Raw genomic sequence first — 56,863 nt, forward strand, 5'->3', positions numbered from 1 at the left:
AGTCCTGTAACTGCTCGCCATGGTGCAGTTTTACCTGCCCTAGCAAGGGGCCTTGATACAGGTTCAGGCGCTCCAGATCGTTAAGCGATGGCTGACTGGGGTGTTGCAACAGGCTGAGCACATCCACCTGGGTGTGGCTGGGGTCCAGGGCCAGGGTGTCATTGGTAATGTGCAGGGCCTGATCACACCCCTCAAAGGCGCGGCGCAAGGCATGCAGCGCGTGGCGTAAACGAGCGCGGCCCACACTGATGGGGTCTTCATGCCAGATCGTTTCAGCCAGACGGCTGCGACTAATCGGCTTGCCCTGGGCCAAGGCCAACATGGACAATAAAATACGCGCTTTATCGTAGTTAATGATTTGTGCGCGGCATTGTCCTTTCACCAGGAGTCGGTAGGTACCGAGCAGGTAAATTTGGGCCAAGTGCGAGGCGGAGGAAGGCAAAACATCCATGGGCTCGGGCTCGTATCAAGAGTTAAGCAATGATTGGGATAATGTATCCGATCCGTTTAATTTTCGTTTACCAACTTTTGCAAAAATAAACGCTTTGCTTGTTCAAGATTAAACCTTTTTGGGATAACTCCGGCTTAACTCATCGCAGGCTATGATGTGGACTTGTCACTTTCCTGTGCTTGCTTGCCTCTTGGTATGGTCGATCCCACACGTTCATCGCTGCGCAAACAGTCCAAATTGCCTCTGTCGCTCAAGGTGAAATATACCTTGCGAGCGCGCCTGGAGCGTGGCGAATGGCCGGTAGGCACGCGTATTCCCACGCTGGAAGAGTTGATGCAGGAGTATGGCGTCTCGCGCGCTACCGTGCGGGCGGCGCTGGATGAGCTGGAACACGAAGGCCTGATCGAGCGCACACGCGGCAAGGGCACATTTGTGATTGGCGACGTCGCGCAAGACCATTGGCTGATGTTGCCCACCAATTGGGATGCCTTGATTGAACATCTGACGCGTCTGGATTCGGTCATGGTGGAGCTGGGCAATGGTCTGGGAGCCTTGCCCATTGAAATTACCGGGCAGTCCTTGCCCGATGAGTATTGGTGGACCAGCCGTGTGAATTACGCTGATGGCGTGGCTTACAGCCTGAATACGGTCTACGTGTTGAATACTCTGGCCCAGACCTTGCAACCGGAATTAAGTCAGGAACCAGTGCTGCTGGTGCTGAATCGTCTGGCTCGCGAGCAGATTCATACTATTCGTCAGACACTGACCGTACGGGTTGCCGATGCGGATTTAGCACGCCATTTGAATATGGACATAGGCATGCCTGTGGTGCGGGTAATTCGCCTGATTGTGAACCGTGCAAATCAACTGGTTTATGCGGCACAGGTCTTTTATCCCGCTAAATATCTCAGCATTCAGACCGAGCTGACACCTGGCCTTTAAGACTGCCATCCCAGGCGCGCTGCGCCCTTACGACACTCCTAAGTAAAAACACCAAGTTATGCCGCTGGATAGCGAGGTGTACACTTTTTCCATAAAGTCCTAAAAATAGAACTTTATGACTTTATAGGAAAGGCACTGTTCTGGTGCTGGATGTTTTTATTGTTTGGAGGAGTTTTACGTGAAGATAACCATGCTTGGCACCGGCGCTGCGTTGCCAGATCCCGATCGTGCTCAGTCGTCCATTTTGGTGACGCTGGAGAATGGCAAGAATTATCTGTTTGATTGCGGCGAAGGGTCCACGCGTCAGATGGTGAAGGCCAATATCAATCCAGCCGATGTGCCTTGGGTGTTTTTAAGCCATCTGCACTATGACCACGTTTGCGGTCTGCCTTTTTTTGTACTGTCCAGCTGGGTTTTTAACCGTGAAGGCAAGCTGAAGGTTTTTGGCCCCAAAGGCACGCAGGATTTTGTGGATCATTCCTTCGAGAATGGCGCGTTCCGGGTGGATATTCAGGCTCGTGCGGCTTATCCGGCTCGTCAGAAAAATATTGAAGCGGTGCGCCCCGAGGTCTTCGAGGTGGAGCCAGGTCTGATGTACGAGGACGAGGACGTCAAAATCTACATTGATGTGGTGGACCACATTCCTAGCGAAATTACGGACTGCTTTGGTATTCGTATGGAGGCTGAAGGCAAGATTGTGGCGTTCAGTGGCGACACGGCTCCGTGTGAGTCCATGATTCGCCTGGCGCAGGATGCGGATCTGCTGATACATGAGTGCACTTTTCCGGAGTCTTTCCTGAAGCATCGCGCGCAGTCAGGGGTAGGGACGTTTGCCCATACCAGTCCTTTGCAGTTGGGTGAGATCGCTCGTAAAGCCAATGTGAAGAGTTTAGTGGCCACGCATTTTGGACATTACGACTCCACCAGTCCGGTGATTAAACGTGCGGCGGGCAATCATTTGCCGGTTGATTTGATGGGGCCGGAGCGTCTGGATGAAGTGGCTCGGGATATTCGCAAAAGCTACAAAGGCGATTTGCGCTTGGCAACGGATTTGATGCGCATAGACCTGTAAAAGGCGCGCGGGGGAGACAAGATGCAAGCAATTAAAAAGACGGTGGTGGGCCTGGTGGCTGCGCTTGGTCTGGCTGCGGCAGGTCCGGTCTGGGCAGATTATCCCGATCACCCTGTGCGAGTGGTGATTCCTTACCCTCCAGGAGCGGCGGGTGACATTATTTTCCGTATCTTGCAGCCCGAACTGTCGAAGGAGCTGGGGCAGACGGTAATTACGGATTACAAGACCGGCGCGGGCGGCAATATTGGCACGCAGATGGTGGCGCGCTCCAAGCCGGACGGCTACACCTTGCTGTTTTCAGCCACCAATAATTTTGTGATCAATCAGTTCTTGTACAAGAACATGGGTTATGACCCGTTCAAGGATTTGTATGTGATCAACAAGGTGGCGGATGCGGCGGCTTTTGTTTATGTGAATGGGGATTTGCCGGTCAAGAACATGGCTGAATTCCGGGATTATGTTCAGCAGCGCAAAGGGCAGGTGAATTACGGGACGCCAGGAGCAGGCACAACGCCGGAGCTGTCGGCCTGGAAGTTGTCCGAGGCCCTGGAGGGCGACATGTTGGGCATTCATTACCGAGGCTCGGCGCCGGGGATTCAGGCTTTGTTGAGCAATGAAGTGCAGATGTTTGTCAGTAGCTATGGTTTGGGGGCGGCTTTTCTGCCTGAAGGTCGTTTGAAGGCCTTGGCAGTGGCCTTGCCAGAGCGCTTCCCGGCTTTGCCTGATGTCCCCACGATGGAGGAGCTGGGCTACAAGGACGTGGTGATCAGCAACTGGTGGGCGTTGGCTGTTCCTGCCGGGACGGATACGGAGATCGTCGGCAAGATTGAAGGGGCTTTGGAGAAGGTTCTGGCTGATCCGGCTATTCGCAGCAAGCTGCTGGATCAAGGGTATTTGCTGTCCAAGGTTTCTGCCGAGGAGTTTCGGAAGGGACTGCCTGCGGAGGCGGATTATTGGCACGATATCGTGACTAAGGCTGGGATTAGTTTGGATTGATATGTCGCTTGGGTACAGGGTTGGCTTGATTGGGATTGAGTGTTTTGTCGAGCCTTGTATGCGAGGGCTTGTTTGAAGTGGGAGGGCGCTGGTTTTGACAGGAGGAGGCTTTCTTCTGGACGTGCTGTTTGGGCTTTGCGTGAGGGTGGCGGGTAGTTTTCTTGTGGGGCCCGGGTACGGCTTGTCTTGGCGGGTCTCTTGCCCACGCTGCGCGTGGGTTCCCTTGTCAGAGTGCTGGGGCGGGCGGGTCGTGAACTCGGAGCGCGGTTTGTCCCCCGGACAAACCGCAAGCGTGCTCCTCAAACAGCACGACCCTTGCATCCCGCCCCAGCACTCTGCCGGCGGCAAGAGCCCTGACTCGCCCGCCAAGCCGTACCCGGGCCCCACAAGAAAACAAGCAACACTGTTTTAAGCCCAAACAGCACTGGCATGGGGAGAGGGCTAGAGAGGCTTGCTTGATGGCTCGAGTCCTGTTTTAAGGCACGACTCTGGCGTCGTCGTCGTCGTAGGTGTTGTTGTTGTTGTTGTTGTTGTTGTTGTTGTTGTTGTTGTTGTTGTTGTTGTTGTTGTTGGGGCTCTTCTGGCGCTATTGCTTTCGCACTATAAACAGGGCGTAAAAGCAGCAAACCTCATATCGCATCGAGCCATTCAGTTGGGCTCTTGAAAAGAAGGGAGCAGAGCAATGTGAGTCTGCCGGTTGGTGCCGGTGTAGTGGTGTTCGGGCGATTCAGAGTACTTGCCGCGGTCAGTTTGGGAATTCGGGATGCAAGCCCTGTGCTGTTTGAGCGGGGCGTTTGTACTTGGTCCGGGGGACCAAGTACCCCGCGAGTTCACAGGGCGCCCGGATTCCCAAACTGACAAGGGCACCGGTGCGTAGCACCGGCAAGTGCTCAGCCCGAACACCACTACACCTGCACTAACCGGCTCCCTGCTCCTGCTCCCTTCTATTTACGAGCTGGCTCGCTATCAAGCATTGAGTCTCCCCAAGGCAACTCCACGAAGAAAGCCTCCCCTCAGCAATACCTACGCACCTACGCAGCCCAAAAAAAACAGCCCCTGAAACCAGGGGCTGTAATTCCAACAATTACTGATCAGAGCGAATATTGTTATCCCGCACAATCTGTTCCCAGCGAGCGTTACGCTGCTGCACCCATTGGGCTGGAGAAACCTTGGACGAGTCGTAGGCTTGAATATCCAGCATCCGCAAAGTCTCGGCGGTGGACGGACGCTTCACGATATCGCTGAGCAAATCGTTCCATGCCTTGATCTTCTCTGGAGGCGAACCCTTGGTGGTGAAAACCAGATACGAGAAGCTCTCGTTAAAGTTTTCCAATCCAGGCAGCTTTGCTTCGGCCAAAGTAGGAACCTCAGGCAGTAAAGGATTGCGCTTGCCGCCAGAAGTCGCCAAGGGAGTCAGCAAACCTTCCTTGATCGGACCCAAGACACCGGCAATCGTCAAAAAGCCGCTGTCCAGACGCTCGCCATACATATCATTGACCACAGCGCTATTGCTGCGATACGGAATGTGATCCAGCTTGATACCGCTATCTTGCGTCAAGGCCGACATCATCAAATGCCCAGGTGAACCCATACCGGCCGAGCCGTAATTCATGGGCTTGGCGCGGGCGCGCTCCAGAAACTCGGCAGGTGTTGTGATGCCGGTCTTGCTGGGAACCACCAGAACCTGGTCAAAAGTACCCAGCAAAGACACCAGATCCAGGGACTCCCCGATCTTGAACTTGCTGTTGACGTAAATATGCGGGTTGGCTGTCGCAACCGTATCCAGTGTCAGCAGCAAGGTATTGCCATCCGGCTTGGCCCGGCCCACTGCCTCTGCAGCAATCGTACCGGCTGCACCCGCCCGGTTCTCCACCACAATCGTTTGGCCCGTGGTTTCAGTGGCTTCGCGGGCCAACATGCGACCCAGGACATCTAGTGGGCCTCCTGCCACGGAACTGACCACAATGGTGGCCACCTCGGCACTCTGGACTGGCGTAGCCAAAGGTAAGATCAGCGCACAAATGCTTACTTTGCGCAGCAAGGAAAGGGTGGGCATAGATGTCTCCAGATAGGGGTAATTAACAGTGTTCAGCTCACGCTATCGCCAAAGGCAAGGGACTGGTTTCGCTGTGAGCCATCATGGTATCGATCAATTGACACAAAAGCGTTGTTTTTAACGCTTGCGCGTCAGGTTCATTCCACAAATTATGTTGTTCCAGCGGATCGGCTTGCAGATCGTACAGCTCGCCAATTTGACCACCTTCATACAGGCTCAGACGGTGCTGCTGCGTGACCAGCGAACGCAGCTTGGTGCGAATAGGCGTATTGAACAGCTTGCGCTGGTTTTCTTCTTCGATCAGTACGCCTTTGCGCCATTCCACAGGCTCCTTGTGCATCACTTTCAGCAAGGAGCGACCCTGGATGCCGTTGTAGGGCAGCTGGCCGGCACGTTCCAGCACCGTAGGCGCGACGTCAATGGTAGAGCAGACCGCCTCACTTGTTCCTTGAGTTTTCGCATCCTTGGGGTCAAACCAGATAAAGGGGCTGCGAATAATGCTTTGGTAATGCACAGGGCCCTTCAGCATCAATTGATGGTCGCCCATGAAGTCGCCATGATCACTCATGAAAATGACGATGGTGTTTTCCGCCTGGCCAGTGCGCTCCAGATGGTCCAGAATGCGCCCGATCTCGGCATCAATATGCGTGATGGAACCGTAGTTCAGCGCAATCGCCTCGCGGGCCTCGCGCTCGGAACAGGCAAACAGCGTAGGAGTGTGCTTGATGGCTTTGCCTTCATCACGCAGTTGATGCAGCAATTGCAGATGGGCAGGCAGGGGATGCGGGCCCAGGTGGAAGGAGTCGGGCAGGCTGACCTCTTCAGGCTTGTACATATCCCAGTACTGACCGTGCGGAGTGAAGGGATGATGCGGGTCCGGGAAGGAGCACTGAATAAAGAAGGGCTGTTGTTCCTGGGCATATTTGTCCAGCACAGCGCGGGTCCGTTCACCAATCCAGGCCGTGGTGCTGTACTCTTCTGGCACACGGGTACGCCAGGCCTGGCCAATGCGGCTTAACTCGTAGTCCGGAGTCGGGATGGCGTTTTCAGGGCCGGACAGGGCGGCGATTTCAGGATGTTCATCCTGCAGCCAGCGGCCATAGTCGCCCCAGACCTGATCGCCGTGATCAATGGCCAGGTCCACGTGCTCGTAGCCGTAAAAAGGTAGCTGAACACCGTGATCGGCGCGATCGCGCCACCATTGGCCACATTCCTGGCCGTAATCGTTGGTAGGCAGAGGAGGGCGAGCTTCTCCCTTGGTTGGAGGATCATCCGGCCGTGGGTAGAGCGGGGGCGTATCCGTTATATTTTGCAGGTGCGCCTTGCCGACCAAGGCTGTGCTCCAGCCTGCCTGGCGCAGTACATCGACAAAGGTGCTGGAATCCAGTGGCAGGGGCACACCATTGTGACGGGCGCCGTGCACCGAGGGCATGCGACCTGTCATCAAGGACGCACGGTTGGGCATACAGATGGGGGTGGCGACGTAAAATCGGTCAGCACTCCAACCGCGAGCGGCTAACGCATCCAGATTGGGCGTTTTAACTTCTTTATTGCCGTAACAAGCCAAATGGTCTGCGCGGAGTTGATCCGCAATGATCAATAAAAAATTGGGTACTGACTGAGACATGAAGTGCCTATTTTGTAGCTTTGGGTATCCCCATTATGGAAGCAGTAGCCATAATGTTAAATTGAATAACTTGCAGGTATATATACCTCTTTTATATAGGTAAGTCATGAGCTGGAGTGAACGCATTCGCTTGAAGCATCTGCAGGTTTTAATTCGTTTGTGCGAAGAAAAAAGCATGAGCGATGTGGCCCGGCAGTCCAATATGACTCAGCCTGCCTTGTCAAAATGGCTCAAGGATTTTGAAGACAATATAGGCATGCCCTTGTTCGAGCGTCATGCTCGCGGCATTGAGCCTTTGCCAGCCGCCCTGGCGCTGGTTTCCCAGGCCCAGGGGGTGTTGAATCGCCTTGACCGCATGAATGCAACTCTGGAGCAATACAGGCAGGGTTTTCGCCAGCAATTTACTTTGGGTATTTCGCCCATGGTGGCTGCGGTTTATTTGCCGCAGTTGCTGGTGTATTTGCACGAGCGCGATCCACAATGCCATATCCGTATTCAAGAAGGCACGCTGGATATTTTGAGTCGTAATCTGGAACAGGGCGAACTGGATCTGGTCATTGGCCGTGTGGATGAAGCAGGCCGTAACCCGGCGATGGCGTATTTGCCTTTGGGTATGGTGCCTTTGGGGGTAGCGGCTTGCCGCAAGCATCCTTTGGCACAGCAAGATGAAGTGACCTGGGAGCAGACGTTGGAGTATCCCTGGATCTTGCCACCACGAAACAGCCCGATGCGGCGCAGTTTTGAACTGGGCCTGGATGCCAAGGGCCTGCCGTATCCCACCTGCGCCATTGAGTCCGCCTACGCACACACCAATGCCCGTGTGGCAGTCAATAGCGACTTTTTAGTGCCCATGACACGCAGCATGGTGCCGGTCTACCCGGAGCTGTGTATCTTGAACCTGGACTGGAGCGACCCGCGCTTGCATGGTCAACTGGGTCTGTTGTGGCGCCCGCAGGATTCGGGCGAACCGATGTTGGAAGAGGTAATTAGCTGGATGAGTAAGCAACCTCAAGTGGTGTGATTGTAAGTCGGGGTCAGCGCGGGCTGACCCTGAAAGAACTGACAGCTTGTTTTTCAAACTCATGTAACTAAAAATTGCCGTTATGTTACTTTGTTTCTTCTTAGCGAATTGATTGATGGGAACAATTCTGGAAGGCTGGAAAAACTTGCAAGCGATCAGTATTAGCTCGGTGCGCGACACACTGAGCGGGAAATATCATTCTCGTGACTTCATTCATGCCCGAATGGAGTATTTGCGCAGCCGTGTCATTCTGGTCGGCTTGTTATTTGCTTTGCTGACCCCCCTTTGGACTTTGATGGATTGGCTGGTCTTGCCCAGCTGGCCCGCGCATTTGATGGCGATACGGGTTTTAAGCCTGGGGGGATTGATCTTGTGTGTATGGCTGGCTTTTAATGGCCACCAGCGCATTACCCGCATTTATGTTTTAAGCGGCCTGGTCTTTATTTTGCCGGCCTCTTTTTACGCCTATATGCTGCTGACCCTGTCCGGGGCCGGCCAGTACGTTGTACTGGGGTATGGCTTTATTCCTTTCCTGCTGGTGGCCACCTTAAGCATTTTTCCTTTCACTTTGCTGGAATCAGCCTTGGTGGGGGGCGCGTTAATTGCTTTGCAGGTTTTGGCCAGTGTCAGTTCGGGAACCTGGCTAAGCATGAAAGGTTTACAGGATCTTTGGCTTTTGACAGCCTTGCTGGTCGTCGCTTTAACAGCCAATTATTTTCACCTGGGGCTTTTGCTGCGTTTATATCGGCAAGCCACACACGATACCTTGACCGGCTTGTTGAACCGGGGCGCGATTAGCCGTCAGCTGGGACAGGGACCAGTGCATGAAAGGCTGCATGTGCTGATGGTGGATCTGGATCATTTCAAGCAGATCAACGATACCCACGGTCACTCGGTAGGGGATGACGTGCTGACGCGTACTGCCTCTTTATTCAAGGCGCAGCTGGGGCCGGATGATCTGGCGGCCCGTTATGGTGGCGAGGAGTTTGTGCTGATTCTGGCCGGACGTAGTGATGCACAGGCCTTGAGTTTTGCCGATCTGCTTTTGAGCCAGGTACAGGCACAAACCTTTTATAACCACGACCGCGAGGCTTTTCAGATTACGGCCAGTATGGGTTTGGCGGTATGCCAGCCTGGTCAGGTGATTGAGGATGTCCTGATGCAGGCTGACCAGCGCTTGTATCAAGCCAAGCGCGCTGGTCGTAACCAGGTGGTAGCGAGGGATTAAGCCTGCCGGGTGAAGCACAAGGAAACGGGGCCTGGAGCGTGTACCGCTCCAGGCCCCGTTTGCTATTGACGGCTTAGTAGCGCAGGGTTTGGCTATCCTGGCTGGCCTTGTCGATGTCCTGAGCGCTGATGGCATCGCTCTTGCACTTGAAGGCAGCAAACATCTCCAACTGATCCGAGTGATGGGCGCTGGCTTCGCCTTCAGGATTGATGAAACCGCTTTGACCGGGAGCCATCACCGAGCACATGCGCACGCCGGTGGGGTCCAGCACATACTGGAATCGGGCGCTGCCGGTGTTCAGATAAGGCATGATGCGGCGCTCGTGCGCAGGGTCAGACCAAGGCACCCCAATCGCATTGCGTGCGGCGAACAGCATGGATACGGCTGGAGCACGCCATTGCTGGGCTTGTGCACCCTGTGATTTCTGTAGCGAGGCAGCAGCTTGCTCCAGTGCGTCCAGCACCAGTTCCTGGGCCGGGCGACCTTGCAGGAAATCAATTGTTTGTGGCACACCAGCAGCCGGGCCCTGAATGGCATTCCAGATCAGCTTGGCGGCCGCAGCGGGCTGGGCACTGCGCGGATCATCCATGGCCGGGTACAGGCTTTGTGTGTAGGTGTTGTAGACGCTGTCAGGCAAACGACCTTTCAGGAATACGGGCACTGCGGCTTGCATCCAGGCCTGCATCACGGCTGGGGCGCTGCCTTCGTACTGTTTGCCATTGCTGGCCACGTGCAGCTTGTAGTCCCAGCCTTTCAGTTGTTCGGCAGCCTGACGTGCCAGTGCACTGGCACGTGGCAGCTTGGCAGCTTCCTGGATGATGGGGGCGAAGTAGCGCGCATTCAGATCAGAGCGGGCACCCAGGGAGTCAATGCCCCAGATTTCTTCGTCACTCAGGCGCTGTTTGGCCTGTAGCGGTGCCAGCAGTTCCTGCACACGGTCCACATAGGAGAAGTTGGAGTTGTCTGCCAGCAAGGCACCGTAAGCCTTGTTATTCCAGCTGGCGATATAGCCTTGCTGCGGGTTCAGCACTTTGGGGTTGTGATCAAAGCTCAGGAAGCCTTGCCATTCCATACTGCCGTCGCCCGCTGCAGGGAACTGGATCGCCTGATTGGCTGGACGCTTGGGCAAGAGGCCCAGGGCTGCCGCACCGATATTGTTCTGGGTGTCGGCGTAGAACCAGGTAATGGAGGCGCTGACGCGCGAGGCCTGAGCCATGAATTGATCCCAGTTCTTGGCCTTGGCCGCATGGGCCCAACCCAGCAAGGTTTCAATTTCCCGGCCTTCCCAGGTGCGACGGCTGGCGTAGGCGGTGTTGTTCTTTTTGTCCCAACTGCTGACATAACCTTGAGCTGCGCGGTAAACGTCCAGCGTCACATCGTCCTGACCACGCACCTTGATGCGTACCTGCTTGTGCTCCATGGGGTGCCAGGCATTGTTGTACCAGTAACTATGCGGGTCACCGTCTTTCAAGCGCAATTGGTAGACGTCATTGGTGTCCAGCGAACCCACGGTGGAGCCCCAGGCAATCTGGCCATTGGTGCCGAACAAAATAGCGGGCAGGGCAACGGCCGTGCTGCCGGTCAGGTCGTAGCCCGCACCGTGCAGGCCGACGCTATAGGTAATGGACGGCGTGTACCAGCCTTGTTGCGGGCCGTTGTACAGCACGGCATGACCGTGGCTTGTCTTTTCGGGGCCCAGCAACCAGGCATTGCTGGCAGTAGGTGTGCCTGCGGCCACGGTGGGGCCCAAGGCCACGGCTTGCTTGTGCAGGTAGTCCTGCGCCGCTTGTGCGGACAGAGCCTGCAAATGCGTAGGCAAATCGGCCAGCGCTGCCTTGGCGTCAGGCTGCGGAATAATGGTGGGGGCAGTCGGGTCGTTCAGCCAGCGTAGTTGTTTGTAAAGCTGTTCACCACGTTCCGCGCCCTGGTCTGCTTTCAGGGTTTCCAGCAGATTCAGGTTGGCCACTTCGGCCGTGCCAGCAAAGAAGCGGTTCAGAATCAGGCCCACCCAGACCATGGCAATGTCTTCAGGCTGCCACTCAGAAGGCTCAAACCCTTTGTCCAGAAACTCCTTGGGCATCAAGGTGTCGCGCTGGGCTTTCACCTCGCGAACGCGTTGGGTGAAACCAGCGGCATAGCCCTCGAACATGGCGCGGTCCTCTTTGGACAGAGCGGCCAATTGTTTGCGGATAGAGTCCGGATCGATATTGTTGTGAGTGACTTTATCCAGCTCCAGGAAGTCCGGTCCCAGAACTTCTGCCACGGTTCCCCAGCCAGAGCGCTTGGCAATTTCCATCTGGTAAAGACGGTCTGTAGCCACGGCATAGGCATAGCCATAGAACAGGCCATAAGTGCTGTCGGCATAGATATGAGGAGTGCCGTAGCTGTCGCGCTTGATGGTGACGCTGCGCTCACTTAAGGGGGCGCTGGCACAGGCGGCCAGCAAGACGCTGGTGGTCAACACGCCAAGAGTCAGTCGGGATGGAAAGCGACGGGGAAAAGTCAAAATCTTGTCTCCAAAAGAATAGCCTGGAAGGCTACGTTTTTTTATCTCTTGAGAATATAACGTCAAAATTCTTTAGGTATTGATATTTCCAGGTGAAACCTTCTAGAGGATTTCCCCAGTAGAAGCGGGGTTTGGGAACGAAACTTGCTGGTTCTTTGGTGAACACATTTATTGGGGAGCCTTGTTATGGAACGCATTATTGCGGCGGAATTCGATACGTTTGATCAGGCCCAACAAGCTGCGCGAGTCCTGCAGGGGCTGGGCTTGGAAAGTCAGGATCTGCAGATTTTCTACCTTAAACCAGGAGGTCAGCATGCGCAGTATCCGATTGGAGGTGACAGAACTTTGGACAAGGCTGCCCGAGGAGGTGGTTTGGGTGCCATCCTGGGTGTCGTTCTAGGGGCCGTCTTGGGGATCGCCCTGGGCTGGTGGTTATTGAGCATGACAAGCTGGCCTCAGCTGCTGTTGCTTGCCTTTGCGGCTTTGGGGGCTTACATCGGTGCCATGGTGGGCGGGATCGTGAAGCTGGGTGGCCATAAGCCTGAAAAAGAGCCTTTGAATCGTGTTTCGGGCGTCATGTTGGCGGCGCGTCTGGGGTCGGCCGAGGAAGCGGTACTAGTGCGCGAATTGCTGCGCAATGGGGGCTACGCGATTGAATGGGCCAACGGCAATTGGAGTGATGGCCAATGGCAGGACTTCAACCCAACGCGCACCCCTCAGTTATACGATTTACCCTCGGCGGGGCAGAAAGTTCACGAGACTCGCAGTGGCTGATTGCCACTTTGGCGCGGTGACTCCAGAGCAGTAGCTCATAAGCCTTTCTAGCGTTTTTAGCCGTTTGCTTCCCCTTTGCCGGATATGATGGAGCAGTTTATGAAAACCATGATTCGGCGCGCGCAGGAACCAGGCGGGGCGGTTGCGTTTTAATCTCTGGGCTTATTAAGTGTAGTCACTGTATATCGACAGCTCTCTTCTTCTCAGGCTATCTACTTTTTCTGCTCATTTCTTCTTGGTCTCCTTGCTTTAATGGCTTTCTGCGTGGCTTGCTGTGTTTTATGTTTAAAGTGTTCAAGGGTATATCCCTAGGTCTTGGCCGATTTACTCGCAAAAATACCATGTGTACACTTTAAATCACTAAAACAAGACAAGTTGCTGAGTCGTGTTTCGCCTCACAAGCCCACGGAGAAGACAATGAACAAGACATTTGCAGGGGTAGCACTGGCAGGAACGATGATGTTGCAAACCTTGGGGGCCACCGCTGCCGCCGAGGGGGTGATCAAGATTGGTGAGCTGAACAGCTATAAATCCCAGCCCGCTTTTTTGGGGCCTTATCGAAACGGGATGGAGCTGGCGGTTGAGCAGATCAACCAGGCCGGGGGGATTCACGGCAAGCAGCTGCAATTGATCATCAAGGACGACAACTCCAATCCCGGCGATGCGGTACGCGCTGCCGAAGAATTGATCTCGCGTGAAAAAGTGGATGTGCTGACCGGGACCTTCTTGTCCAATATCGGTCTGGCCATTACCGACTTTGCCAAGCATAAAAAAGTTTTCTTTCTGGCCAGCGAGCCGTTGACCGACAAGATCGTCTGGGCCGATGGCAACCGCTATACCTTCCGCCTGCGCAACTCTACCTATATGCAGGTAGCCATGCTGGTGCCCGAAGCCGTCAAGCTGAACAAGAAGCGTTGGGCCATTGTGTACCCCAACTACGAGTACGGTCAGTCCGCTGTTGCCACCTTCAAGAGCTTGATGAAAGAAGCCCAGCCCGATATCGAGTTCGTGGCTGAACAGGCTACTCCTCTGGGTAAGGTCGATGCTGGTGCCGTAGTGCAGGCTTTGTCCGAAGCCAAGCCTGATGCGGTCTTTAACGTGCTGTTTGCGTCCGACCTGGCTCGTTTGGTTCGTGCCGGTAATCAGCGCCAGTTCTTCAGCCCTGCTTTGCCAGTAGTCAGCATGTTGACTGGCGAGCCGGAGTATCTGGACCCCTTGGGTGAAGAAACGCCAGAAGGCTGGATTGTGACAGGCTACCCTTGGTACGCCATCGACACGCCCGAGCACAATGCCTTCCTGAAAGCCTATCAGGACAAGTACAAAGAGCACCCACGCCTGGGCACGATTATTGGCTACAGCACCATTGTGTCGATTGCCGCCGGTATTGAAAAAGCCGGTTCTACCGACACGGAAGCCATGATCAAAGCCTTCCGTGGTCTGGATGTGGTCACACCTTTTGGTCCCATCACTTACCGTACGCAAGATCAGCAATCCACGCAGGGGGCGTATGTGGGTGTGCTGGCCAAACAAGACGGCAAGGGCATCATGACCAATATCCGTTACGCCGATGGCAAAGATGTACAGCCTACGGATGAGCAAGTCAGCCAGTGGCGTCCTGCCGCGGCCAATCAATAATTCCAACAACGCAGTATTTCGTAGATCGGCGCGCCGTCTGGCGCGCCACTTCTGACGCGAGGCAGTAATGGCCTTATCGGGTTTATGGGTGCAGTTCCTTAACGGGCTGGCCGAGGCATCGTCTTTGTTCCTGGTGGCGGCGGGTTTGTCCCTGATCTTCGGGGTGACACGTATCGTCAACTTTGCACACGGTTCCCTGTATATGCTGGGCATCTACATGGCGTACTCCACCGTGCAGTTCATGGGGGGCTCGGCGCTGGGGTTCTGGGCAGGCTTGATTGTGGCGGCCTTGCTGGTCGGCGCCTTGGGGGCCTTGCTGGAGATCGTGCTGCTGCGGCGTATTTATAAAGCGCCCGAGCTGTTCCAGTTATTGGCCACTTTTGCCCTGGTGCTGGTGATTAATGATGGCGCTTTGGCCGTGTGGGGGCCGGAAGATCTGCTGGGGCCGCTGGCTCCGGGTTTGAACGGCTCTATTTCTATTGCAGGTCGCTTCTTCCCGGTCTATGACCTGGTGCTGATCGTGATCGGTCCGGTGGTGCTGGGCTTGCTGTGGCTCTTGCTGACCCGTACCCGATGGGGTGTGCTGGTGCGCGCCGCGACCCACGACAGACAAATGCTGGGTGCGCTGGGTGTGAATCAGGCCTGGTTGTTTACGGGTGTGTTTGCCTTGGGTGCCTTCCTGGCGGGTTTGGGTGGTGCTGTGCAATTGCCGCGTCAGCCCGCCAATCTGCTGCTGGACTTGAGCGTGATTGGGGATGCCTTTGTGATTGTGGTGGTCGGTGGCATGGGCTCCATCCCCGGCGCTTACGTGGCTGCTCTGATCGTCGCTGAATTGAAAGCCCTGTGTATTGCGCTGGGCACGGTCACCTTCTTTGGTGTGGACTTTGCCTTTCCGAAGTTGACGCTGGTGGTGGAATTCATCTTCATGGCCGTGGTGCTGGTGTTCCGGCCCTGGGGCTTGTTCGGGCGTGCTCAAGCTGTCAGCCGTAACTCGGCTCCTATCGAAGCGCCCCTGCGTGCTGGTAGTGGAGCGTTCCAGATCATGGTGCTGGTGGTTCTGGGTGTGATGGCGGCCTTGCCTTTGATGAGCGACTGGTTCCCGTACGCACCCGTGCTGGCTCTGGATATTCTGGTTTTGTCCCTGTTCTCCTTGAGCCTGCATTTCATGATGGGGCCAGGGGGCATGAACTCCTTTGGTCATGCTGCTTACTTTGGTCTAGGCGCTTATGCGGCTGCCCTGTTGTTCAAGGCGGCGGCCTTGTCCATGGGCTGGTCCCTGGTTCTGGCTCCAGCTGTCGCAGGCTTGGGTGCGCTGATCTTTGGCTGGTTCTGCGTGCGTCTGTCCGGTGTTTACCTGGCTATGCTGACCCTGGCTTTCGCACAGATTATCTGGTCGATTGTGTATCAGTGGGACAGCTTTACGGGTGGCTCCAATGGCGTGGTCGGTATCTGGCCTGCGGAGTGGCTGTCGGGTGATCGCTACTATTACTTTGCCTTGCTGCTGGTGGTGGCAGCGGCCTTCCTGTTGCGTCGCATCTTGTTCTCCCCCTTTGGTTACGCCATGCGTGCCAGCCGGGACTCGGCCTTGCGGGCCGAGGCCATTGGTATCCCCGTCAAGCGTGTGCAGTGGCTGACCTTTATTCTGGCAGGTACGTTTGCTGGTCTGGCCGGTGCCTTGTTTGTCTTTTCCAAAGGTAGCGTCTCGCCTGAAGTGATCGCAGTGAACAAGTCCGTGGATGGCTTGGTCATGGTCTTGCTGGGTGGTTTGCAAACTCTGGTTGGGCCAGTGGTGGGTGCAGCCGTATTCACGTTGCTACAGGATTTCTTCCTGGGCATTACACAGTATTGGCGCGCCTTGTTCGGTGGCGTGATTCTGCTGCTGGTTCTGGCTTTCCCGCAGGGTATTGCCGGCTTTTTCAAACGCTGGGCGCATCGCCGCGTAGCACCGGAGGCATCGTCATGAGTTTGCTGCAAGTACGAGGTCTTAAAAAAGCGTTTGGCGGCAATCTGGCCGTAGACGGTATCGAGTTTGATGTGCAGGCCGGAGAGTTCCTGGCCTTGATCGGCCCCAATGGGGCTGGCAAAACCACCACCTTCAATATGGTGGGCGGGCAATTGACGCCTACAGCCGGGTCAGTGCGTTTGGGCGATCAGGAACTGGTAGGGCTGGCCCCGCGCAAGATTGCTGCCTTGGGGGTGGGCCGTACCTTTCAGATTGCTGCGACTTTTGCGTCTCTGACGGTGGTGGAAAACGTGCAGATGGCCTTGCTGGCACATCAGAAAAAACTGTTTTCCTTCTGGCGTCGGGCGGCTCAGTTCGAACGGGCTCGTGCGCTGGATTTGCTGGATCAGGTGGGTATGCTGGCGCAGGCTGAACGCCCTTGTAGCGAGCTGGCTTACGGGGACGTGAAGCGGGTGGAGCTGGCGATTGCATTGGCCAACGACCCCCGTCTTTTGCTGATGGACGAACCCACGGCAGGCATGGCACCCAAAGAGCGTAATGAGCTGATGCGCCTGACCAAAAAACTGGTGATCGAACGCAATATGGGTGTGCTGTTTACCGAGCACAGTATGGACGTGGTGTTCGAGCACTCGGACCGTATGTTGGTGCTGGCCCGTGGTCGGCTGGTGGCAGAAGGGGATGCAGACTATATCCGTCAGCATCCCAAGGTGCAGGAGGTGTACTTTGGCACAGGCAAAACATTCGAGAACAAGGAGCCAGCATGACGCAGGATTTAGTAGCCGGTTCTGAGCGGGTTGCCACAAGCGTGGCCGACAAGCAGCCTTTGCTAAGTGTGGATGGCTTGAATGCCTGGTACGGTGCCGCGCATATCTTGTTTGACCTGTCACTGACCGTGCGACGTGGTGAAGTGGTCGCCTTGATGGGGCGTAACGGTGCGGGCAAGTCCACTACCTTGAAATCCATTATGGGTTTGATGGAGCGCTGCGACGGTCATATTGAATTCATGGGCCAGGCCATTCACGACAAGCAGCCCTTTGAAATCGCACGTGCGGGTTTGGGCTTTGTGCCCGAAGACCGGCGTATCTTTACCGATCTGAGCGTCACGGAAAATCTGGAAGTGGGACGTCAGCCAGCACGGCGCTGGCCCGATGGTACAGCAGCTCCGCACTGGCAGCCCGAGCGCTTGTACAGCCTGTTTCCCAATCTGGGTCAAATGCAGGACAGGCCCGGTGGGCAGATGAGCGGGGGCGAGCAACAAATGCTGACCGTCGCGCGCACCTTGATGGGCAATCCTTATCTTGTCTTGCTGGACGAACCATCCGAGGGCGTGGCTCCCGTGATTGTGGAGCAGATGGTGCACATGATTCTGGAGCTGAAGCAGGCCGGTGTCAGCATCTTGCTGTCCGAGCAGAATTTGCATTTTGCCGAGCTGGTGTCGGATCGGGCTTATGTGCTGGAAAAGGGGCAAATACGGTACAGTGGCGCCATGCAGGAATTAAGTGCCAACGAGCAAGTGCGGCGCACTTACCTGTCCGTCTAACTTCGGGCCTCCCCGTATTGGAGGCCAGACCGGCTTCAGGAGAACACCATGGCAGATGCACGTCCCAATCCTCAGGCAGTGATTGATTTCTGGGTTGAATCAGGGCCAGAGAAATGGTTTCGCAAGTCCGATGACTTTGACCGGGAATTTCGCGAACGGTTTTTGGATTGGCACGAACGTGCGGCCAAGGGCGAGCTGGATGATTGGGCACAGACGGCAGAAGGAGCCTATGCCTTGCTGATTCTGCTGGATCAGTTTCCGCGCAACTCTTTTCGCAATACCACGCGCATGTATGCGACCGATGAGAAGGGGTTGGCGATTGCCAAGGAAATGGTGGCCAAGGGGCTGGATAAACAGATTCCGGTGGAGCGTCGGGTGTTCTGCTACCTGCCGTATTCCCATGCAGAGAACCTGGCCGATCAGCAAGAGGCCGTGCGTCTGAATCAGGAAATTGGCCGTCCCTGGCTGGACCACGCTGAGGAGCATCTGGATGTGGTGGAGCGTTTTGGGCGCTTCCCGCACCGTAATTCGATCCTGGGGCGTACTACCACGGCGGAAGAGCAGAAGTTCCTGGAGGCCGGTGGTTTTTCCGGCTGATGGGTTTTGAGTCCGGGCCAGGCTGGGATTTTGGGCTTGGCCTGGGCCAAGTCTGAAGGCGATGCACCATGAAGCAGAGGCGGCCAAGTGAAAACTTGAAGCCGCCTTTGGTTCGTTTACCCCTTATCTAAACACTATCTGCGGACCAGCCCGGTCTACAAGTGTCCCTTTTGCTCCCGTATGGTTGCAATCTTGTCTTTCAGTCCTGTCCAGGCTGGTTTGTCCGGAGCAAAGCGCGCGCGCATATAGTTGAGCAAATCTTCCATCTGCTCGTCATTCATGCTGTTCTTGAAACCGGGCATGGAGCCCAGAGCAGGCTGTGCCGGACGGGTAATGCCGTGCATCAATACCTGAATCGTATTGTCCGGATGCTCGCTGTGCAGATTGCTGTTCAAGGCCAGGGACGGGCGGGCACCAAATAGCACCGGCCCACCGCGCGGGTCGTGACAAACAGCACAAGCCCCGTTGAACAGGTTTTCACCCGGCATCAACATCACTTCCTTATTGCTGCGGCTGTTCTGCTCCAAAAGCGCGGCCTGGGCGGCGTGCGTTTGTTCTTGTTCGTTCTTGACCGGGTTCAGGCTGCTTAGATAATGCGCCATGGCGCGGACATCGGATTCAGGCAGTTCTGCCAAACCCGCCACGACCGGTCCCATTGGCCCTGCTGCCACACCATGACGGGGCGAATAGCCGGTACGCAAGTACTGGTACAGCTCCTGCTCTGTCCAGGGGATGGGAGCTTTGGACAAGCTATTGAGTGCAGGCGCTTCCCAGTTGTCCGCAAAACCACCGGCCAGGAAATTCGCTTCACCCCCTTTCTCGGCTCCCAGCATATTGCGCGGGCTATGGCAGGCCGCACAGTGTCCGCTGCTGTTAACCAGATACGCGCCCCGATTCCATTGCACGGTTTGCGTGGGGTCCGGCACGTAGGCATTCGGATCACGGTGAAACAGCAGGTTCCAGCCCGCTACCAAAGGCCGCATATTCATGGGGAAGGGCAGTTTGGTTTCAGGCACTTCGGATTTCACCGGCTCTTGCGTCATCAAGTAGGCATAGAGGGACTGCATGTCCTCATCGCTGATCTTGGCAAAGGCCGTGTAAGGGAAGGCCGGGTACAGGTGGCGACCGTCCTGGTGAATACCTTCGCGCATGGCACGTTCAAAGGCTTTGTAGCTCCAGCTGCCTATGCCGGTTTCTTTGTCCGGGGTGATGTTGGTGGTATAGATCGTGCCAAACGGCGTATCCAAACCCAGACCGCCCGCATTGGGTGTGCCGCCTTCAGCGGTGTGGCAGACCATGCAGTCGCCCGCAATCGCAACCAGGCGGCCGCGTTCGATGGCCAGCTCTGAAAAGATGGAGGTATCCACCTGGCCGACCGGTGCAATGGCAGGTCGCCAGGGCAGGGCACTCAAGACTGTGCCGGTGGCGACCGCGGCCAAGGCTCCCCACCAGGCTTTGCGCTTTTTGCTGCTGCCTGTCTTATCGGACTGATAGCCCAGTGCCAAAGACTGTTCGCTAAAAGGCGCGCTGGTCAGACGTATGCCACTGGCATTGAAAATTGCATTGGCAATGGCGGCAGCGGCAGGCAGTTCCACGCCCTGATTCCAGGCCAAAGGCTGGCCTACAGCAGACTCCCGTTTGACCAGCTGAACGGCTGGCTTGTCGGCTGTTTCTTTGACGGGGCTGTCGCTATGACCTTCACCGCCTTTGCCCACGCCGTTGTTTAGCAGTTGCTGCGCCCAACGACTCAGTCGGTCGGCCAAGGCAGGCGCGGACTCCGTGGCCTGCTCGGGAGTGCCCAGCTCGGTGCTGTCGTGGCCAATGGTCAGCTTGTCTATACTGAGTGTGCCTTGGCGGGTATCGACGCTAACATCCACGGCCCAGGCGGACCACTGCTCGCGTGCAGCTTGCCCGGGGACGTGTTCAACAATATGGCTGTAGGCCAGCCCGCGACCCTTGCGTAAAGGGCCTTGATGGGCGGGCAAGGGTTCGGACCAGTCCGACTGTTCGGCAACCCGTTGCAGAAGATCTCGACCTTGGGGACTACTGACTTGTTCCAGTCGTGCCGCCAAGGGGTCCAGTCCCAGGCTGTGGCAGTCTTGATCGAACTGCGACTCTTGAGCAAAGATCGTGGCCTGGGCCAGGCTGTCGGGGTCGCTGCTGGCGGCTGCGCCATCATAGTTAGGTGTAGGGGCGGAGAAGTAATCACTTTTTACGGCCGGGCCGCTGCTGGGCAAACCTGGCTGACCGCAAAGAATGGCCGCCAGAGAAGGGCGCGCACCGGACAAGGTATTCAGTTGCCAGCGGGTGGCCCGCAAATGGGCATTCAGATCGTTTGGCTCTGCAGTGCCTTTAAAGACACTCAGGCGGATGGTGTCTGCACTGTGGCTGGCACGAACTTGTACGGCCTGGGGGCGCCCAAAGGCCATGACTGCCGCATCCATGGCACAGTCGTAAGCATCGGCCTGATTGCCGGCAATATCCTGCAAATGGATCTGTTCGCTGGGCAGGCCGCTCAAGGCTTGCAGCTCAATCAGCAGGGCCGCGGGGCGCTGCGTATGCGCCCAAACATAAAGCTGTTTGTCGTGATAACAGGCACGGGCCCAGGCAGTCTCCTGATGCTCGGCGGCAGATTGCCATTCATAGCTTTGATCGGGGGTGCTAAGCGTAGCAGCAACATCCTCATTCGCTGGAAGCGTAGCCTGGTTTGCCGCTACGGGCGTAGCCCAACGTGCATCCAGCAAAGCAGCGCCTTGCTGAGCCTGCTCGGCTTGCACCGCCAGCACACCCAGAAAATTGCCCATATGCACACAGGCCACGACACCAGGCACTTGCAGGGCGGCCTGCTGGTTTACTGTCTGTAATTCAGCACCCAGATACTGCCCGTTCTCGTACGACCAGTAAGGAGGCCGCACAACAGCGCCATGCAGCAGGCTGGTGCCAGCAGGCAGTTCCGGCCATAACGCTCGGGAAAGGTCTTGTACTGAATGACTCATTGCCGGGCCTTTGCGACGCGTACAGCGGCTTGCATGATTTCTACGTGTGTGCCGCAACGGCACAGGTTATAGCGCAGCTCGTCCCGAATTTGCTCTTCGGTGGCTTGCGGATTGCGTTCCAGAAGGGCCTGCACAGTCATGACCATGCCATTGAGGCAATAGCCGCATTGTGCGGCCTGGCAGTCAATAAATGCCTGCTGAACATCATTAGGCTGGCCGTTCCGGGCCAAGCCTTCCAAGGTAGTGATCTGACGGTTTTCTACCAGGCTGACAGGCACAACACAGGAGCGGGCGGCCACACCATCGACCAGCACCGTACAGGCGCCACATTCACCCAGGCCACAGCCGAATTTGGGGCCATTCAGTTCCAGGTCGTTACGCAATACATAAAGCAGCGGCGTATCGGGTTCCACCTCGATGATGTGGGTCTCTTGATTGACCCGCAAGGTGTGCGGGCGAGTACAAGGGTTCATGGGTTTCACCTTTGGTAGATCGCACCTTGTTGTCGGACAGCGTGTGCGGTGCTTTTATCAGCTCGGTATTGATATGCTTAAATTAAGTGTATACACTTTAATTTATCGAGTAAATAGATTCTACTACTCCCTTGAGGTATCAATCAAAGCCCTCTTGGGAAGCCGTTCGAAATTCGGTCTAATCTTATTTAATATAGGGTTTACACTGATTATTAAGCCCTTGATTTTCTCTTTATAGTAGTTTCGATAAATGGGTTGAAGCGCACTGCATTTGTTTTTATTAGGGCGTGTACGCTAGTAATCAATGTTTTGCCAGGGGGCGTTTCAGGCAGGTTTTCAGGGATGGAGCCCTGATGGCCGGTTTCCAGCCCCTTATATAAAGCCCAGCCAGGAGAGTGTGATGTCTTACGATGCGCCGCGCCACCAGCAGCAAGACTTGCTCAGGGCGTCTGGCACCTTGCTGATTTTAGCGGCACCGGCGCGGCCTCCCAAGCCTTCGCCCGGCCAGCCCGGCGTGGTGTCCGAGTATTTGCAGGCGCACGACGATGTCTTTGTCGCCGTGTCCGAACAGGGCTGGGTGCGCGCTTTTAATGGGCACGTGGATCTGGGTACCGGCATTCAAACTGCACTGAGTCAGATTGTGGCCGACGAGCTGGATGTGCCCATGGCACGCGTGCAAATGGTGCTGGGTCATACCGATGCGGTGCCCAATCAAGGCCCCACCATCGCCAGTGCTTCCATTCAGATTCATGCTGTGCCGCTGCGCAAGGCGGCGGCTCAGGCACGTCAATTGCTGCTGGCACAGGCCGCAGAACGCTGGACACTGCCTGCCGAACAATTACGCGTGGAAGACGGTACCATCATTGCCCCGGACGAGCGTAGCCTGACTTACTGGAAACTGCTGGAGGGTCTGGAACTGCGGGCCTATCTGGATAAAGAAACTCCCACCAAACCGGCCGAACAATTGCGCATTGTAGGGACAGCCCAGGCGCGTGTCGATATTCCGGGCAAGGTCGCAGGGCAGTGGGTGTATGTGCACGATGTGCGCGTGCCCGGTATGTTGCATGGCCGCGTTGTGCGTCCTCCTTATATAGGGCGTGATAGCGGCGACTTCATCGGTTGCAGCCTGGAGTCTGTGGACGAGGAGTCCATCCGTCATATTGGCGACGATGTGCGAGTCGTGGTGATTGGCGACTTTATTGGTGTGGTCGCGCGTCGTGAAGAACACGCTATGCGTGCTGCCCGCGAATTGAAAGTGCGCTGGAAAGCGATTCCTCCGCTGGAGGATATGAGCAATCTGGAGCAGCTGATTCGTCGTCAGCCCATGACAGAGCGTTTGCTGGCCGATAAAGGGCCGGGTTTTGACGAGCTGCCGCCAGAAGGCAAACGCTTGAAGCGTAGCTATGTCTGGCCTTTTCAACTCCATGCCTCTATTGGTCCGTCTTGCGCGGTGGCGGACTATCAGCCCGGTCATAGCCGGATCTGGTCAGGCTCGCAGAACCCGCATATGTTGCGCGTTCATTTGAGCCAGTTGCTGGACGAGGACGAGGCCGGTCTGGAGATCATCCGTCACGAAGCGGCCGGTTGCTATGGCCGTAATTGTGCTGACGATGTGTGTGCGGATGCCTTGCTCTTGTCCCGAGCCGTAGGTGCGCCGGTGCGTGTGCAACTGACGCGAGAACAAGAGCACGGCTGGGAGCCTAAAGGCGCTGCTCAGTTGATGGATGTCGAAGGCTCCATTGATGCCCAAGGGCAACTGCGTCATTACGATTTTGTGACCCATTACCCCTCCAACGATGCGCCGAACCTGGCGCTCTTGCTGACGGGGCGGGAGTCGGCGGCCCCCCGTCAGTTGGAAATGGGGGATCGCACGGCAGTACCGCCTTACAGCTATCCCAAGCAGCGCATTGTGTGTCAGGACATGCCCGCGATTGTGCGCGCTTCCTGGTTGCGCGGCGTGTCGGCCATGCCCAACTCTTTTGCGCATGACTGCTTTCTGGATGAGCTGGCAGTGGAAGCGGGTGTGGACCCCTTGACCTATCGCCTGCGTTATCTGGATCAGGATGAACGTGCTCAGGAGCTGCTGCAGGCGGTGGCGGATAAGGGGCACTGGCAGATTGGGCAGCGTGGTTCGCGCGGGCAGCCGGATGAGCAGGGCTATTTGTATGGCCGTGGTCTGTCGTATGCCCGTTATATACACAGCAAGTTCCCTGGTTTCGGGGCGGCCTGGTCAGCCTGGTTACTGGATTTGCGGGTCCATATAGAAACGGGCGTGATCGACGTGCAGAAGATTTATGTGGGTCAGGATACCGGGCAGATGGTGAACCCGGCCGGTGTGCGCCACCAGATTCACGGCAATGTGATTCAGTCCTTGAGCCGCACGTTGTATGAACAGGTGCGCTTTAACGCACAGGGCGTAGTCAGTGCGGAGTGGGGTGCCTATCCCATTGTGGATTTCCCGCGTATCCCGCCCATAGAGGTGATTTTGATGGACAGGCAGTCCGAGCCGCCTATGGGGTCGGGCGAATCCGCCTCCGTACCCTGTGCCTCGGCCATTGCCAATGCTTTGTTTGATGCAACTGGCCGACGTTTTCGGCAGGTGCCTTTTACACCGGATGTGGTCCGGGCCGCGCTGGCTGCTACGCCTCAAATGGCCTAGGCAGCAGCAGTTTTCATGGGTCGGGCTTAGGGCCTGACGGTTTCAATCCAAGGACAGATTAATGAGTACCTTTCTTTACGGCGGCCATGTTCATGCCAATGGCATTCGTCAGCATTACTTGCGTTACGGTGGTTCCAGCGAGGGTCGCGATCAGCGCCCAGCCGTCATCATTGTTCCTGGTATCACCAGTCCGGCTGTGACCTGGGGCTTTGTGGGCGAGCAGTTCGGCAAGCACTTTGATACCTACATTCAGGACGTACGTGGTCGCGGTTTGAGCGAAGCGGCTGAAGGTATGGATTACAGCCTGGATGCGCAGGCGGATGACTTGATCGCACTGGCTCAGGCGCTGGGCCTGAAGGACTACATCGTGGTCGGTCACTCCATGGGTGCCCGCATTGGTTTGCGTGCCGCTCACAAGAACAGCGATGGCCTGAACCGTCTGGTGATGGTTGATCCGCCAGTGTCCGGCCCAGGTCGTCGCGCTTATCCCTCCAAGTTGCCCTGGTACGTGGATTCCATGGCGATGGCTCGCAAAGGCTGCACCGCAGAAGACATGCGTGCCTTTTGCCCGACCTGGACCGAAGAGCAATTGCAATTGCGTGCCCAGTGGCTGCACACCTGCCATGAGCCTGCGATTCTGGCCAGCTTTGAGGGCTTTCATACCGACGATATTCATGTCGACTTCCCGCATTTGACCGTGCCCGCCTTGCTGATGACAGCCGAGCGCGGGGATGTGGTGCGTGATGAAGATGTGGCCGAGATTCAGCAGCTGGCCCCTGGCGTTCAGCACGTTCGCGTGCCTGATGCCGGTCACATGATTCCTTGGGATAACGAAGCAGGCTTTTACGAAGCCTTCGGTGACTTCCTGGGCCAGCGTTTGGTGTGATGTTGAAAGGGCCGCACGGGCGGCCCGTCGTGATGCAAAGGTTCCGCGTCAGTGTCGGAACCTTTCACAAGGAGAGACAAGATGGCAGTTAGTGATTACCAACTTATCGAGGCATGGCAAGAAGTGCTACGCCTGTCCAAGCTGCAGGCCGGTCAAACCGTGACCTTGCTGACCAGCTCGACCACGCACCCGCAAACCATGCAGTGTGCGCAGATTGCCGCTCAGTCCATGGGTGCAATTGTGAATCGCCTGGACTTGTTGCCGGTCAACGCGGAAAAAGCCTTGAGCCGTGACTCGCTGGCCTACCTGGGTACGACCCCGCTGACGGGTAACGAAGCAGCGATTGCAGCCCTGAAGGCTAGTGATCTGGTGCTGGACTTGATGACCCTGTTGTTCTCGCCCGAGCAGATCGACATTCTGAAGTCGGGCACGAAGATTCTGCTGGCCGTGGAGCCACCAGAAATTCTGGTTCGCACGGTGCCAACGGAAGCGGATCGTACACGCGTGACTGCGGCGGCCGCTTTGATCAAGGCCGCCAAGGAAATGAGCATCACCTCTCCTGCCGGTACGAACCTGCGTTGCCCGCTGGGTGAATTCCCGGCGATTCGTGAATACGGTTTTGTGGATGAGCCCGGTCGTTGGGACCACTGGCCCAGCGGTTTTGTGCTGACCTGGCCGAACGAGCTGGGCACTAACGGCACCATCGTGATCGACAAGGGCGACATCCTGTTGCCACAGAAGAAATACTCTACCGAGCAGATCATTCTGACCGTGGAAAACGGCTATGCCACCAAGATTGAAGGTGGTATCGAAGCCGAGCTGCTGGACGAATACATGAAGACCTTCAACGATCCCGAAGGTTATGCCATTTCCCACATTGGTTGGGGTTTGCAGCCGCGCGCTCACTGGTCCACCTTGGGTCTGTACTCGCGTGAGAACACCATTGGCATGGATGCGCGTGCGTTCGAGGGTAACTTCCTGTTCTCCCTGGGCCCGAACAATGAAGCTGGCGGCAAGCGCACAACCGCATGCCACATTGATATTCCTTTGCGCAATTGCACGGTCAGCCTGGATGGCCGCGCTGTCGTGCGTGATGGCAAAGTACTGGACGGAGGCGTTGGTGAGTACGAATGAGGGAGCGGTTTACGCTCAACAAGGGTTTGGGTCGACATTGGAGCCTAAAGCTCCTTACGGCTTGTTGATTATTGATCTGGTGAATGGCTTTGCGGATCCTGCCGTGTTTGGTGGCGGCAATATTCCTGAAGCTATCGAGAACACACAGAAGCTGTTGGCAACGGCGCGTGAACAGGGCTGGCCAGTGGCGCATACGCGTATCGTGTATGCCGACGATGGCGCTGATAACAACATCTTCAGCATCAAAGTGCCCGGCATGCTGGGTCTGACCGAAGACGCCCACAACAGCCATATTGTGCCGGAACTGGCTCCTGCGCCCGGTGAGTTCATCGTTCGCAAGAATGTGCCGTCGGCGTTTTTCGGTACGCCCTTGGCGGCGTGGTTGACCCAGCGAGGTGTGCAAACACTGCTGGTTGCCGGTGCCGTGACCAGTGGTTGTGTGCGCTCCAGCGTGGTCGATGCGATGCAACTGGGTTTCCGTCCCTTGGTGGTATCGGATTGCGTGGGTGACCGTGCGATTGGCCCACACGAGGCGAACCTGTTCGATATGCGTCAGAAGTACGCCACCGTGGCAACGCGTGAAGAAGCAATGAAGTTGATCGGACTTTGATCGAGTATCGGTAGTCTGCCGCTTGGGGGCAGGCTGTCGGACCTGTGCCCCTGGGAGTCGAACGACTCTCGGGGGCTTTTTTATAGTTGCTGTTCAGGTCCGTGTGAGGCCATCTGTTTTTAAAACGCCCAGCGCAGATTCATCTGTCCTTGCAGCGATGAATACCCGCCGCCGAACTGTGAACTGATGCTGGTGCCAATCGACAGACGCTCACTGCGTTGCCAGATCAGGCCAGTTCGCAGGCTCATCGTGTCGCGGGGCAGTACGCTATTGCGGGTATTGAACGTCGTATCTGTGGATGCAATGGCGAAACGGGCAGCTTGAGTCAGGTCGCGATCCAGCCATTCGTGATTCCAGCCAATGTCAACGTTCACGGCCAAGTTGCTGCCATCAGCCAGGGCGCGCTTCCATTCCGCCGTCAGCCCCAGGCTGGAGCGCAAGGCGTCTACGCGCTTGCTGTCCAGATGAAGTCGAGTGGCCGCATTGCCAGATTCGTCGACCGATGGGCGGGACACCAGGGCATAGTTCATGCTGGCAAAGGGTCCGACAGAAAAGGATGGGTCCAACTGCCACAGGTAGCCTGTGCCGGCGTCAATCGACAGGTTGCGTCCTGTCCAGTCAGACGAGTGCGTGGCCTGGTAGTCTCCAATGGCAATTTGCCTGCGCATATCGGCTTGTTCCAGACCCAGGCGCAGCCCGCTGAATGCAAAAAGACCTTCCCGAGCACCGGGGCGGTATTGCAGATGGGCTGCAAGGCCGAACGCGGTGGCTTTGCTCTTGCCGGAGTACGGGGCATCCGGCTTGACCGACAGGTCTGAAATATCCAGCTGCGCTCCCACGGCGAAGTCGGGGGCCGTTTCCAGGGCGCGTCCAGCTCCAACGATCAGGCCATAACTGTTGGCATCGTAGCCAAGCATGGACCCGCGCGTGTTTTGATCGCCACTGGCACCGAATACCAAGGCGTAGCCCTGCCAGTCAGTACCGGGCCGCAGCATGCTTTGGCTCAGGCCTTGGCGGGCGGTTTGCATGATCGAGCGCTCATGCATCAGGGAGCCGGCCATTGCAGCGCTGTAGCCTGCCGGTGAGATCTGGTCCAGGGCGGCGGATATTTGGGAGCCGTCGGTAGCGGAGAAGTCGAGCGTCTGGAACAGGCCTTGTGCGGATGCTGGCCCAGCGGCGGCTAGTTTGAACAAGGCTTGGCCGGCTTCTTGTTGGTTCTCGTCGCGGCCATACTGGCTATAGGCATTGTTGGCTCGCGTGGCCGACAAGTGATAGCGCTCATTACCCAAAGGAGCAACGTCAAATTGCAAGGTGGGCGATACGGAGGCGATTTGAGTGGTGCCGAAGCTGCCGCTGTAGCTGGTTGCTTCAACAAACGAGCCTGTGTCGACGGACCAGGCGTTTTGATACCAGTCGGCGGCGGGCGTCAGTTGCAGCGTGCCGGCCAGGTCAGCATGGCCACTGACGGCAAGGGTGTCGTGGCCGCCTTTACCATCAAACTCGGCTAACAGGCGGCCTGTTGCTGTTTGTTGGAAGTTGCCATTTACATTGATGCGTCCGACGGAGTTGCCGGGCGCCAGGGTGCCGGCATTAATCAGAGCATTGCCGCTGGCCAGATCGAAGCTGGCATTCCCGCCCAAGGTTGCCGCTTCCTTGATGGTGGCGCTGTGAACCTGCAAGGTGCCGTTCAGTTGCGTTGTGCCGCCGTCAAATGACAGGGCCAGATTGCCTTTGCCGGTGATGTTGCCGGCGTAGCTCAAGTGGAATGTGGCATCGGGCTGATCAATGCTGCGGCCCATCTTGTTGGCAGCCTGACCAAAGGACAGCGTAGTCAGACGCAGCTTGTTGTTGTCGTCGCGTTCTGCGTAATGCGACACTATATCGCCTTCAATTTGTGCGCCTTGCATCAGGTTGATGCGCTCAACGTAGGCATTGTCAGAGATCAGGATGGCCGCTTCTTGACCTGCAACTCGCCCGCTGATGTCGGCTTGTTGAACCAGGGGGCCGTTCAGTTCGGGGAGCAGGGCTTCATTGCTGCCCTCGCTGCTACGGATGTAGGATCCACGTCGCTCGGTCTCGTTGCCTAGCGAGTTGGTGCCAAAATCGAAACGCAGGCCTACACCCTGAGGGCCAGTAGCCTGGATATCGCCACGATGAACCAATGTGTGTCCGCGTCCGTAGGCAAATTGAATGCCTCGCCCGTTCAAACCATCTGCGTAGATTCTGACGCCTGGGTCGATGACAAGAGTGTTGTTCTCGCCATCGACCCGTATGCCTGCACCGCCTGATCCTGCTGCCAGCAGGTCAGCGGCTTGTCGGACCTGATTATTGCTGCCATAGATATGCAGGCCCAAGCCTAAAGTGGATTGGTTGTACTGACCTGGAAGGTAGTGGGTGCCCTGGGCATTGCGGGCAAAGAAGCCTTGTGTATTCACCAGTTCAAGGCCATCGCCGTAGATCGAGCGCCCGAAGAAGTTGCCCCGGTCAATGGTGTAGCCCAGGTCTTGCAGAACGGCCAGTTCAGCTTCCATGAAGCCCGAATAGTTACGGAAATTCTGGTGGCTCATGACGCTGTTTCGAAGTTCGATGTGGCTCATGAAGTTGTCATCTACGTCGCCGTTTTCCCCCAGTATCTTGACGGGCACGCCCTGCAGGCCTCCAGCCAGGACTTGCTCGATATTGGCACCGACCAGAAAACCCTTGTCCTGTCGCAGATCGAAGGCATCAGGGTCGTAAGAGGTGTTGCAGCCATTGCACAGAACTTTCTGTCCTGCCTGTGCTGGATTACCGTTGTCGTCCCTTAGCAGTTGCGTCCAGCTACTCAGCTGGCTTGTGAAATACGGCCGTATGTCATAGTCATCGCCTCTGTTTTCTACGCTGCTTAAGATACCCAGGCCATGAGCAACTTCGTGAATGGCCGTCAGGAGTACGCTGTCTTTACCGGTCTGGGGTGTTTGTGTAAGCGCCGGTTTTGTTGCGTAGTCGTCTGTGCCCAGGCCAAAAAACCCATGCCCACCTAATGGCAGCGTGCCTGCCGCTGGCGTCAGGCCGAAGATATTTTGCTGCATTTGCGTTAACGCACTTTGGCCGTCATTGGCTTCGGGTGAGCCACCGTAGGCGTTGCCCGACACATTACTCGTACCTATATTGATAATGGTTGGGGGATTGTTACCTTGGGTCTGGAGTATTTCAGCCCAATAGCCCAAGCCGTCAACGATCTCGTTTTTGTAGGCTCCATGACCTTGCCAGCTCCAGTAGGACGTATTGCCCTGGTTGTCGAACGGACCATCGCCAATTTCAAAAAAACGCGCGATAAAGACGGGGCGTCCCGAGGCGTTTTCTATGATTCTGTCTTCCAGGGCTTGAGCAGACAGTGGGGCAATGACAAGCGCCAGGGCGGCACACAGTTTCGTTGGTTTCATTGTTGAGCAGGTGTTGATGGCGCGAGATATTGTTTGCACTGGATGGCCCCTGAGGTAGAGGAAACAGTTTGATTAGAGTGGGGCGTTCATTGTTGCTGCATCGGGGCAGGGCTAATGAAGGGTGGTACCTTGGCCTGTGTCGGAAAAATATAGCAGATGTGTCAAATTGATATTGTTGGTTTTAAACCCTTGGTCGGGGTTTTTAAACGGCGTGCATTTGCTCTTTTGAGCTTTAAGTGTTGGGTTAAAGGGTTGCGGGGGGAGTCGTTTTTTTTGGGGGGCTTTCTTCTGGACGTGCCGTTTGGGCTTTGTGTGAGGCCGGTGGATGGTTTTCTTGTGCGGCCCGGGTACGGCTTGTCTTGGCGGGTCCCTTGCCCACGCTGCGCGTGGGTTCCCTTGTCAGAGTGCCGGGGCGGGCGGGTCGTGAACTCGGAGCGCGGTTTGTCCCCCGGACAAACCGCAAGCGTGCTCCTCAAACAGCACGACCCTTGCATCCCGCCCCAGCACTCTGCCTGCGGCAAGAGCCCTGACTCGCCCGCCAAGCCGTACCCGGGCCGCACAAGAAAACATGTGACACTGCTTAAAGCCCAAACGGCACTGGCAGAGGAGGGTGAAAGGAAAGAAGCCCTATTTTTCAAGGAATTAACAAGGACTTGGTAGAGAAAAAGCCTTTGTGAGCCGTTCAGTCGGCCTGCTGGGGTGTCAGGGCGGATCAGAGTACTTGCCGCGGGCAGGAGATAGCGTAGGGGTGCAAGCATCCTGTTGTTTGAGCGGGACGCTTGTGGTTCGTCCGGGGGACGAACCACCCCGCGAGTTCAGGATGCGCCCGTAGCTATCTCCTGACTAGGGTACCGGTGCGCAGCACCGGCAAGTGCTCAGCCCGGACACCCCAGCAGGCCGACTGAATGGCGTCTTCAAAGAGACTTCTTTTATCCACTAACCACTGCTCTTCAACCACGTTTGTCCCTTCACTCTTCTTTCTATTAGTCTAGTGAACGAAGCAATAGGTATTTTTGACGGGACATTACAAAGCTCAAAAGGAGCCAGGATGGCAGGGCAGCAGCATGTATCTGGAGTGGCGGGCATTATTCTGGCGGCGGGCCTGGGTCGGCGGTTCGATCCGTCGGGCCAGCAGTTGAAGCTATTGGCCAAGACTGAAGATGGCAGAACGATGGTGCGCCGCGTCTGTGAGACGGCTTTGTCCGTGCTTGATGAAGTGCTGCTTGTTTGTGATGTCCATGAGCAGATTTTGCGTCGGGAGCTGAGTGGCTTGCCGGTCAGATTTGTTCAGGCACCTGAGGCCATCCGCGGTATGGGTGTCAGCCTGAAAGCCGGGATCCACGCTTGCAGTCCCCGTTATGGTTATGTCGTTCTGCTGGCGGATATGCCTTGGTTGCGGCCAAGCACCGTAGCGGCGGTGGCTCAGGCGGTGCAGGATGGGGCCGGGATTGTGCGTCCCGTTTTGAATGGCCAGCCCGGCAATCCTGTGGGCTTTGGTCTGGAATGGCGTCAGCCGCTTTTGGAGCTTCCTGACGAGCAGGGCGCGCGTGGCTTGTTGCAGGCCAACAAGGATCAGACCTTGTTTGTGCCTTTAGTGGATGAGGGGATCTTGCGCGATGTGGACACCCCCGGTGATTTGGGGATGTCCCAAGCATCCAATTAGCCGTGACCGCGCTGTTTGGCGATCTGCTGGCGCTCCAGACGGCCGATGTAGTGTTGAATTGCCATCTGCGTGGAGGCAGAAAGATCAATGAAGGTACAGCCCAAACGTTGAATCTGTTTGCCATTAGGCAGTTGCTGCGTTTCCGTACGCGCTACTTGTAGCGCCACAACAAAAGAACCGGCTTGCGGCAGTTCCAGCAGGGATTCGGTTTTATGCGTGCCGATCACCTCTGCCAGGGTTTGCGATTCGTCCACCAAAGACAAGCCGCCACCACTGATGTCGTGCAGCAGAAAGCTTTTGGACTCGTTATTCAAGCGCAAGATCACCATGGCCGGTTCGCTGACGGGTACGTTGACGCGGAAGAACTCGCGTCGCTGCAAGCGGCGAATGGATTCGGGGATCGGGATCGCCAAGGCTGGCTGACCTTCGTAGGACACGACCTCTGGGGTGGGGCCCTGAAACGTCACCTTGATCTTGTCCAGCGAGGTCTCGAAATGGGTGTGTTCGGACTGCAGCAGATTGCGGGTTTTTTCTTCTTTGTTGGCGGTATCAATCACCACCACGTTATTGTCCAGATCAATATCCAGAATGGTGGTGACAATCCGGTCATTGCCCTGATTGGCTTCCATGTGCAGTAACAGGCCCCCTTTTTCGATAGCCCGTAAAACACGCAGAATTTCAAACTTGGACTGGATCTGATACGGATCGTCTTCGGTGGGAGGGAGCGTAGAAGTCATGGGTAGGGCGGCAAAAAGAGATCGGTAAGTGACTGTAAGGGATTGTACGCGCCAGAGTAACACTCTGGGCGCGCTTTGGCGTGTGAAGTCAGCTAGTTAACAGCCTAAGTATTTAGGCTTGGTTTAAATGCTGCAGGGCACAACGTGCTGCTGCCAAATCCCATGCAGCCGAGCCTACTGATTTGAAGAACAAGGGCTTGTCTTTGGGGGCTGGGGTACGCAGCGCCTGGTGAATGCTGTGGACTTGCTCCCAGTCCACGCCGGCCTGGATCAGGTCGCCTGCTTCCTGGCGGGCGCCGGCGACATCATCGGCATATAGACGGCTGGCCAGCAAGGTGTGGGCCTCGAACTCGGCCATATCTGGTTGAAAGGCTCCCAAGCCAATCAGCAAGCGATCAAGGCGTGCGGGTTCGTGATACACGGGTGTCAGGCTGGAGGTCAGGGCGATCAGTACATCCGTTTTTTCCGGAACAGCCGTGGTGGCCTGGACCCGGTCCCCGAATCTGGCTTGCAAGGATGTGGCCACAGCCTGTGCACGGTCTGGGTTACGGCCTGTCAGGGTGACACGTGCTTTGGGGTACAGCGTCATGATGGCATCGCAATGTGCGACAGCCTGTTGTCCGTACCCCAGCAAAGTGATGTGCTCCGGCCCTTGGGGCCACAGGGCTTGAATACCCAGCATGGATACTGCTGCAGTACGGCGTTCGGATAGGGTGGGTGCATCCAGAATCAGTAGCGGCAAACCGTTCTGGGCGTCGTAGACGCTGACCAGGCCCTGGATACTGCCCAGTTCCTGCCGCTGGTTGTCCAGCATCACATTAGCCAGTTTATGAACACCTATATCGTGTGAAACCGCTGGCATGGACAGCATTTGCCCCGTTTTGGGATAGTCCAGAACCTGACGGGTTGGGGCGACGATAGTACCAGCAGCATACTGGGCCATGGCTTTGCCTAGCTGGGCGACCAGTTCAGGATAAGGCAGGGCACGAGCAGTCTCTTCAGAGGACAGGACGGTATAGGAAGCTTGCGTCATTCCAGGGTCTCCATGGAGTCGGTCTGTGGGGGATGCCGGACTATTGAGAAACCAGTGTAGCGTAGGCCCAGCCCAGGGCAATAGGGCCTTTCCGCCAGTGATCTATTGACCCACCTTGACAATTAATCCGCCCCGCCTGGCGGCCTGTCGCGGCATAATGAGGCCTGATATCAGCACCTGCCCACGCGCGGGGCCGTGCATTGGGGAGAAAAATAATGAGTTTGCTTAATTCTGTTGTGTCGGCCTTGTCGGCTACGGATTCCAAATCCAAAGAGCAGGGCGCCTTGTTGCCCGCCCTGATTCAAGTCATCAGCAGCTATCCAGGCGGTTTGAGCGGCCTGATCGAGCGCTTTCGCTCGGGCGGGTTTGGCGATGTGGTGTCGTCCTGGATTTCGCAGGGCAGCAATCAGGAAATCGGCCAGCAGGATTTGCTGGGCGTGATGGGGCAACCGGCCATCAAGCAATTGGTGGACCTGTCGGGTTTGAATCAGCAAAGCGTGCTGGATAATCTGAAGATCATGCTGCCGTCCTTGATCAATCAAGCCAGCCCCAATGGTCAGTTTGACCCATCTCACATTACCGATGCCAGCAGCCTGCTGGGTGGTTTGACGCAGTTGTTTCGCAAGTCCTGATTCTCTTGCGTCCGTGACACGGTCTGTCTGACGGCCGTATTGCCAAGAATGAAAAAAGCCTGGAGTCGGTGCAATACCGATTCCAGGCTTTTTTGCTTGATGCAGAAAAACCTGTACAGCAATTCCGGCCTGTACAGGTTTTTGGGTCTTAGCCGCGTGCCGCTGCTTCCAGAGCTTGTTCCAGATCGGCCAGAATGTCGTCGATGTGTTCCAGGCCAACGGACAGACGCACCATGTCTTCGCTCACGCCTACGGCGGCCAGTTCTTCGGCATTGAGCTGACGGTGAGTTGTGCTGGCAGGGTGGCAAGCCAGGGATTTGGCATCACCAATATTGACCAGACGCAGCACCAGGTTCAGCGCGTCGATAAAGCGAGTACCGGCTTCAATGCCGCCTTTGATACCAAAGGACAAAATCGCCGCAGGCTTGCCACCCATATAGCGCTTGGCCAGTTCATGATCCGGATGGTCAGGCAAACCGGCGTACTTCACCCAGGACACTTGTGGATGCTTGTTCAGATACTGGGCTACTTTCAGGGCGTTTTCTGTATGACGCTCCATGCGCAGAGGCAGGGTTTCGATGCCTTGCAGGATCTGGAAGGCGCTCAAGGGGGCCAGGGCAGCGCCGGTATTGCGCAGCGGAGCCACGCGGCAGCGGCCGATGAAGGCGGCTGGGCCAAAGGCTTCGGTATAGACCACGCCGTGGTAGGACGGGTCAGGGGTGTTCAGGATGGCAAAGCGATCTTTGTGCTCGGCCCAGGGGAATTTACCGGAGTCCACGACCATGCCCGCAATGGTGGTGCCGTGACCGCCCATGTATTTGGTCAGCGAGTGCACGACAATGTCGGCACCGTGTTCGATAGGACGGCACAGGGCAGGCGAGGCCACGGTATTGTCTACAATCAGGGGTACGCCATGACGGTGAGCGGCATCGGCCAGTGCACGGATATCGATGATGTTGCCAGCCGGGTTGCCGATGGTTTCGCAGAACACGGCACGAGTGCGGTCGTCGATCAGGGCTTCCAGTGCTTCGATATCATTGGGTTGGGCAAATTTGACGGTAATGCCCTGGCGCGGGAAGGAGTGCGCGAACAGGTTGTAGGTGCCGCCGTACAGTTTACTGACGGACACAATGTTGTCGCCGGCCTCTGCAATCGTTTGGATAGCATACGTGATGGCTGCCATGCCAGAGGCTACTGCCAAGCCCGCAATCCCGCCTTCCAATGCTGCAACACGCTCTTCAAGCACGGCATTGGTGGGGTTCATGATGCGGGTGTAAATATTGCCGGGCACCTTCAGGTCAAACAGATCCGCGCCGTGTTGCGTGTTGTCGAAAGCGTAGGAAGTGGTCTGGTAAATCGGAACAGCAACGGCTTTTGTGGTCGGATCTGGCTGGTAGCCAGCATGAATGGCAAGAGTCTCTAGTTTCATGGTTAATTCTGGAATTGATGATCAAGTGGCTTATATAAGACAAAGCAAGCATAACCCCTGTATGTAGAGAAAAGCATCTAAGGGCGCAGACATTAATACTATGCCTTTATTTCTTTTGGTAATAATGGCGAATTACTGACAACAGGCTCTGCTTTTTAAAGTGCGGGTGGATATTTCTTATTTTCGTTACTTCGCAATGGCCCGACATGGGTTAGCATTTCGTATCCGGGCAGATGGCGTGTTGCATCCTGCCCCGAGGTCCTAGAGGCTTACATGAAAGTATGGTTTAAGCGGGGCTTATTCAGCCTCGTCGTTTTAGCTATTGTCACGGTGGTAGGCGGGGCGATTTTCCTGCTGACATTCAATCCCAATTCGTACAAGCAGAAGCTGGCTGACATCGTCCAGCAAAAGTATCAGCGTACGCTCAAGATTGACGGTGATATCGAACTTTCTTTATTTCCCCGCATTGGCCTGTCCGTGCAGGGGCTGTCCCTGTCTGACCGTAATTCGGAAGATCCTTTCGCTTCTTTGGAAAGCGCCCGGTTTGCGGTGGCCTTGTGGCCTTTGATCAATAACCGCCTGGTAGTGGACCACGTTGCTGTTACCGGCTTCAAAGCCTGGATTGTGCGCGATGAAGAAGGCAAGCTGAATTTTGACGACTTGCTGCAAGCCCCGCCGGCTGGCCCTCACCTTCCCCTTGCCCGCTCGGGCGTATCCTTGTTGCCCGCAGCACAAGCTGCCGAGGCGCCTCAGACAGCCGAGCCTGCACCCGAATCCTTGCCTGTTCCTGAATTGATTGCCAAGCGCTCGGGCAGCGAAACGGATTTCCAGATTGATATTGCAGGTCTGAGCCTGAAGGGTGGTGAGATTCATTACTTCAGCAAACGCAGCAATGTAATTGGCCGTTTGTTGCAGCTGGAAGTGAACACGGGCCGCATGACGTTTGGTCAGCCTTTTGATGTAGCTTTCAAGAGCCGCTTGTCGGGGGACTATCCCGTGGCGGATGGTGTGCTGGAAGGGCAAGGGCAACTGAGTCTGGACCCTGCTTCCAAATCCTACGGCGCACAAAAGCTGAACTTGAGCTTTATCGGTGATCTGGACCAGCTGCAGGCACAAAGCCTGACACTTAAGGGCAATGTGGCCTACAAGTCGGCCCAACGCCAGTTCAGCGCCACCAATCTGGATACCCAATTGCAAGGTCAGTGGTTGGGCGCTTACCCGGTCAGCGATCTGAATGCCACGCTAAATACGCCCAAGATGGAAATCGACAGCGTCAGCGACCTGGTGTCTTTCGAGAAGCTGGCGCTGCGTGTTCGTGGCAAAAATGAAGATCAGAATCTGGATCTGGCCCTGGATGTGCCTCGTATCCAGGTATCGCCTGCCCAGGCTGAAGGCTCGCCTGTCGTTGCCAGCCTGAAAGTCAGCGGCCCCAAGGTCCTGGGTTTGGGTTTGACGCTGCAAGGCTTGTCCGGTAACAGCCAGGAATTGATATTTGAGCAGGCCAAGCTGGACGGCGCCATCAAGCAAGGCAGCCGTGTGGCGCAATTGAAGGCCAGTTCCCCCGTGCAGTGGCAACCATCGAATGAGTGGCTGCGTCTGCCGGAGATTCAAGCCAATATCCGCGTGGAAGACGAGGCCGACGCAGGTAGCCGCTTCGAGATGCCGCTGACGGGCCAGGCAGACCTGAACAAAGGCAAACAAGAATACAGTGCGCAGCTAAGCAGTAGCACCGAGCAGGCTCAAGGCAGTCTGGATGTAAGCTTGCAAGATAAGGGTAAAGGGCCGTTGCTGAACGCGGTACTCAAAGCGGACAAGCTGGACCTGGACGAACTGCGTTCGATTTTCTGGGTGACAGCCCCCGAAGTGGTGACCCCACCGGAGCCGGAGCCAGAGGCTGAAGTGCCGGAAGCCGCTGCCGAGCAGGAGCCGGGCGCAGAGGAAGCTGAACAAGTCGAGCAGCCCAAGGCAGAGCAGGCAGAGGCGGATCCCGCAGCCGAAGAAGTGGTTGAAGAAGCTTCCTCTTACGCTTGGCTGGATACGCTCAGCTTTGATCTGCGTTTTGAAATCGAAAAGCTGCGCAGCCTGGGTGTGGTGATGGATCAGGTGAAAGCTCAGGTCAAGAACCAGGGCCAGTTGATCAATTTGTCGCAGTTCAATGCGCAGGCGTATGAAGGTCAGCTTCAGGCCAAGGCCAAGATTGAGCCCGGCAAGCGCTTCGAATTGGGCCTGAAGCTGCAGCAAATGCAGGTCGGTTCGCTCTTGCTGGATGCGTTCGGCAATGACTACCTGGCCGGCAAGGGCAATGTGGATCTGAACCTGAAGGCTCAAGGTGCCACAAGCCAGGAGCGTCTGAATGCTCTGGAAGGCGGCCTGACGGTCGATTTGCATGACGGCAGCTGGCGCAGCGTTGATCTGGACCAGAGCGTGCGCGATATCAACGAAGCCGTGCGCAATGCCTTTGGCGGTCAGATTCCTTTGCTGCTGCCCCAGTCCGATCCTTTGCGCCGCACGGTGTTGAACCGTTTGCAGGGCAGTCTGGATATCAAGAAAGGGCAAGCGACTTTCCGTAATTTACGGGCCACCACCCCGATTCTGACGGTGACAGCGGCTAAAGGCGCCACGCTGGACCTGGTAAATCAGCAAGCAGATGTGACTTTGCAGGCTCGCCTGAACCACAACAATCTGGCCGTGGAAGAGCGCAAGTCCTTCCAGGACCTGCGCAATGTGCTGATTCCTATCCATATCTCCGGCCCCTGGACAGGGCTGTCCTACCAGATTCAGTGGAAAGACATTGCCAGCAACTCCATCAAGAAGGCACTGCAAGACGGTTTGCTGGATTTGTTGAGCCAACAAGCGTCAGAAGCTAAAGCAGAGTCCACCCCCGATGTGAAGTCCGAGGTGAAGCAGATCATCAAGGAAGAGTTGGGGGCCAAGGTTCCACAAACCGTGGGCGAAGCCATGAAGCAGTGGTTCAAGCCATGAGCACAAGTTCAGCGTTAAGTTCGCCTGACCAAACGGTTTGCCTGTTGCAAGGCGGCCCGTCCCTTAATGACGGCAAGGCACTGGCCTGCAAGGGGCGATGGGTGCTGGGGAACGATCAGGGGCAGGTCCTGGCCGCCGATGCGCTGCCAGCCTTGGCCGAGCTCAGTATGGAACTGCGTTTTGGCCAGCTGGTGTTGCGCGCTCCGGGCATGTTGCGCCTGGATATTGAAGTGGATGTTATTGAAGACGATCCGGATTCCTTTTCCCTGTGGCAGGAAAATGGGCAATCCGTGCAATTGGTAGACGAAGGGGATTTGCCTGCCCAGTGGTTCAGCCGCTATACAGGCCAGCCGCTGCGTCTGTTAAAGCGTTTGCCACAGGCTGAGTAAGCTGTCTGCGCGGTGATCCCTATAGAACAAGCCCTGCTCATGGCAGGGCTTTTTTTATTCTATTTATGTCGTAGGTTCGGACTGTAGCCGGTGATAACGGGCAAGCAGCGTTTCCTGGCTTTCCTGGTGCTGGGGGTGAACCTCGATACATTCGACCGGGCACACTACCACACACTGCGGCTCATCAAAGTGGCCGACGCATTCTGTACACAGGTTGGGATTGATCTCGTAGATCTCCTCGCCCATGTAAATAGCCAGGTTAGGGCACTGCGGCTCACAAACGTCGCAGTTAATGCATTCTTCAGTAATGTGCAGTGCCATAGCGCAGTGTCCTGATAAGCGTGGTCCTTGGATTTGACCAGTCGGTCACCCTACAGTGTAGTACGGACCGCTGCGCAGGGCGAGTTCAGGTGGCTGAAACCGTTTGCTGATTGCGTTCCTTGGCTTTGGTTTGTAGCCAACGCTCCACGGACGGGAACACAAATTTGCCTACATCACCGCCCAAAATGGCAATTTCGCGCACGATGGTGCCGGAGATGAACTGGTACTGATCCGAAGGAGTCATGAACATGGTCTCGACTTCGGGCAACAGGTGACGGTTCATGCCCGCCATTTGAAATTCGTACTCAAAATCGGACACGGCGCGCAGGCCACGTACGATAACGCGACCATTTTGTTCGCGTACAAAGTCCTTGAGCAGGCCGGAAAAGCTTTTCACTTCCACGTTTGGATAGTGGCTGAGCACTTCGGAGGCGATCTCAACACGCTCTTCAACGGTGAAGAAAGGGCGCTTGTTCTGGCTGGAGGCCACACCGACCACAACGTGATCGAAAAGGTTGGCGGCTCGCCGGACCAAGTCTTCATGGCCTCGTGTCAGGGGGTCGAAGGTGCCGGGGTAAACAGCTGTGATCATGGTGCATCCGCGTAAGTGGTTCAAGTTGGCAGGTCGGAGTCCGGGGGGAGCGGTGCAGGCGTCCCGGAAAATTCGGCATTATTGACTGTTTTTTGCATCGCAGCAAATCGCAACAAATGATAATGTACCTGCCCTGCCTTATCCTGTCGTAGTATCCCGTATTGATCTGGGGCTTGTATAGGGGTTTCGGACTCAATGTAAACCAGTGCGTCCGGTGCCAGCACATTGGGCAGCAAGGGCCAGATGCGTTCCATCCAGTCCTGCGCAAAGGGCGGGTCTATGAAGACCAGATCGTAGCGCATCTGGCTGCGCTCCAGAATATGGAGGGCGTCGCCCGCATGGATACGGACGTGGTCTGCCTTGAGTTTGGTACGCAGGCTGCGCAAATTGCTGACAGCGGGTCCGTGGCGTTCCACCATTTGTACAAAGGCGACACCGCGCGAGGCCGCTTCAAAGCCCAGGGCTCCGCTACCGGCAAACAGATCCAGCACGTTCTTGTCGCTGAATTGACCGCCCCAGAAGTGGTTAAGCCAGTTAAACAGCGTTTCGCGCACACGATCCGGGGTGGGCCGCAGACCGGGTGCATCGACGACTGAAATCGGTGTGCGGCGGTAATCACCACCTACAATACGGACAGCATGTTTTCTCATTAGCGCTTTGATCGGATAATGTGGTCATTCAACAGAATTTTCTAGTGTAAATCGTATGTTCAGTTTTTTTAAAAGAAAGAAGGCCAAGCCAGAGCCACAAGTCACTCAAACGGAGCTGACCGAGCCGCTTTCTCCTGCCCCGTCTCAGCCCCAGGCTGACGCGGCAGATGCATCCCCCGCTGTATCGCAGGAGCAAAGCACGCCGGTTCAAACGCCGGTGGCCTCGCCTGCTGTGGCTTTGGATAGCCAGGCAGCCAGCCAGGCTGAACATCGCGCTGCTTCCGAGTCTACGCCCACGCAGCCAGAGGTGCCACAACCCGCCCCGGCCAGTGTCCCGACCCCAGAGCCTGCCCGTGTCCACGAGCCGCAAGTGCAGCCCGTACCTGAACCCGTTCGTATTCCCGAGCCGGAGGTGCAGCCTGTGCCGGAGCCAAGCCGTGCTCCGGAGCCCGAGGTCGAGCCAGTGCCTGAACCCGAGGTGCAGCCGATTCCCGAGCCGGTACCGCAACCGGAACCCGAGATACAGCCGACTCCTGAACCGGAGCCAGAGATTGTTCCAGTTCCTGCGCCACAGCCTGACCCAGCACCTGCCCCGACGCCAGAGCCAGAAGCCGCCGCACCTGTGGTGAAAACTTCCTGGATGGCACGCTTGAAACAGGGCTTGTCGCGTACCGGTCAGAGCTTGAGCAGCCTGTTCGTCGGTGCCAAGGTTGATGAAACGCTGTTCGAGGAACTGGAAGACGCCTTGCTGATGGCAGACGCGGGTGTTGAGGCTACCGAGAAACTGATTACCGCCTTGCGTGCTCGTGTTCGCAAGGAAAAAATCAGCGATGCAGCCCAAGTCAAACAAGCCCTGTGCGACATCCTGACCGATCATTTGAAGCCCCTGGAGAAATCCTTTCCTCTGGAATCGAGCAAACCACTGGTAGTCATGATTGCCGGGGTGAATGGTGCAGGTAAAACCACGTCTATCGGTAAGTTGGCCCACACCTTCCAGGAGCAGGGCGCAAAAGTCTTGTTGGCCGCCGGTGATACCTTCCGTGCCGCCGCTCGTGAACAACTGATTGAGTGGGGCACCCGCAATAACGTCAGTGTTATTGCTCAAGACGGTGGTGACCCCGCTGCGGTGGCGTTTGATGCCGTGCATGCAGGGCGTGCCCGCGATATGGGCGTGGTCATGGTGGATACCGCCGGCCGCTTGCCAACCCAGCTTCACCTGATGGAAGAGCTCAAGAAGATCAAGCGCGTCATCGGCAAGGCCGATGGTCAGGCTCCTCATGAAATTCTCTTGGTTGTGGACGGCAATACCGGCCAGAACGCCATTTCGCAGATCCGTGCCTTTGATGCAGCCTTGGGTCTGACTGGCCTGGTGGTTACCAAGCTGGACGGTACGGCCAAAGGCGGTACGCTGGCTGCCGTTGCTGCCTGTGCGCAAGGCGTACGTCCTATTCCGGTTTACTGGATTGGCGTGGGCGAGGGCATGCAGGATCTGCAGGCCTTTGTGGCCCGTGAGTTTGCGTCGGCCTTGTTGGGCATGAACGCTTAAATCCAAGTTTGGCTGTCAAAAAAGCGGCGATGTCTTTACAGGCATCGCCGTTTTTTTATTCCTGAGCCTTCCAGGAAAAGAGCGCTACGTAGTGGCAAGCAAAGGCTCTGTGCACAGTGGGCTTTTCAGTACTTTTGACGTTCAGCGTCGCAGAAGCTCTGTTTGCGGCTGATGCTGATCCAAGGCATTGAGCGCATGCTGTGCATGGGCGGCACGACCTTGGCGGGCATGCGTCAGCCAGTCCCGCGCAAACTGCGCTTGTTCGGGGTTGGCCGCATGTTGGGCATACCAATCCAGCGCCACGTCCACGTCGGTGACTGCACCAATCAAGGCCTGACATTCGCGCAGCACTTTGTGCAGCCCTTGCTTGTCGGCTGCGCTGGGCAAAAACTCCAGGCAGTAGCGCAGGCTCTTGATACGGTTGCGCAAACGATGCTGCTTGTCCTGGCTGATCTGCGCAAAGCGTTGGCTGCGTAGTTGAATTGTCTGGAACCAGCGGCTGATACGGGCTTCGATCAAATGTTCGGGCTGAGGCACACCATTCAGTTCCAGCGTAGGGCCGCAAATCAGGCTTTGCAGATTACTTAACAGCAGGGACTGAAACTCGGCTGCACTGGCCAATTGGACCGGGTCGTGCTCCAGATGGGCGGGAGTAGGCTCAGGTGCGGGGCCGGGCATTCCCGCCTGCAGCAGCAAGGGGGTGATTTCCAGGTGTACCAGGTCATGGTCGCGTGCCTGACCAAACAGACCAAAATAATGTGTCAGACGCGTATTGGCATACCCTTCGCTAGCCGATAGCCACATTTTGAACAGCTTGCGGCAGGAGCGCAGACGGCGCAGACCCACGCGCATCAAGGCCAGATAGTCGGCCTGACGGGAAGAGTCCGGACGTATGCCATCCACGCCGGCCAGCAAGGCGGCATTGCGAATGACCTGCTCCAGGCTCATGGTGGCACTCAGGCTATAAAACTGTTCCAGATCTTCGGTGTCAACAAAATGCGGTTTGGGCAGGTCGTAGGCTTTGCGGGTCAGGGCCGCAGCTACCTGTTCGGGCGTCAGATCCAGACTTTCCGATTTGGCCCGGCGGCGGTCCGCCAGACTGGCCAGGGCATCACCACGCTCGGACTTGCTGCGCATCTCCAGAATCAGGCCATGTTTGTACAGCCAGCGCTGGCCAACCTCAAACATGGTCAGGCTCTCGCCCTTGATCAGCTCAATTTCCAGCTCGTTGACCAGCAGCTTCAAACCATTGGATTCGATATGACCCACATCGTAGGCTAGCTCCAGTTCAGACTGGCCTTGCTTGATCAGGGCCAGCTCGCGCTGGATGCGGGTTTGATAACGGGCTTGGATTTGATCCGCGTAACGAGCCAGCGCAGCGTGGGCGGGTGTGTCCTGATACAGGCTCAGGTCCAGTTCCGGGCCGGGACGGGGGTGATTGATTTCAATGCGGGACAGGGTATCAGGACCGGGCAGTTTGACGGTCTGAACCCATTGCTCGCCTTCCTTGCGCAGACGCAAGGCGATACTCGAGCGCGCCAAATCGCGTTCGGGCGTATCAAAGTAAATGGCATTTAAGGTAATGCTACCCGTGCGTACGGCGTCAAAGGCGGTCAATAAACCGGGACGGGCACTCTCGGGTACAAAAAATTTCAGTTCTTGTTCTAGCACAGCATCGCACTCGAGAAATCACCCACAACAGGTGGGCGGATAAAACGATTATTTTGCATGTAAACCAGCCAAACTTGAAGTGTCGACACCCGTATAAGTGTGTGTAGTCATGTCAAGTTTTATAAAGGGGGAGTGCCTAGTGGCTCGCGCCAGCCCAACTGGTGTGAAATGCTGTTGGCGCACTGTCGCAACTGAGCCAGGATGGGGCTGTTGATACTGGCATCAAACAGCGTACTGGGGCCCAGACTGGTCAGGGCCAGCACAATCTGGCCGGAGTGATCAAACACGGGGACGGACAGGGCATCAATACCGGGCAAGGGGTTGCCCAGTGCCTGTGCCACACCTTGTTCACGGATTTTTTCCAGCATGGCAGCCAGTTCTTTGGGGCTGGGGCGCAGCGGACTGATACTGGTGACAACCGCGCTGTCACCTGCCTCGCGCTCAATGTAGTGGCGCGCCACTTCAGGGGGCAGCCAGGCGGCAAAGACGTGGCCGGTGGCCGTGTGCAGCATGGACATGACCGTGCCGCAGCGCATGTTCACATGGACCGGGTAGCTGGCCTCGCTGATATGAACCATGGTGGGGCCGTGTGAGCCCAGCACTGCCAAGCCCAGGGTGTGCCCGATGCGCGAGGCCCAGGCTTGAACCAGGGGCAGGGCAATCTTCACCGGGTTCTGGCTTTGCAAGCTGACCAAACCCATCTGCAAGGCAAACGGCCCCAGCTCGTACAGGCCGGTAGCCGGAGCCTGCTGCACCAGTCCTACGTTGGTAAAACTGACCAGATACGGGTGGGCTTTGGCCGAACTCATCCCAGCTTGCGTGGCCAGATCTCGCAACATCATGGGTTTTCCGCTATCTACCAGCACTTTCAACAGGCCAAAACCCGTTTCAATGGATTGGATACGGCGACGCTTTTCGTCCAGAGCAGGCAAAATGGGTTCGGTCATAGGGGTTTGGAGCGGTTTGGCACGGTCTTCAAGTGTACCGACTAATGAAGCTGCCCGCCGGGCCTTGGGTGTCGTAAAATGGCCTTAATTATTATCTGTCTGAGCAAAGAGCACGATGAATCAAGAAATTCAGTCCGACGCTGGTCAACTGGGCGCCAGTCCAATCGCTCCCGTTCCAGAGATTGTTGAAGAGCTGCGCGCCGGTCGCATGGTTATTCTGGTTGACGAAGAGGACCGCGAAAACGAAGGCGATCTGGTCATGGCCGCCGAATTCGTAAATGCCGAGGCGATCAACTTCATGGTGACGCATGGCCGCGGTCTGGTTTGCCTGACGCTGACCGAAGAGCGCTGCCGCCAGCTGGACCTGCCTTTGATGGCCACCCGCAACGGTACACGCTTTGGCACCAACTTCACGGTGTCGATTGAAGCGGCTGAGGGCGTGGAGACCGGCATTTCCGCTGCTGACCGCGCCCGTACTGTGCAAGCGGCCGTGGCCCGTGATGCACGTCCGATTGATCTGGTGCAGCCTGGCCACATTTTTCCCTTGAAGGCGGCCAAAGGTGGTGTGCTGGTGCGTGCCGGTCACACCGAAGCGGGCTGCGATTTGACGGCGATGGCAGGCTTGACCCCGGCTGCTGTCATTTGTGAAGTGCTCAATCCTGACGGCACCATGGCGCGTTTGCCCGATTTGTTGGTGTTCGCCCGCGAACACGGCATCAAGGTTGGCACCATTGCGGACCTGATCCAGTACCGCAGCGAACACGAGTCCATGATCGAGCGTTTGCACAAGAAGTCCGTCAAGACTCCTTATGGCGAATTTGAATGCCACGCTTACCGCGATCTGTCTTCCGGTGGCTTGCATCTGGCACTGGTGCACGGTGAAATCAGCCCGGAAGTGGAAACCCTGGTGCGTGTACATGAACCGACTACCGTGCTGGATGTTCTGATCGAGGGGGATGTGGGCCACAGTTGGACCCTGCCCACTGCGTTGCGTACCGTGGCCAAATCCGACAGCGGTGTTGTCTTGCTGATGAACTGCCAGAGCTCCGAAGAAGAGAGTTTCGAGCAGATTCAGGCTTGGGCTGCAGACAGCCCGGCCCAGGCGCCACGCGGTCGCCCTAGCCGCAACGATCTGCGCACCTACGGAATTGGTGCACAAATTTTGCGTGACCTCAATGTTGGTAAAGCCCGTTTGATGTCGCGACCACGTAAAATGCCAAGCATGGCCGGGTTTGCATTGACCGTGACGGGTTACCATAGCGAACCAGACTCTCAATCCTAAGCGGAGCTTCCAACATGAATCCTTACATTGTTACCCCTGACCTGAATGGGGAAGGTCTGCACATTGGTATTGTGCGTGCGCGTTTTAATGAATCCATCGGTCTGACCGAGTTGGAAGCCTGCTTGAAAGAGCTGGAAGCTTTGGGTGTAGACGAGCGCGACGTGACCGTTTTGTCTGTCCCCGGTGCGCTGGAACTGGGCATTACCCTGGGCCAGATGGCTGAAACCGGCGAATTTGATGCCCTGATCGCTCTGGGTGCTGTTATCCGCGGTGACACCTACCACTTTGAAGTGGTCAGCAATGAAAGCGCTTCGGCCATTACTCAAGTCTCCCTGGCAACCGGTATTCCTGTTGCCAACGGTGTACTGACCACCAACACAGATGAACAAGCCGAGATTCGTGCTGCTGAAAAAGGTCGCGATTGCGCCCGTACAGCGGTCGAGCTGGGCAATCTTATCGCCGTCCTCGAACCCGAGCTGGACGACGATGAGGACGAAGATTACGAGGACGAAGATCTTGACGACGACAAATAAAGTCCCGGCCAGCAAGGCCAACGGACGATCCGCGCGCCGCCGCTCGCGCGAATTTGCCCTGCAGGGCATCTACTCCTGGCTGTTGCGAGGTGCTGATGGCCTGCAGGAAGCCACCTCCATCGACGCCCATATCCGGGGCGACGAGGAGTTTGGCGAAGCCGACGCAGCCTGGTTCAAAACCTTGCTGTTCGGCGTCATGCGCGAAGCCCCTGTGCTGCGCGAACGCTTTTTGCCGTATGTGGATCGTCCTTTGGAAGAGCTCTCTCCCATTGAACACGGCATCTTGCTGATTGGCAGCTACGAACTGGTGCATCACGTTGAAGTGCCTTACCGCGTTGCCATTAACGAAGCCGTTGAACTGGCCAAGTCCTTTGGCGGCACCGACGGTTTCAAATTCGTGAACGGCGTGCTGGACAAACTGGCCGCCGACGTACGCGCACCTGAAGTTGCCAAGCAGGCCCGCCGCTAAAACGGGGCGTGCCGTGCTGAACGAGTTCGGTCTTATCCAGCAGTATTTCAATCGTCCCGCTCCCGAAGGCTATTTGGGAGTGGGCGACGACTGCGCCCTTTTTACTCCAACCCCCGGCTGGCAACTGGCCAGCAGCGTGGATCTATTGATCGAAGGGCAACATTTCTTTCCCGATGTGGACCCCTTTCTCTTGGGGCACAAGGCGCTGGCCGTGAACCTGTCGGACCTGGGCGCCATGGGGGCCAAGCCACGAGCCTGCCTTCTGGCTTTGTCCATGCCCGCAGTCCGGCCCGAGTGGCTGGCCGCATTCTCCAAAGGTTTGTTTGAACTGGCCGATCAGGCGCAATGCCCCTTGATCGGTGGCGATACCACGCGCAGCAAGCAAGGGGTGGTCATCAGCATTACGGTGCTGGGTGAAGTCCCGGTGGGACAGGCCTTGCAACGCAGTGCGGCTCAAGCTGGTGACGACATCTGGTTGACGGGGACGTTGGGGGCGGCAGACATTGCCTTGCGCCTCCTGCAGGGGCGACTGGCTGCGGACCCGGATCGTCTGGCTGCCAGCCGCCCAGCCTTGGAACAGCCCTGGCCGCCTTACCGCCTGGGTCATGCCCTGGCAGGTTTGGCTCATGCTGCCATTGATGTGTCTGATGGCCTGGTTCAAGACCTGGGCCATATCGCCAAAGCCAGCCAATGTGCCGCCCATCTGGATTGGGACGCCTTGCCGCTGGATCTTTCCTTGAGGGGTTTGCCTGCCGAGCTGCAACGCGAAGCGGTTCTGGTTGGTGGTGACGTTTTTCAATTGTGTTTTACGGGGGCTCCCCAACAACGGGAGTCCATCATGGCGCTGGCCCAGCGCGAAGGCGTGCAGCTTAGCCGTATTGGCTCCATGCACGCTGGTAGCGGGGTGTACGTGCGTGATCAACAGGGTCTGCATCCTGCCCCTGCCCAGGGCGGTTTCGATCATTTTGGTGGCTGAGTCTGTGTCATGAGCACATTTCCTGATCCTTCCTTGAATCCCATTCAACGTCCTACCCTGGATTGGGTGGTGAAAAAGCCTTGGCGCCTGATTGCCTTTGGCGGCGGTACCGGCGTATTGCGTCCGGGGCCGGGTACCTGGGGCACGGTGCTGGCCTGGGTCTTGTGGGTCTTGGGTCTGCATGTGCTGACCGACACGCAAATGGCCATTTTCTTGCCACTTACCTTTTTCATTGGCTGCTGGGCTTGCCACCGCACGGGCTACGACCTGGGCGTGTCTGATCACAGCGGCATGAATTGGGATGAGATGGTCGCCTTCTGGCTGGTGCTGTGGCTGATTCCGCAGACCTGGCTCGCACAGGGCATCGCATTCGTTTTATTTCGTTTCTTTGATATTCTCAAACCACCGCCAATCCGCTATTTTGATCGTCGTCTGCATAATGGTTTTGGCGTTATGTGGGACGATCTCCTGGCGGCAGGCTATACCTTGTTGCTGATGGCTGTCTTGGTACGTTTTGGAGTTTTCTCATGAGCGATTACGAGCACGGCAATGCCGCCCTGGCCCTGGGGCGAGCCCTTAAAGATCGCGGCTGGATGGTGGCCTGCGCCGAGTCATGTACGGGTGGCCTGCTGGCTGCTGCCCTGACGGACCTGCCCGGCTCCAGTGCCTGGTTCGAGCGCGGTCTGGTCACTTACAGCAATAAGGCCAAGGTTCAGGAACTGGGCGTGAACCAGGACACCCTGGATCGTTTCGGTGCGGTCAGTGAAGAAACCGCCATGGAAATGGCGGCGGGTGCGCTGCAAGCTACCGCAGACGCGGAACTGGCTATTTCCACGACCGGCATTGCAGGTCCGGATGGAGCCACGGCGGGCAAGCCGGTTGGCCTGGTGTGCTTCGGTTTTGCACAGCGCCGGGGTGATGGCATTGTGACCCGCGCCTCTGCTCGTATCTTTGATGGAGACCGGGCCCAAATCCGTCAGCAGGCCGTGGAATACGCCTTGGCCAGTGCGTTGACCATGCTCAATCCCGCCTGATTGCTCAGGCCGGTAACATCAAACCCAGCTGCCTGGCGCTCGAACGTAGTTCGGGCAGGCAGCGCTGGATCAGCTTTTCTTCCGTATCCTGCCAGTCCTTGATGCTGATGCTCATCCCGGCCACAACGCGCCCGCTGGCACTGCGCACGGGTACGCCAATGGCCGTTAGACCCAGTTCCAGTTCTTCCTTGATCAAGGAATAATCCTTTTCCTGCACCTGCTTCAATTCGCGCAGCAAAGCCTCGCGAGTATGGGCGGTGTATTGCGTCATGATCTTGAAGGGAGCCAGCTCCAGGTAGGCATCCAGCCTGCTTTGCGGCAACTGCGACAGCATCATTCGCCCGATAGAGGTGCAGTGAGCAGGCAGGCGGCTACCCAAGCCTAAAGACACAGTCAGTACACGCTGTCGTTGGGCGCGTGCCAGATACAGAATTTCGTCTCCATCCAGCAAGGCCAGTGCACAGGTTTCACCGACGCGGTCACTCAGGTCGTCCAGTATGGGCTGGGCCAGACTGACGATGGAGGTCGAAGAAAAGTAGGCATGGCCCAGCTGCAAAATCGCCGGACGCAGTTTCCAGAACGGACCTTCCTGCTCTGCATAGCCCAGGGCTTGCAGCGTGTAGAGGCAGCGCTGCACCACCGCCCGTGCCAGACCCGTTTTCAAGGCAATTTCTGCGGCCCGCAATGGCCGTCTTCTATCTGAAAAAGCCGTAATCACCTGCAAACCACGGGCTAGCGATTGCATGTAGTCCGGATCGCCTTTGTAGCTGCTGGCGGTAGGGCTTGTCTCTTTATTCGTCGTCATTGCTCAGTAAGTGGCAGGATCTAGTTTTGTTCGATTAACGAACTCGATGGGATTAACAAGAATTATCGATGATAAATTGTAAAAAAAACAAGACTTAGCAATTTAATAATCAAGTTCGATTATCGGACAAAATAAGTTTGGAGTGATTCATGAAAAAAATTCTAGCCCGTAAAGTGGCTCCTCTGCTGGCCGGAATGGGTTTGTTGTTTTGTTCCTTGGGCGCGCAAGCCGCGTATCCGGACAAGCCTATCCGTCTGGTTGTGCCCTTTACGCCGGGCGGTGTGACTGACGTGATTGCCCGAGGTGTCGCGCAGCAACTGTCCAAGGATCTGGGCCAGATCATCATTGTGGAAAACAAGCCCGGCGCCAGCGGCATTATCGCTACGGACTTCGTCGCGAAGTCTGCTCCCGATGGCTATACCGTCTTGCTGGCTGCGGTTGGTCAGGCCGTGGTGAACAACCATCTCTACAAGAAACTGCCTTACGATCCGGCGCAGGATCTGGCCGCTGTTTCTCTGGTGGCGGAAGGACAGAACGTGCTGGTGGTGAACGCCAAGCAAAGCCCGTTCAATACGGGCGAGGAGCTGATCAATCATGCTCGCGCCAAGCCCGACGATCTGACTTACGCTTCCTTTGGTAATGGCTCGTCCTCGCACCTGTCGGCCGCCGCCTTTACCACGATGGCCAATATCGACGTCATCCACGCTCCTTACCGTGGCAGCGCACCTGCCATGACTGATCTGCTGGGTGGCCACATCTCCTTCATGTTCGACAGCATGGGCACCGCAATTACGCACATCAACGCCAATACTGTACGTCCCCTGGCTGTGTCCGGTCCGGAGCGTTCCTCCTTGTTGCCAGAGGTTCCAACCTTTGCAGAGCTGGGCCTGGATCAGGGCTATAACGTGACAGCCTGGTTTGGTTTCCACGTCAGCAGCGGCACGCCTACTGAAATTATTGATCGCCTGAGCCAGGCCATGAAAACCGTCAGCGAGAACAGCGAGTTTGTTGAAACCTTCCGTCGTCAGGGCGTGGATATTATTTCCTCCACCCCTGCCGAGTACGCCGAGTTCCTGCGTCAGGAAGACGAGAAATTGGGCAGCCTGATCAAGCAAGCCAATATCACGCTGGACTAATTGTTTTTGAATGGAGCACTGTAACGTGAGCGATCAGCACGCCTCGCAGGCGACGCGTCCTGCCCCTTTGGATGGTATCCGGGTTCTGGATCTGACACGCATTCTGGCTGGCCCATGGTGCACACAGAACCTGGCCGACCTGGGGGCCAATGTCTACAAGATAGAGCGACCCGAAACCGGCGATGATACCCGCGCCTGGGGCCCGCCCTTTTTGCAGACACCTGAAAAGGAAGATACGGCTGAAGCGGCCTATTACTTGTCGGCCAACCGTAACAAGCAGTCGATCAGCCTGGATATTGCCAGCCAGGAAGGGGCGGATGTGGTGCGTGCCATGGCACGGGAATGCGACATTCTGGTGGAGAACTTCAAGGTGGGTGGTCTGGCTAAATATGGCCTGGACTACGCCAGCTTGAAAGAGATCAACCCTCGCCTGATTTATTGCTCGATTACCGGCTTTGGTCAGACAGGCCCTTATGCCGAGCGTCCGGGTTATGACTTCATGATCCAGGCCATGGGCGGCATGATGAGCCTGACGGGCGAACGTGATGACAAGCCCGGCGGTGGTCCTCAGAAAGCGGGGGTTGCCGTCGCGGACTTGATGACGGGCATGTATGCCACCAGCAGCATTCTGGCCGCCTTGTTTGAACGCTCACGCAGTGGTTTGGGGCAGCATATTGACATTGCCTTGCTGGACTGTCAGGTAGCCATGCTGGCGAATCAGAACATGAACTATCTGGTCAGTGGGCAGGCACCGAAGCGGGCCGGTAATGCACATCAGAATCTGGTGCCCTATCAGGTGTTCCCGACGGCAGATGGCCACATCATTGTGGCTATCGGCAATAACCGTCAGTTCGCGGCTTATTGCGAAGCAATTGGGCACCCGGAAATTGTTGAGGATTCGCGTTTCAACATTAACAGTCAGCGGGTCAAGCACCGGGATGAGCTGGAGCAGATTCTGAGCGCCGCGATGCAACAGCATCCTAGCGCTTACTGGCTGGAAGCACTGGACAAGATCGGTGTGCCAGCTGGACCTATCAATGATCTGCACGGCGTGTTCTCGCACCCGCAGGTTCAGGCCCGGAATATGCGTATCGAGCTGGACCACAGCCAGGCCGGCAAGGTCAGCATGACGGCCAGCCCCATGCGCTTCTCTGACAGTCCGGTGTCCTACCGCATGGCTCCGCCGCAGTTGGGTGAGCATACCGAGCAGGCGCTGGAGAGTTTGCTGGGAGCGGATAACCCGGAGCTGAAGCAGTGGCGTAACCGGAACCAGGCTTGACTAGGGTTAAAAGCCAAAGCCAAAGCCAAAGCCAAACCAGAATTTGAACCAGTGTCAGAGTAGAGGCGCAGGCCTAGTTTAGCGTTTGGACTTGTGGCAGAAGTAGTGTCTGATTGACACCGCCCCTGCTACCTGAAATACCGGTCAGACCCTGGCCTAGGCCTCGTGACTCAGTAGGGGGGAAGCTGCTTCTTACGCTTAAGGCTCAACTGAGCCTGAGCGGGTCCTATCGGTCATAGCTTAATAAATAAAAAGCCCCACTCACTTTGGATTGAATCCAAGTGAGTGGGGCTTTCTTGTATCTACACTAATTGCTGTCGCTGTCGCTGTCGCTGTCGCTGTCGCTGTCGCTGTCGCTGTCGCTGTCGCTGTCGCTGTCGCTGTCGCTGTCGCTACAAGCTTGGACTCTGTATCCCCGGTCTGTTTTCAAACCGGGGAAGGGCAGTCAATTAGCGCTGCTTGTTGCGCGCATCATTAATCGCATTGCGCGTAGCAATCGCTGCAGCTTGTGCCGCATCACGCCAGTCATCGCCTCGGCTGGCGTACAGAATGGCACGCGAAGAGTTGATCATCATGCCGTTACCTTGCGAGTCCATACCAGCAGCAACGGTGGCGACCACATCGCCACCTTGTGCGCCAATGCCGGGCACCAGCAAAGGCATATCGCCAATACGGGCACGTACCTTGCCAATTTCCTCGGGGAAGGTTGCGCCCACCACCAAAGCACATTGGCCGTTTGTATTCCATTTCTCTGCCACCAGGCTGGCTACGTGTAGGTACAGCGGCGTACCGTCGGCCATTTCCATGAATTGCAGGTCCGAGCCACCAGGGTTGGAGGTGCGGCACAGCACGATCACGCCCTTGTCCTTGTGCTCCAGGTACGGCTCTACCGAGTCAAAGCCCATGTAGGGGCTGACGGTGACGGCGTCTGCGCGGTAGCGCTCAAAGGCTTCGCGTGCGTACTGCTCGGCTGTCGAACCCACGTCCCCACGCTTGGCATCCAGAACGATGGGCAGGTGAGGGTAGCGGCTGCGAATGTAGTCGCACAGGTCTTGCAACTGATCCTCGGCACCCTGAGCGGCAAAGTAGGCAATCTGTGGCTTGATGCCACAGGTGTAGTCGGCGGTGACGTCCACAATCGCTTTGCAGAACTCATAAATCGCGCCGGGTTTGCTGGCCAGCTCCAAAGGCAGGCGGGCAGGGTCTGGGTCCAGACCCACCATCAGCATGGATTGGTTGTCCGTCCAGGCACGGTTCAGTTTTTCTATGAATGTCATGGGAATCAGGAAAGTAAACGGCTATACAAAAAGCTGAGCCAGACGGCACCAGCAAAAATAAGGGACAGCAGCACGGCAGCACTGGCCAGATCCTTGGCCCGCCCGATCAAGGGGTGGTGCTCCAGGGTAATCGTGTCGGCCAGGGCCTCCAGGGCCGAGTTCAGCAGCTCCACCACCAGCACAAAAACCAGTGTGCCCAGCAGGACCAGAATCTCCGCCGGGGTTTGCCCCAGCCAGAATGCCAGTGGCGTCAGGATGATAGCCAGCGCCAGTTCCTGGCGAAAGGCAGCCTCATGGCGCAGAGCAGCGGCCAGGCCCTGGCTGGAGTAGCGCAGGGCATTGAACAGGCGACCAACACCGCCTTTGCTTTTGAATGGAGAGTCTGACATGAAGGACGCTGCAGATTGAAGTGCCCTGATTATAGGGGTTTGCTTGGGCGAAAAAAAACCGGATGGAAAAATCCATCCGGTTTTTGTACTAAAAGCGTGGCGATCAGGGCAGAAGTGATCAATTTCCGCCCGGATCGGGGTGCTGATAAGTGGCTTAGAAGCCGCCCATACCACCCATGCCGCCCATGCCACCCATGTCAGGCATGGCTGGAGCAGGTTTGTCTTCCACGATTTCGGTCACGGCCACTTCGGTGGTCAGCAACAGGCTGGCGATCGAAGCTGCGTTTTGCAGGGCAGTGCGAGTCACCTTGGTTGGGTCCAGAACGCCTTGCTCGACCAGGTCACCGTATTCGCCAGTAGCAGCGTTGTAACCATAGGTGCCGGTGCCGCTGGCCACTTGGTTAACAACCACGCTGGCTTCTTCGCCGGCGTTGGAAACGATGGTGCGCAAAGGAGCTTCGATAGCACGCAGGATCAGCTTGATACCGGCGTCTTGGTCGGTGTTGTCGCCTTTCAGTTGGGCAACAGCTGCGCGGGCACGAATCAGAGCAACGCCACCGCCAGGAACGATACCTTCTTCGACGGCTGCGCGAGTAGCGTGCAGGGCGTCTTCAACGCGGGCTTTCTTCTCTTTCATTTCGACTTCGGTGGCAGCACCAACGCGAATCACGGCAACACCGCCAGCCAGCTTGGCCACGCGCTCTTGCAGTTTTTCACGGTCGTAGTCGGAAGTGGACTCGTCGATCTGAACGCGGATTTGTTTCACGCGAGCTTCGATGTCGGTGCCGTTGCCAGCGCCGTCGATGATCGTGGTGTTTTCTTTGGCCACTTCAATGCGCTTGGCCTGACCCAGGTCGTCCAGAGTCGCTTTTTCCAGGGACATACCGGTTTCTTCGGAGATCACGGTACCGCCAGTCAGGATAGCGATGTCTTCCAGCATGGCTTTGCGACGATCGCCAAAGCCAGGAGCTTTAACGGCGGTAGTCTTCAGAATGCCACGGATGTTGTTCACAACCAGAGTAGCCAGGGCTTCGCCTTCCACGTCTTCAGCAACGATCAGCAAAGGACGGCTGGTCTTGGCAACTTGCTCCAGTACGGGCAGCAGGTCACGGATGTTGGAGATTTTCTTGTCGAAAATCAGAACAAACGGATCGTCCAGAACAGCAACTTGCTTGTCAGCGTTGTTGATGAAGTAAGGGGACAGGTAGCCGCGGTCAAACTGCATACCTTCGACCACGTCCAGTTCGTTTTCCAGGGATTTGCCGTCTTCAACGGTAATCACGCCTTCTTTGCCCACTTTGTCCATGGCATTGGCGATGATCTCACCAATGGAGTGGTCGCTGTTGGCGGAAATGGAACCGACCTGAGCAATTTCTTTGCTGGTGGTGCAAGGACGGGACAGTTGACGCAGTTCGTCAACCACAACGCCAACGGCCTTGTCGATACCGCGCTTCAGGTCCATTGGGTTGATGCCAGCGGCAACAAACTTCAGGCCTTCTTCAACGATGGCTTGGGCCAGCACAGTAGCGGTAGTGGTACCGTCACCGGCGTTGTCGGAAGTTTTGGAAGCAACTTCTTTAACCAGTTGAGCACCGATGTTCTCGAACTTGTCTTTCAGTTCGATTTCTTTGGCAACGGACACACCGTCTTTAGTAACGGTAGGAGCGCCGAAAGAGCGGTCCAGAACAACGTTACGGCCTTTGGGGCCCATGGTGGTCTTAACAGCGTTGGCCAGAACGTTGACGCCGCGCACGATGCGGGTACGTGCGTCGTCGCCGAAGTAAACTTGTTTTGCGGTCATGGTTTGAATCCTATTGAATTTTCGTTGGCGGTACTTATTCGATCACGGCGAAGATTTCTTCTTCGCGGATCACCAGCAGCTCTTCGCCGTCGATCTTGACGGCCTGGCCGGAGTATTTGCCAAACAGAACTTTGTCGCCGACCTTCAGATCCAGCGCCAGAACCTTGCCGTCCTCGGTTTTCTTACCGGGGCCAACGGCCAGGATTTCGCCTTGATCGGGCTTTTCAGTCGCGCTCTCGGGGATAACGATACCGGAAGCGGTGGTGCGTTCGTTGTCCAGACGCTTGACGATCACACGATCGTTCAAAGGACGCAGTGCCATGGAGAAACTCCTGTTTAAAGATGACTTTAGTTGTTGGTCCGATTGTGGGGGCGAGGCGTTTTAGCACTCAACCCCTTCGAGTGCTAATTATAGGGACGACTTTTCTAATTTCAAGAGCACCAGGGTCAGGCTGTTACATATTTGTCCTGGGGCGTGAAGTAGGGGGGAGGGAAACGCCGGGTTCTGGTGCGTGTCTGGACTTGGACTCACATTAATAAGGCAAGCTCAGTTAAGCTGGGCGCTTTCGATCATGAGCGGTCGGGCATGATCGAACGCCAGGCTTTCTTTTGCCTAAAGAGATTTCCACGAAAACCAGCGCAATGTCCAACTTCAACCTATTCAATGTCTTTCTCCAACGCTGGGGGGCGCAGGCCGCTGGC

The 56,863-nt window shown here is 56.6% G+C and carries 50 protein-coding genes (2 of these 50 only partly in view); 30 read left to right on the forward strand and 20 right to left on the reverse strand.

What is annotated here, in order from left to right; translation table 11 throughout:
• Positions 1 to 451 carry the 5' end (the start) of a BTAD domain-containing putative transcriptional regulator gene (locus tag M2Q46_RS15965; RefSeq protein WP_302357619.1) on the reverse strand. It extends 3,158 nt beyond the left edge of the window, so 451 of the gene's 3,609 nt are visible here — the first part of the coding sequence; the start codon lies at positions 449 to 451; the stop codon falls past the left edge of the window.
• Positions 452 to 646: 195 nt separating this feature from the next.
• Here M2Q46_RS15965 and M2Q46_RS15970 point away from each other — a divergent pair, with 195 nt between their 5' ends.
• The 4 genes from M2Q46_RS15970 (at position 647) to M2Q46_RS15985 (ending at position 4,125) form a co-directional block, all read left to right on the forward strand.
• Positions 647 to 1,393 (forward strand): GntR family transcriptional regulator, encoded by a 747-nt coding sequence (locus tag M2Q46_RS15970; RefSeq protein ID WP_009464020.1) that lies wholly within the window; start codon positions 647 to 649, stop codon positions 1,391 to 1,393.
• 178 nt (positions 1,394 to 1,571) lie between these two features.
• Positions 1,572 to 2,465, forward strand: coding sequence for an MBL fold metallo-hydrolase (locus M2Q46_RS15975; protein WP_302357620.1), 894 nt, complete (start codon positions 1,572 to 1,574; stop codon positions 2,463 to 2,465).
• Between the two features lie 21 nt (positions 2,466 to 2,486).
• Entirely contained in the window at positions 2,487 to 3,461 is a 975-nt protein-coding gene (locus M2Q46_RS15980; protein WP_268379209.1) for a tripartite tricarboxylate transporter substrate binding protein, read from the forward strand.
• A 451-nt stretch (positions 3,462 to 3,912) separates the two neighbouring features.
• A complete protein-coding gene (locus tag M2Q46_RS15985; protein WP_302357621.1) occupies positions 3,913 to 4,125 on the forward strand; it encodes a hypothetical protein in 213 nt (70 codons plus the stop codon).
• A gap of 420 nt (positions 4,126 to 4,545) precedes the next feature.
• Here M2Q46_RS15985 and M2Q46_RS15990 read toward each other — a convergent pair whose 3' ends face one another.
• Complete coding sequence (locus tag M2Q46_RS15990) at positions 4,546 to 5,517, reverse strand: tripartite tricarboxylate transporter substrate binding protein (protein WP_009464013.1); 972 nt, start codon at positions 5,515 to 5,517, stop codon at positions 4,546 to 4,548.
• A 37-nt stretch (positions 5,518 to 5,554) separates the two neighbouring features.
• Positions 5,555 to 7,144: a sulfatase gene (locus tag M2Q46_RS15995; protein WP_031232491.1), complete on the reverse strand. Its 1,590-nt coding sequence runs from the start codon at positions 7,142 to 7,144 to the stop codon at positions 5,555 to 5,557.
• A 106-nt stretch (positions 7,145 to 7,250) separates the two neighbouring features.
• Between M2Q46_RS15995 and M2Q46_RS16000 the strand changes: the two genes are divergently transcribed.
• Positions 7,251 to 8,165 carry a LysR family transcriptional regulator gene (locus tag M2Q46_RS16000; protein WP_009464011.1) on the forward strand — a complete coding sequence of 305 codons (915 nt, stop codon included), beginning with the start codon at positions 7,251 to 7,253 and terminating at the stop codon, positions 8,163 to 8,165.
• A 115-nt stretch (positions 8,166 to 8,280) separates the two neighbouring features.
• Positions 8,281 to 9,393 carry a diguanylate cyclase gene (locus M2Q46_RS16005; protein ID WP_009464009.1) on the forward strand — a complete coding sequence of 371 codons (1,113 nt, stop codon included), beginning with the start codon at positions 8,281 to 8,283 and terminating at the stop codon, positions 9,391 to 9,393.
• Between the two features lie 73 nt (positions 9,394 to 9,466).
• On the opposite strand, the gene M2Q46_RS16010 is transcribed toward M2Q46_RS16005, so the two are convergent.
• Complete coding sequence (locus tag M2Q46_RS16010; protein ID WP_302357622.1) at positions 9,467 to 11,899, reverse strand: penicillin acylase family protein; 2,433 nt, start codon at positions 11,897 to 11,899, stop codon at positions 9,467 to 9,469.
• 186 nt (positions 11,900 to 12,085) lie between these two features.
• Here M2Q46_RS16010 and M2Q46_RS16015 point away from each other — a divergent pair, with 186 nt between their 5' ends.
• The 6 genes from M2Q46_RS16015 (at position 12,086) to M2Q46_RS16040 (ending at position 18,408) form a co-directional block, all read left to right on the forward strand.
• Complete coding sequence (locus tag M2Q46_RS16015; protein ID WP_226349799.1) at positions 12,086 to 12,673, forward strand: hypothetical protein; 588 nt, start codon at positions 12,086 to 12,088, stop codon at positions 12,671 to 12,673.
• Positions 12,674 to 13,090: 417 nt separating this feature from the next.
• Positions 13,091 to 14,308 carry an ABC transporter substrate-binding protein gene (locus M2Q46_RS16020; protein ID WP_115634371.1) on the forward strand — a complete coding sequence of 406 codons (1,218 nt, stop codon included), beginning with the start codon at positions 13,091 to 13,093 and terminating at the stop codon, positions 14,306 to 14,308.
• Between the two features lie 67 nt (positions 14,309 to 14,375).
• Positions 14,376 to 16,271 (forward strand): ABC transporter permease, encoded by a 1,896-nt coding sequence (locus M2Q46_RS16025; protein WP_035273689.1) that lies wholly within the window; start codon positions 14,376 to 14,378, stop codon positions 16,269 to 16,271.
• Positions 16,268 to 17,035, forward strand: a complete 768-nt coding sequence (locus tag M2Q46_RS16030) for an ABC transporter ATP-binding protein (RefSeq protein WP_035273692.1) — start codon at positions 16,268 to 16,270, stop codon at positions 17,033 to 17,035. Before M2Q46_RS16025 ends, M2Q46_RS16030 begins: the two co-directional genes overlap by 4 nt.
• Positions 17,032 to 17,811: an ABC transporter ATP-binding protein gene (locus M2Q46_RS16035; RefSeq protein ID WP_257112348.1), complete on the forward strand. Its 780-nt coding sequence runs from the start codon at positions 17,032 to 17,034 to the stop codon at positions 17,809 to 17,811. Before M2Q46_RS16030 ends, M2Q46_RS16035 begins: the two co-directional genes overlap by 4 nt.
• A 48-nt stretch (positions 17,812 to 17,859) precedes the next feature.
• Positions 17,860 to 18,408 (forward strand): DUF924 family protein, encoded by a 549-nt coding sequence (locus tag M2Q46_RS16040; RefSeq protein ID WP_045931264.1) that lies wholly within the window; start codon positions 17,860 to 17,862, stop codon positions 18,406 to 18,408.
• Between the two features lie 155 nt (positions 18,409 to 18,563).
• On the opposite strand, the gene M2Q46_RS16045 is transcribed toward M2Q46_RS16040, so the two are convergent.
• Both M2Q46_RS16045 and M2Q46_RS16050 read right to left on the reverse strand, forming a co-directional pair.
• The gene (locus tag M2Q46_RS16045) at positions 18,564 to 21,404 is read right to left on the reverse strand and encodes a c-type cytochrome (protein ID WP_302357623.1); all 2,841 of its coding nucleotides are present in this window, start codon (positions 21,402 to 21,404) and stop codon (positions 18,564 to 18,566) included.
• Positions 21,401 to 21,877 (reverse strand): (2Fe-2S)-binding protein, encoded by a 477-nt coding sequence (locus M2Q46_RS16050; protein WP_035273699.1) that lies wholly within the window; start codon positions 21,875 to 21,877, stop codon positions 21,401 to 21,403. The genes M2Q46_RS16045 and M2Q46_RS16050 overlap by 4 nt, the downstream gene beginning before the upstream one ends.
• A 400-nt stretch (positions 21,878 to 22,277) precedes the next feature.
• Between M2Q46_RS16050 and M2Q46_RS16055 the strand changes: the two genes are divergently transcribed.
• The 4 genes from M2Q46_RS16055 (at position 22,278) to M2Q46_RS16070 (ending at position 27,166) form a co-directional block, all read left to right on the forward strand.
• A complete protein-coding gene (locus M2Q46_RS16055) occupies positions 22,278 to 24,536 on the forward strand; it encodes a xanthine dehydrogenase family protein molybdopterin-binding subunit (protein ID WP_302357624.1) in 2,259 nt (752 codons plus the stop codon).
• A 61-nt stretch (positions 24,537 to 24,597) separates the two neighbouring features.
• On the forward strand, positions 24,598 to 25,422 hold the full coding sequence (locus M2Q46_RS16060; protein ID WP_115634365.1) for an alpha/beta fold hydrolase: 825 nt from the start codon (positions 24,598 to 24,600) through the stop codon (positions 25,420 to 25,422).
• An 81-nt stretch (positions 25,423 to 25,503) separates the two neighbouring features.
• Positions 25,504 to 26,556, forward strand: a complete 1,053-nt coding sequence (locus M2Q46_RS16065; RefSeq protein ID WP_226349805.1) for a 2,5-dihydroxypyridine 5,6-dioxygenase — start codon at positions 25,504 to 25,506, stop codon at positions 26,554 to 26,556.
• Positions 26,543 to 27,166 carry an N-carbamoylsarcosine amidohydrolase gene (locus tag M2Q46_RS16070; protein WP_035275666.1) on the forward strand — a complete coding sequence of 208 codons (624 nt, stop codon included), beginning with the start codon at positions 26,543 to 26,545 and terminating at the stop codon, positions 27,164 to 27,166. Before M2Q46_RS16065 ends, M2Q46_RS16070 begins: the two co-directional genes overlap by 14 nt.
• A gap of 119 nt (positions 27,167 to 27,285) precedes the next feature.
• Here M2Q46_RS16070 and M2Q46_RS16075 read toward each other — a convergent pair whose 3' ends face one another.
• On the reverse strand, positions 27,286 to 30,588 hold the full coding sequence (locus M2Q46_RS16075) for an autotransporter domain-containing protein (RefSeq protein ID WP_302357625.1): 3,303 nt from the start codon (positions 30,586 to 30,588) through the stop codon (positions 27,286 to 27,288).
• 1,048 nt (positions 30,589 to 31,636) lie between these two features.
• Here M2Q46_RS16075 and M2Q46_RS16080 point away from each other — a divergent pair.
• On the forward strand, positions 31,637 to 32,251 hold the full coding sequence (locus M2Q46_RS16080) for a nucleotidyltransferase family protein (protein ID WP_302357626.1): 615 nt from the start codon (positions 31,637 to 31,639) through the stop codon (positions 32,249 to 32,251).
• On the opposite strand, the gene M2Q46_RS16085 is transcribed toward M2Q46_RS16080, so the two are convergent.
• On the reverse strand, positions 32,248 to 32,988 hold the full coding sequence (locus M2Q46_RS16085) for a flagellar brake protein (protein ID WP_035273382.1): 741 nt from the start codon (positions 32,986 to 32,988) through the stop codon (positions 32,248 to 32,250). The two genes, M2Q46_RS16080 and M2Q46_RS16085, sit on opposite strands and share 4 nt — an antisense overlap.
• A gap of 112 nt (positions 32,989 to 33,100) precedes the next feature.
• Positions 33,101 to 34,021: a delta(1)-pyrroline-2-carboxylate reductase family protein gene (locus M2Q46_RS16090; protein WP_302357627.1), complete on the reverse strand. Its 921-nt coding sequence runs from the start codon at positions 34,019 to 34,021 to the stop codon at positions 33,101 to 33,103.
• Positions 34,022 to 34,236: 215 nt separating this feature from the next.
• Between M2Q46_RS16090 and M2Q46_RS16095 the strand changes: the two genes are divergently transcribed.
• Positions 34,237 to 34,653, forward strand: a complete 417-nt coding sequence (locus tag M2Q46_RS16095; RefSeq protein WP_022983226.1) for a YidB family protein — start codon at positions 34,237 to 34,239, stop codon at positions 34,651 to 34,653.
• Positions 34,654 to 34,801: 148 nt separating this feature from the next.
• Here M2Q46_RS16095 and M2Q46_RS16100 read toward each other — a convergent pair whose 3' ends face one another.
• Complete coding sequence (locus M2Q46_RS16100) at positions 34,802 to 36,082, reverse strand: bifunctional O-acetylhomoserine aminocarboxypropyltransferase/cysteine synthase (protein WP_035273377.1); 1,281 nt, start codon at positions 36,080 to 36,082, stop codon at positions 34,802 to 34,804.
• Between the two features lie 273 nt (positions 36,083 to 36,355).
• Here M2Q46_RS16100 and M2Q46_RS16105 point away from each other — a divergent pair, with 273 nt between their 5' ends.
• Together M2Q46_RS16105 and M2Q46_RS16110 are read left to right on the forward strand one after the other, a co-directional pair.
• Positions 36,356 to 39,064 carry an AsmA family protein gene (locus M2Q46_RS16105; RefSeq protein ID WP_302357628.1) on the forward strand — a complete coding sequence of 903 codons (2,709 nt, stop codon included), beginning with the start codon at positions 36,356 to 36,358 and terminating at the stop codon, positions 39,062 to 39,064.
• Positions 39,061 to 39,453 (forward strand): MOSC N-terminal beta barrel domain-containing protein, encoded by a 393-nt coding sequence (locus M2Q46_RS16110; RefSeq protein ID WP_080748109.1) that lies wholly within the window; start codon positions 39,061 to 39,063, stop codon positions 39,451 to 39,453. The genes M2Q46_RS16105 and M2Q46_RS16110 overlap by 4 nt, the downstream gene beginning before the upstream one ends.
• A gap of 63 nt (positions 39,454 to 39,516) precedes the next feature.
• Here M2Q46_RS16110 and M2Q46_RS16115 read toward each other — a convergent pair whose 3' ends face one another.
• From M2Q46_RS16115 to rsmD, 3 genes are all read right to left on the reverse strand, one after another.
• On the reverse strand, positions 39,517 to 39,774 hold the full coding sequence (locus M2Q46_RS16115; protein WP_009454772.1) for a YfhL family 4Fe-4S dicluster ferredoxin: 258 nt from the start codon (positions 39,772 to 39,774) through the stop codon (positions 39,517 to 39,519).
• 85 nt (positions 39,775 to 39,859) lie between these two features.
• Positions 39,860 to 40,366, reverse strand: a complete 507-nt coding sequence (gene coaD / locus M2Q46_RS16120; protein ID WP_009454773.1) for a pantetheine-phosphate adenylyltransferase — start codon at positions 40,364 to 40,366, stop codon at positions 39,860 to 39,862.
• A 20-nt stretch (positions 40,367 to 40,386) separates the two neighbouring features.
• Positions 40,387 to 41,016, reverse strand: coding sequence for a 16S rRNA (guanine(966)-N(2))-methyltransferase RsmD (gene rsmD / locus M2Q46_RS16125; protein ID WP_009454775.1), 630 nt, complete (start codon positions 41,014 to 41,016; stop codon positions 40,387 to 40,389).
• A 520-nt stretch (positions 41,017 to 41,536) separates the two neighbouring features.
• Here rsmD and ftsY point away from each other — a divergent pair.
• Complete coding sequence (gene ftsY / locus M2Q46_RS16130) at positions 41,537 to 42,562, forward strand: signal recognition particle-docking protein FtsY (RefSeq protein ID WP_306459881.1); 1,026 nt, start codon at positions 41,537 to 41,539, stop codon at positions 42,560 to 42,562.
• Between the two features lie 141 nt (positions 42,563 to 42,703).
• Here the strand turns inward: ftsY and M2Q46_RS16135 are convergent, their stop codons facing one another.
• A complete protein-coding gene (locus M2Q46_RS16135; protein WP_022983223.1) occupies positions 42,704 to 44,233 on the reverse strand; it encodes a CYTH and CHAD domain-containing protein in 1,530 nt (509 codons plus the stop codon).
• A 119-nt stretch (positions 44,234 to 44,352) separates the two neighbouring features.
• Positions 44,353 to 45,180, reverse strand: coding sequence for an IclR family transcriptional regulator (locus tag M2Q46_RS16140; RefSeq protein WP_302357629.1), 828 nt, complete (start codon positions 45,178 to 45,180; stop codon positions 44,353 to 44,355).
• Positions 45,181 to 45,295: 115 nt separating this feature from the next.
• On the opposite strand from M2Q46_RS16140, the gene ribBA reads away from it, so the two are divergent.
• The 6 genes from ribBA to M2Q46_RS16170 are packed head-to-tail and all read left to right on the forward strand — an operon-like array spanning position 45,296 to position 49,474.
• Positions 45,296 to 46,462 carry a bifunctional 3,4-dihydroxy-2-butanone-4-phosphate synthase/GTP cyclohydrolase II gene (ribBA, locus tag M2Q46_RS16145; protein WP_009454780.1) on the forward strand — a complete coding sequence of 389 codons (1,167 nt, stop codon included), beginning with the start codon at positions 45,296 to 45,298 and terminating at the stop codon, positions 46,460 to 46,462.
• Positions 46,463 to 46,476: 14 nt separating this feature from the next.
• Positions 46,477 to 46,995 carry a 6,7-dimethyl-8-ribityllumazine synthase gene (gene ribH / locus M2Q46_RS16150; RefSeq protein ID WP_009454781.1) on the forward strand — a complete coding sequence of 173 codons (519 nt, stop codon included), beginning with the start codon at positions 46,477 to 46,479 and terminating at the stop codon, positions 46,993 to 46,995.
• On the forward strand, positions 46,949 to 47,464 hold the full coding sequence (gene nusB / locus M2Q46_RS16155) for a transcription antitermination factor NusB (protein WP_042488795.1): 516 nt from the start codon (positions 46,949 to 46,951) through the stop codon (positions 47,462 to 47,464). Before ribH ends, nusB begins: the two co-directional genes overlap by 47 nt.
• Before the next feature lie 13 nt (positions 47,465 to 47,477).
• Positions 47,478 to 48,440, forward strand: a complete 963-nt coding sequence (gene thiL / locus M2Q46_RS16160) for a thiamine-phosphate kinase (RefSeq protein ID WP_302357653.1) — start codon at positions 47,478 to 47,480, stop codon at positions 48,438 to 48,440.
• 9 nt (positions 48,441 to 48,449) lie between these two features.
• The gene (locus M2Q46_RS16165; protein ID WP_009454786.1) at positions 48,450 to 48,971 is read left to right on the forward strand and encodes a phosphatidylglycerophosphatase A; all 522 of its coding nucleotides are present in this window, start codon (positions 48,450 to 48,452) and stop codon (positions 48,969 to 48,971) included.
• A complete protein-coding gene (locus M2Q46_RS16170) occupies positions 48,968 to 49,474 on the forward strand; it encodes a CinA family protein (protein WP_009454788.1) in 507 nt (168 codons plus the stop codon). The genes M2Q46_RS16165 and M2Q46_RS16170 overlap by 4 nt, the downstream gene beginning before the upstream one ends.
• A gap of 4 nt (positions 49,475 to 49,478) precedes the next feature.
• On the opposite strand, the gene M2Q46_RS16175 is transcribed toward M2Q46_RS16170, so the two are convergent.
• Positions 49,479 to 50,279, reverse strand: a complete 801-nt coding sequence (locus tag M2Q46_RS16175; protein ID WP_081055440.1) for an IclR family transcriptional regulator C-terminal domain-containing protein — start codon at positions 50,277 to 50,279, stop codon at positions 49,479 to 49,481.
• A 149-nt stretch (positions 50,280 to 50,428) separates the two neighbouring features.
• Between M2Q46_RS16175 and M2Q46_RS16180 the strand changes: the two genes are divergently transcribed.
• Positions 50,429 to 51,415, forward strand: coding sequence for a tripartite tricarboxylate transporter substrate binding protein (locus M2Q46_RS16180; RefSeq protein ID WP_115634356.1), 987 nt, complete (start codon positions 50,429 to 50,431; stop codon positions 51,413 to 51,415).
• Positions 51,416 to 51,425: 10 nt separating this feature from the next.
• Positions 51,426 to 52,694, forward strand: coding sequence for a CaiB/BaiF CoA-transferase family protein (locus tag M2Q46_RS16185; protein WP_060186606.1), 1,269 nt, complete (start codon positions 51,426 to 51,428; stop codon positions 52,692 to 52,694).
• 449 nt (positions 52,695 to 53,143) lie between these two features.
• Here M2Q46_RS16185 and pyrF read toward each other — a convergent pair whose 3' ends face one another.
• From pyrF to M2Q46_RS16205, 4 genes are all read right to left on the reverse strand, one after another.
• A complete protein-coding gene (gene pyrF / locus M2Q46_RS16190) occupies positions 53,144 to 53,971 on the reverse strand; it encodes an orotidine-5'-phosphate decarboxylase (RefSeq protein WP_026485466.1) in 828 nt (275 codons plus the stop codon).
• A gap of 5 nt (positions 53,972 to 53,976) precedes the next feature.
• Complete coding sequence (locus M2Q46_RS16195) at positions 53,977 to 54,360, reverse strand: diacylglycerol kinase (RefSeq protein WP_302357630.1); 384 nt, start codon at positions 54,358 to 54,360, stop codon at positions 53,977 to 53,979.
• A 154-nt stretch (positions 54,361 to 54,514) separates the two neighbouring features.
• Entirely contained in the window at positions 54,515 to 56,161 is a 1,647-nt protein-coding gene (groL, locus tag M2Q46_RS16200; RefSeq protein ID WP_026485468.1) for a chaperonin GroEL, read from the reverse strand.
• 34 nt (positions 56,162 to 56,195) lie between these two features.
• On the reverse strand, positions 56,196 to 56,483 hold the full coding sequence (locus tag M2Q46_RS16205; RefSeq protein WP_009454802.1) for a co-chaperone GroES: 288 nt from the start codon (positions 56,481 to 56,483) through the stop codon (positions 56,196 to 56,198).
• A gap of 287 nt (positions 56,484 to 56,770) precedes the next feature.
• Between M2Q46_RS16205 and M2Q46_RS16210 the strand changes: the two genes are divergently transcribed.
• A protein-coding gene (locus tag M2Q46_RS16210) for an aminoglycoside phosphotransferase family protein (RefSeq protein ID WP_302357631.1) crosses the window boundary here: on the forward strand, positions 56,771 to 56,863 show its 5' end (the start). The gene runs 774 nt beyond the window's last position; 93 of the gene's 867 nt are visible here — the first part of the coding sequence; its start codon is at positions 56,771 to 56,773; its stop codon lies beyond the right edge, outside the window.

Origin of the sequence: Alcaligenes sp. YSL9 (assembly GCF_030515105.1) — a bacterium.
GTDB lineage: Bacteria > Pseudomonadota > Gammaproteobacteria > Burkholderiales > Burkholderiaceae_B > Alcaligenes > Alcaligenes phenolicus.

Excerpts from the sequence above, each read along its gene's own strand:
- M2Q46_RS15970 (WP_009464020.1), top strand. The coding sequence starts at position 647 with ATGGTCGATCCCACACGTTCATCGCTGCGCAAACAGTCCAAATTGCCT.
- M2Q46_RS15980 (WP_268379209.1), top strand. The coding sequence starts at position 2,487 with ATGCAAGCAATTAAAAAGACGGTGGTGGGCCTGGTGGCTGCGCTTGGT.
- M2Q46_RS15990 (WP_009464013.1), bottom strand. The coding sequence starts at position 5,517 with ATGCCCACCCTTTCCTTGCTGCGCAAAGTAAGCATTTGTGCGCTGATC.
- M2Q46_RS15995 (WP_031232491.1), bottom strand. The coding sequence starts at position 7,144 with ATGTCTCAGTCAGTACCCAATTTTTTATTGATCATTGCGGATCAACTC.
- M2Q46_RS16000 (WP_009464011.1), top strand. The coding sequence starts at position 7,251 with ATGAGCTGGAGTGAACGCATTCGCTTGAAGCATCTGCAGGTTTTAATT.
- M2Q46_RS16005 (WP_009464009.1), top strand. The coding sequence starts at position 8,281 with ATGGGAACAATTCTGGAAGGCTGGAAAAACTTGCAAGCGATCAGTATT.
- M2Q46_RS16015 (WP_226349799.1), top strand. The coding sequence starts at position 12,086 with ATGGAACGCATTATTGCGGCGGAATTCGATACGTTTGATCAGGCCCAA.
- M2Q46_RS16020 (WP_115634371.1), top strand. The coding sequence starts at position 13,091 with ATGAACAAGACATTTGCAGGGGTAGCACTGGCAGGAACGATGATGTTG.
- M2Q46_RS16025 (WP_035273689.1), top strand. The coding sequence starts at position 14,376 with ATGGCCTTATCGGGTTTATGGGTGCAGTTCCTTAACGGGCTGGCCGAG.
- M2Q46_RS16030 (WP_035273692.1), top strand. The coding sequence starts at position 16,268 with ATGAGTTTGCTGCAAGTACGAGGTCTTAAAAAAGCGTTTGGCGGCAAT.
- M2Q46_RS16035 (WP_257112348.1), top strand. The coding sequence starts at position 17,032 with ATGACGCAGGATTTAGTAGCCGGTTCTGAGCGGGTTGCCACAAGCGTG.
- M2Q46_RS16040 (WP_045931264.1), top strand. The coding sequence starts at position 17,860 with ATGGCAGATGCACGTCCCAATCCTCAGGCAGTGATTGATTTCTGGGTT.
- M2Q46_RS16045 (WP_302357623.1), bottom strand. The coding sequence starts at position 21,404 with ATGAGTCATTCAGTACAAGACCTTTCCCGAGCGTTATGGCCGGAACTG.
- M2Q46_RS16050 (WP_035273699.1), bottom strand. The coding sequence starts at position 21,877 with ATGAACCCTTGTACTCGCCCGCACACCTTGCGGGTCAATCAAGAGACC.
- M2Q46_RS16055 (WP_302357624.1), top strand. The coding sequence starts at position 22,278 with ATGTCTTACGATGCGCCGCGCCACCAGCAGCAAGACTTGCTCAGGGCG.
- M2Q46_RS16060 (WP_115634365.1), top strand. The coding sequence starts at position 24,598 with ATGAGTACCTTTCTTTACGGCGGCCATGTTCATGCCAATGGCATTCGT.
- M2Q46_RS16065 (WP_226349805.1), top strand. The coding sequence starts at position 25,504 with ATGGCAGTTAGTGATTACCAACTTATCGAGGCATGGCAAGAAGTGCTA.
- M2Q46_RS16075 (WP_302357625.1), bottom strand. The coding sequence starts at position 30,588 with ATGAAACCAACGAAACTGTGTGCCGCCCTGGCGCTTGTCATTGCCCCA.
- M2Q46_RS16080 (WP_302357626.1), top strand. The coding sequence starts at position 31,637 with ATGGCAGGGCAGCAGCATGTATCTGGAGTGGCGGGCATTATTCTGGCG.
- M2Q46_RS16085 (WP_035273382.1), bottom strand. The coding sequence starts at position 32,988 with ATGACTTCTACGCTCCCTCCCACCGAAGACGATCCGTATCAGATCCAG.
- M2Q46_RS16090 (WP_302357627.1), bottom strand. The coding sequence starts at position 34,021 with ATGACGCAAGCTTCCTATACCGTCCTGTCCTCTGAAGAGACTGCTCGT.
- M2Q46_RS16095 (WP_022983226.1), top strand. The coding sequence starts at position 34,237 with ATGAGTTTGCTTAATTCTGTTGTGTCGGCCTTGTCGGCTACGGATTCC.
- M2Q46_RS16100 (WP_035273377.1), bottom strand. The coding sequence starts at position 36,082 with ATGAAACTAGAGACTCTTGCCATTCATGCTGGCTACCAGCCAGATCCG.
- M2Q46_RS16105 (WP_302357628.1), top strand. The coding sequence starts at position 36,356 with ATGAAAGTATGGTTTAAGCGGGGCTTATTCAGCCTCGTCGTTTTAGCT.
- M2Q46_RS16110 (WP_080748109.1), top strand. The coding sequence starts at position 39,061 with ATGAGCACAAGTTCAGCGTTAAGTTCGCCTGACCAAACGGTTTGCCTG.
- M2Q46_RS16115 (WP_009454772.1), bottom strand. The coding sequence starts at position 39,774 with ATGGCACTGCACATTACTGAAGAATGCATTAACTGCGACGTTTGTGAG.
- coaD (WP_009454773.1), bottom strand. The coding sequence starts at position 40,366 with ATGATCACAGCTGTTTACCCCGGCACCTTCGACCCCCTGACACGAGGC.
- rsmD (WP_009454775.1), bottom strand. The coding sequence starts at position 41,016 with ATGAGAAAACATGCTGTCCGTATTGTAGGTGGTGATTACCGCCGCACA.
- M2Q46_RS16140 (WP_302357629.1), bottom strand. The coding sequence starts at position 45,180 with ATGACCGAACCCATTTTGCCTGCTCTGGACGAAAAGCGTCGCCGTATC.
- ribBA (WP_009454780.1), top strand. The coding sequence starts at position 45,296 with ATGAATCAAGAAATTCAGTCCGACGCTGGTCAACTGGGCGCCAGTCCA.
- ribH (WP_009454781.1), top strand. The coding sequence starts at position 46,477 with ATGAATCCTTACATTGTTACCCCTGACCTGAATGGGGAAGGTCTGCAC.
- nusB (WP_042488795.1), top strand. The coding sequence starts at position 46,949 with ATGAGGACGAAGATTACGAGGACGAAGATCTTGACGACGACAAATAAA.
- M2Q46_RS16165 (WP_009454786.1), top strand. The coding sequence starts at position 48,450 with ATGAGCACATTTCCTGATCCTTCCTTGAATCCCATTCAACGTCCTACC.
- M2Q46_RS16170 (WP_009454788.1), top strand. The coding sequence starts at position 48,968 with ATGAGCGATTACGAGCACGGCAATGCCGCCCTGGCCCTGGGGCGAGCC.
- M2Q46_RS16175 (WP_081055440.1), bottom strand. The coding sequence starts at position 50,279 with ATGACGACGAATAAAGAGACAAGCCCTACCGCCAGCAGCTACAAAGGC.
- M2Q46_RS16180 (WP_115634356.1), top strand. The coding sequence starts at position 50,429 with ATGAAAAAAATTCTAGCCCGTAAAGTGGCTCCTCTGCTGGCCGGAATG.
- M2Q46_RS16185 (WP_060186606.1), top strand. The coding sequence starts at position 51,426 with ATGGAGCACTGTAACGTGAGCGATCAGCACGCCTCGCAGGCGACGCGT.
- pyrF (WP_026485466.1), bottom strand. The coding sequence starts at position 53,971 with ATGACATTCATAGAAAAACTGAACCGTGCCTGGACGGACAACCAATCC.
- M2Q46_RS16195 (WP_302357630.1), bottom strand. The coding sequence starts at position 54,360 with ATGTCAGACTCTCCATTCAAAAGCAAAGGCGGTGTTGGTCGCCTGTTC.
- groL (WP_026485468.1), bottom strand. The coding sequence starts at position 56,161 with ATGACCGCAAAACAAGTTTACTTCGGCGACGACGCACGTACCCGCATC.
- M2Q46_RS16205 (WP_009454802.1), bottom strand. The coding sequence starts at position 56,483 with ATGGCACTGCGTCCTTTGAACGATCGTGTGATCGTCAAGCGTCTGGAC.